This window comes from Nostoc sp. ChiQUE02, from assembly GCF_034531305.2.
Classification (GTDB): Bacteria; Cyanobacteriota; Cyanobacteriia; order Cyanobacteriales; family Nostocaceae; genus Nostoc.
In genome coordinates, this window is the sequence record NZ_JAVRBN020000019.1 from 1 (window position 1) to 57671 (window position 57671).

The window sequence follows — 57671 nt, forward strand, 5'->3', positions numbered from 1 at the left end:
GTAGGGTGTGTTATCGGCGAGAGTACGGCACCAAAGCCTTCGGACGGTGCGTTATGCCTCTGGCTAACGCACCCTACGTATATTTCAAAAATCAAATATGAGTCCTATAGATAGGATTGTTATGTACTTCCTATTTGTTTACTTCTTATTCCAGAGACTTAAAAATGCTTGAGAGATGGCTGGGGTAATCTGACTTTGTAAGTGATTTAGTGCATCACGATGGTTTTGATTATTGTCATCATAATAAGTAAACACATTTGTCAGCTTGACAATCTCAGGATTTTGATCATTTGTTCCCCTCCATTTGTTAGTAACTTTATGTAAAACGTCCTTGGGTAGATTTTGTTGTAAGTTATTTAAGGCTGCGATGTAAGAAGGATTTTGAGGATTCTTTTTGAATTGTAAGCACAAATCTATCAGCCTGAGTTGTGTCTGTGGCTGTGGTTGGGGCTTATTTGTTAAAGTAGGTTGCTGTAGAATTTGACGCTGTTCAATAGTGGCAATGCCATTTTCAGTTAAACCCTGAGATTTCTGAAATTTCTTAACTGCTGTGTAAGTAGCTGGCCCATAAAAAGGCTTGCCTGGAGGAATTTCAGCATTGGTTGCAAAACCGTGAAACTTCAATCTATTCTGAAGTCCTGTGACTGTATCTTCCATTACACTTCGAGTCTCAGAATCAGCATTACCATTAACCACAAGTTTTTGTGAGTACTGTTTCTGAAACTTTTTAATCGCTTCTTCAGTAGGATCATCTGTCAAGGAGTTGTTATTCCGTTTCCAGGGAGCAAATATAGTGAGATCCGGCTTCGGATCAATCTCAGGAGCTAAATATCCCAGCCCAATCAATATATGACGGATGACTTCAGGGCTACTAACGGCCATACTTTTTGGTTCCTTTGCGACTAAACTTCCATTTAATGTATCTTGTTTTACAAAAATTATGTAAGTGGAAATAAATAAATCTAACATGTATTGTTTGCAAGGCGTTTCAAAAGTTAAGCGATGTCTAACGTTAAGTTGCTTCTCTAGAAGACGTTCGGCGTAGGCGACTACACACCGATAAAAAGAAAGGTGGTTTTAAGTCTTGGTGAGCGATCGCTTATTCTCAACTATTGATGATACTACGTAGTAGGGTAGCACAGCTAGCTATGCTACCCTAGTGCTCTACTCACTACGAACTTATCAATGTAGTGGACTACTAGCCATGTAACTGTCTAGCGTTGACAACAGATAATAACTCATTTTTACTCTTAGGTAAAAAACGAGTGATTTTCCCTCGCTGGTGGCTGCAATTGAAGAGGAAGCAAAGTGTAAATATATTGGAAATAAACTATTATCTTTTTAGTAGTACCTTTAACTAAAAAATAATACATAAAATATCATTATTGAGTGGTTAGCAAGTAATTATCAGTCAGCTTTATTTTCAGAACTGCGATCGCAAATAAATCAAACTTTGACTGCTCTACCATCTAATATCAAGTTCGGATAATTAGTTAACGCGGTGTGCAGCTTTTTCTCAAACCTAACCCCCAACCCTTTCCCTATAAGGGAAGGGGAGCAAGACTTAAAGCCTCTTTCAGCCTGCCGTTAGGCAAGCTGACGCCAATGGAGAGAAGAATGGAAGTGGGGTTATTTGCGTTTATTTAATAAGAAGCTGATGAATTGCCCATAATTTCTCTACCTAGTAAATTCTACTTATTTATATTGATAGTTCTGTTACTAGAAAAATATAAAAAACAACTTATATTCATAAAAAATACATCAATATTTTTTGACGATACAAATTAAATTTTGATGTTACAAAAATATATTTATTGGGAATACTTAATTAGTATAGCCATTGAGAAGAAATTCTTGGGATGAGGTCAGCGTATATGACAATAGAACTAGATTGGACAGTTGTAATCGAAGGATATCAAGTTGTTGAGCAACTTTACTTCAGTTCTAGAACTATTGTCTATCGGGGTATTCGAGATATAGACCTGCGACCTGTGATCATCAAATACCTGAAACGTGATTACCCATCCTTTCGCGAACTGTTGCAGTTTCGCAATCAGTACACAATCACCAAAAATCTTGACTTACCAATGCTTTGCAGGTCAGCTAAACCAGGTATTTATGAATCTGCTAGCAAATGCGATCGATGCATTAGAAGAGTCTCATCGGCAGCGCCATTTAGCAAATATTCAAGCAACCCCCCATAAGATTAAAATTCGAACTCGTCTTGCTGAAGATGGACAGCAAGTTTTGATTCGGATTGCCGACAATGGTATCGGCATGACTGAAGAAGTGAAGCAACGGGTATTTGATTACCTGTTCACCACCAAGTCCGTGGGTAAAGGAACAGGGTTACAGGGTTAGGATTAGCGATCGCTCAACAAATTGTGGTTGAACGACATGGGGGAACACTCAAGGTGGATTCTGTTCTAGGACAAGGTACAGAGTTTACAATAATGCTTCCTGTTGCGGTTAAAACTCACTGAGAGTTAAAACCTAAATTATAATCAGTGTCAAATTTATGTTGCTCCCAGACTCCGCATGGGAACGAGGAAAAAAAGGTAAGCGATGGCTTCGCGTTCCTTCCAAATAGCGATCGCATCTATTACAACAGATTCTAAGTTAATCAGGTGGAATTTCTGTTCGGTTTTTAAGCTGGCCATGCTCTTTTGTTTAACCTTCTTGAAGTTTTATAAAGTGGGTTAAGTAGGAATAGTAGGATATTTTATAAAAAACTAGACAAACTATATAAAAGCTGTTAATTGTTTATACATCTGCAATCTAATAAATACTAGTTACCACTTTTCATTCCTTTTGTGCACTTGTCACAAATATACTAAGCATGAAATTTAATGCTATATGAAATTAATTGTTAATATTACAAATTTAATTTTAATAGTTATTAATATTTCTATCTTTCAACAAGGTTTTAACTAGATTTTCAAAGAAAGTTGAATTCACTACCAAGGTGTATTATGAAACCATTTTTTAGTAAAAGTCTATCGTTTTTGATTGGAGCGTCTGTACTACTTTTACAACCGTTTTCAACTAGAACTGCAAAATCAGAAGCTCTTGATTATATCAGTTGTTATAAAACTTACTTACCTGTAGCACTTGCACCTGGAGAAACAAAACAATATCGAATTTACGGTGAACTTTGTGGGCAGAAAAATCTCAGTAAAACAACTGTTCATGTATTAGTATCAGGCATTACATACGATCATAACTACTGGGATTTTCCATACCAAGAAAAGCATTATTCTTATGTCAAGGCTTTGACAAAAGCTGGTCATGCCACATTTAACATTGACAGAATCGGAATTGGCAATAGTTCTCGTCCTCCCGCTGACAAAGTGACTGTGCAATCTAATGCTTTCATATTGAATCAAGTGGATCAGGCATTGCGGGATGGCAAGATCAATAATCTGAAATTCAAGCACATTATTAATGTCGGACATTCCTTTGGATCTATTGTTGTGATTGAAGAAGCAAGCCAGTATAGTGGTGCAGACGGGGTAATCATTTCTGGATTCTTGCACAAGCTGACTCCGAAACTACAAAATCTGGTGCAATTTCTATATCCAGCACAATCTGACTCACGCTTTAGCGGACAGAACCTGCCAAATGGTTATTTGACGACTTTACCAGGAACACGAGGGCAGTTGCTTTACAATCAGTTTTATGCTGATGTAAAAGTCATCAATAAAGACGAAAAAATTAAACAGACATTAACAACTGGCGAAGGAGAAACATTTTTTCCGGCTGTTACCTCCAATACTTCAACAAAAATTCGCGTTCCAGTTTTGCTAGTAATTGGACAAAGAGATAATTTTTTCTGCTCTGATAACGTTTGTAGTAGTAAAAATGTAACAGCCTCTGAAGCAGAATTTTTCTCATCTAAAGCACAATTGCAGGTCTATGTTCAGCCAGATGCAGGACACTCTGTCAATCTGCATTCTAATGCATCACAGTGGTATGAAGTTGCTGCTCAATGGAGCGATCACTTTGTGAAATAAGCGAAAACTAACCTAGATATAGCGTTTCCTAATCATACAAGGTATATCATATTCCCCTCATCGCTTGCGGGGAGGGGGGTGGGGTTCTTGTATCTCACTCAAGCGAGAACTGCTATATGTATTAAACCCAACAACCAAATTAGGTTAAATAAGAATTGGTGATTTGTAGCGAGAGCAAAAATCAATAACGAGTGCAGTCTGACTCGGTGTTAAATGCAGTGTCTTGGTTATCAAGCAATACAGTTCAGAATGAGCAACAAAACCCTGATGTAGAGACGCGATTTATCGCGTCTTTAAAGACCAATTATCTACACCAATAACTCTTAACCCAAGCGTATTGGGTTATCAAGAGTGAAAGTTTTACCAATTACTGAACCAGAACCTGCTTCATGTGAGGAGTTGTTAAGGGAACTCCAGCCTTTAGCTATCTTGTCACCTTTGCAAAAGGGAACTGCGTTAGCGTAGCTCACCGTAGGTATCGCTAGTTATTATTACTTCTTATTTGACTATCCCATCCTCACCATAAACCTTAGACGTTACTCATTGCTCAGTAGCCAAAAAACCAAACTCCGATTTAATATTCCAACGCTTCCCATCGTGAAGCAGTAGCGTTATTTTGTCGGCAGTAAACTCAAAATGTAACTGACGCTTTTCAAATTCTGGCCAAGCAGCTTTAAAGTTTTGCTTTTTTAAATCCCGAAACGCAACCGTCATATGGGGCGCAAAAGGGCGGGTTTTAGAAACCTTGTCAACAATTCCCAAGTTGCTTTCTGTATAAGCCATTAAATTAGCTTGCAAAGTCAAAAGTTCTTGACTTCTGACTACATTAATGAATATGACACGGGGTGCAAAGGTATCAAACCCCCTGAATGTAATTGCTAGTGGCCGTTGTCCATTAGCAAACTCCTTCAAGGATGCTTCTAGCAGTGGCAAGTTAGCATCTGCCCATTCAAAGGGCGGTTGCAGGGTAATATGAGGCGGAGACTTTAGCGCCCCGCTACTAGCATAGTGATCAGCAAAGTACTGCTTAATCTGGTTGGCGTAATCTTGAATATCTTGCGGTGGTAAAAGGGCGATGAAAAAACGGCTCATTCAATTTTAGATTTTGGATTATAAGATCATTGCGATATTATTCATGGGCAACGTTTTTATTGGAAAGGTGTTTTTTGGAATGGCTCTCACCCGATTGCCATCTATGGTGGTGTCGCTAGCTGAGGCGAAGGAACAATAGCTTGGCATTTGGAGCAATGTTAAATTTGTTAGTCCTTGAGAATATCGTAGTCTGTATAAGAAGTAAAAACTTTGCCATTAAATTGCAAAATTGTAGGGGCGCAATATGTTTATTGTGCCCCTATGGATGTGGTCTATTGAATTGAAAACCGCCTTGAAAGTCAATTCATGTTTGGATTGCACTTGGAATCAGTTAACCCGACCCAACTATGCTTGAATGATGAAGTCGGAAGCAGTAAGAGTAGGCGCACCAGTAAGTTGTGCAAATTGACCACCACTGCCGAAACCAGCAGCGCTACCATTTTGATTGTATAGTAAATGCCCATTTAGAGGGTCGTATACAATCACAGCATTACTAACCGCTCCTAAACTGGAGATTTGAAAATCACTGGCGTTACTAAAACCCGTTCCCACAACAGAAGTTATGGCACTAAAGGTGGTCTTATCCAGAACAATCTTGTCACCATCAGAGTGATTGAAATCGGTGATGGTATCAATCCCCACAGCAGCGCTAGTAAAGGCAGCATTGGTGTTGTAGACGAAAGAGTCAGCACCTATACCACCCACAAGAGTATCATTACCTTTTCCACCAATCAGAAGATCATTGCCACTACCACCCCGCAGCAGGTCGTCACCACTGTTGCCGTTGATGGTGTCATTACCGCCTTGTCCATTAATCACATCGTTGGAATTGTCAAAACCGGTGATGTTATTGTTCAAGTCATTCAAGAAGGTGACGCTATTTCTGTTGAAAATGCTACTTTGAGTGGAGTTAGCATTAACTACATCAAAGCTGTCGGTAAGGCTGGCTTGTCCGTCAAATAGGATATTACCAATGGCGGGCCTTGTTGTTGACGCAGCCAAGTTCTCCAGGTTTTCTAACTTCAAGTTTTGTAGAGTGACTTTGGTATTAGCCACATCTTCAAAGGTGATTTCTAAATTATTGTCATTTTGAGTTAATTGCAGATTTCTCGCAGTCAAGCCAGTTCCAATAAATTGCAAGGTGTCTACTTTGGCAATCACCGCATCTGAAGGGTTTGAGCTAGTACCTACACCGCCAAAGCCCGTGATGCTGTAATTGCCATCGCCTTGTCGGATAATAAAGGTGTCATTGTGGTCAGTGCCATTGAGAACTTGAATTTCCGGAGCAGGAACGGGTTTAACTGTGCCACTAATCGCAAAGTCAAAGGGGCTTTCATTACTATCGCTGTTGTTTAAACTGAGGGTGCCACTATAGGTGCCAGGTGTAGTGGTGTCGAGTGCCACAGATATGGTGGTGGAAGCATTAGCAGCCACACTCGTTGGAAGAGTACCGACCAAACTAAATCCGTCAGGAAGTTTAAGATTACTTAGGTTGAGTGCATCTGTACCGATGTTCTTGATGGTAAAGGTTTTAATCAGAGTGTTACCGACAATGGTATCGCCAAAGTTAATGGCGGTAGTCGTGCCATCTGCAATGTCAACCGTGTCATTGAGAACTTGAATTTCCGGAGCAGGAGCGGGTTTAACTGTGCCACTAATAACAAAGTCAAAGGGGCTTTCATTACTATCGTTGTTGTTTAAACTGAGGCTACCACTATAGATGCCGGGTGTAGTGGTGTTGAGTACCACCGATATGGTGGTGGAAGCATTGGCAGCCACACTTGTCGGAAGAGTACCGACCAAACTAAATCCGTCAGGAAGTTTAAGATTACTCAGGTTGAGTGCAGCTGTACCAGTATTCTTGATGGTAAAGGTTTTGGTCAGGGTGTTACCAACAATGGTGTCACCAAAGTTAATGGCGGTAGTCGTGCCATCTGCAATGTTAACTGTGCCATTGAGAACTTGAATTTCCGGGGCGGTAATGATCAGACGCGGAGCTTCGTATGCGCCAATATCAATCAATGCACTACCATTGCCATCACCATCCTGAGGAATATTCCCAGTGCTCCCATTGGAGGCATTAGAGCCAGCATCGATCGCAGGACTTCCAGGTTTGAGTGCAAAATTCTTTTTGGCTGCATCAACAAATTGGGGATCTTTACCCAAAATATTCTGCAACCCTGTAGCTTTTAGATTATCTGAAGCTTGGAATAGATTCGAGTTATAAACAAGGTTGTGATCAAAGGTTACATTTTTGGCGTTACCAACAAGGTTAGCTTTCCGATTGTCCCTTGCATACAAGATGTTGTTATTAACTCGCACATCCTCGGAATATGTTACCGCAATCTCTGCGTGTTTTTCTAAAAAGCCAGCATTTTGGTAAGCAGTGTTGTTAATAACATCGACATTCTTAGCTTCAAAAACATTGATGCCTGAGCCTCCATTGTTGTAAGTTATGTTATTTGCAATTAATGATTTCCCGGTATAGGGGACACCGCTTTTAGTTTCCTTAGTGGTATCAAGCATGATACCATGCCCTTCAGTAATTTTGCCTACGGGTTTCCATGGAACCAGACTTTGATTATCGTAGACAATGTTATCTCGAAAAATTATTCTGTAATCAGTAGTATTGTTATCAAAATTAAAACCGCGAAGTGCGGTGATACCCTGATTACCCCAAGGCGAATACCAAGCATTTCCAGACACAACATTTTTCTCAACTGTGATGTAGTCTGAATCATTGAATCCAATGCCTCCGCCTGGAAAGTTACGAACTGTATTGCCAGTGATCACAATGTGATGAGGATTACTGCCGCCCACTCCTTGGCTATTTTTCCATGCTTGTATAGCAATCCCATTGGCATAGGTCAAAGGGTTATTAAGGTTATCCTTTTCTTTTAAAGCATATTCTAGAGTAATGTTTTCCCGATTGCCCTCTATATCAAGTCCTTCAATCCGCACGTAGGATGAACTAAATACATTAATGGCACCTATGGTTGTTTTTATCTTAGGCGTATGTCCTGGATAAGCTTTAATTGTTGTCCAGTTGTCTGGTGAGCCATTTTTGTTAAAAAGCGTAAACCCTTTGTCATAATTTCCATTCATGACGTAGAGCGTGTCGCCTGTTTTCATCTCATATACAGCTCTGCCCAAGCTGCGAAATGCAGTTTCTTCCTTTAAACCATTACTTTTATCATTGCCTGTTCCAGAAACGTAGTATGTTTTGCCAGCCATAGATTTACTCCGAATGTGTGTAAGGGGAATTGGTAGTACGCTCTCAGCAACTTTTCTCAGTTACTAAGTAGTTATTTGAATAGGACAGTCACAGTTGTCTGATCGCGACTCGAAATCGCGTCGGTTGTAGAAACGCTGTGTAAAAATGAAAAATTTTCTCCTGTCAACCGTTGATGGCTAAATCAGGGATGTCAATACTGTCAATCGTCAGTATTTTATTGAGGGTTGATCGGACGATTAGCGCGTAGACAAGGCAGCGCAAAGCTAGAGACGTTTCCTCTCTTTTCTGGGCTTGTTGTTCATCCTGTGATTGCCAGGATTAGAATCGAATTGAATCGTATCTTCTAGCAGCCGCGTAGGCGTAGCCCGTCGTAGACATCGCTGCTCTTTGCAAACCAGCTTTACTATCTGCTATATTTCGATACGATGATCATAAATTGGCATAGTAATTCCTCTGAGCTTTGTCCGTTGTCTTAGGTCAGGAGATTGCCAAATCGGCAAGGTAAAATGCACCCCTGGCTAATAACTGGGGACTTAAAGTTGCAGTAGTCAAAGTTAAATTGGTTGAAACTTTAGTAGGTTGACCCCTTAACTTAAGGGAACTAATGTAACAACTTAGTCGAACCTGTTGTAATCGGTGTAACTGAGCTTTGTGAACTTAGTTAAAAGTAACCTTTACAAAGAGCAATTGTTATCAGTAAATACCCAGAATGTAGTTCGTTTTTTTACAACAAAACGGAAAAAATTATGGAGTGTTGTGGTAGAGTCCTGTTAATTTCCAGAGTGATATGGGAATGGAAAGCGCTTTGTGCGAGGATTTGATGAAGTTGATCTAAAGATTTTTTGGAAGCGATGTCTTCTGGTGTGTCCGCTATGCGTAGCTTGCTTCTCCGTAGGGGTACGGCCGGGCTACGCCTACGCCAAGCAGCGACCATCTCGCCAGTAAGTAGGTTGCTGTAAATCTTTGTTGTTGCGAGAAGGGATGAGGGAAGAGGATCTTAGCCTAGTTCATCAATCTTTGAAATAGTTTGGTTTGATTGCGCCAAAAACTCTAATCTTCATAATATGAACACTGAAATAAACTCCAGAATACCCGTTGCTTTAACCATTGCTGGTTCAGATAGCGGTGGCGGTGCAGGAATTCAAGCTGATTTACGCACCTTTGCTTTTCACTGTGTCCACGGTACTAGCGCTATAACCTGCGTCACGGCACAAAACACTCTAGGAGTGAGGAGGGTTGATGCCATGCCAACAGAGGCTGTTGTGGCGCAAATTCAGGCAGTAGTTGAAGATATTGGCGTACAAGCTGCTAAAACGGGAATGTTACTCAATCAGGAAATTATCTTTGCTGTTGCCCAGCAGGTGGAAGCTTTACAAATCAATAATCTAGTCGTTGATCCAGTAATGGTGTCACGTACGGGGGCACAATTGATTGATGATGATGCTGTGAAGACTCTGTGCCATGCTCTGATTCCCAAGGCAGTTGCGATCACGCCCAATCGCTATGAAGCCCAAATTTTGAGCGGGTTACAAATTAATTCCTTGGAGGATATGCAAGCTGCTGCTGAAATTATTCACAAGACTTTAAGAACAAAGGCTGTTTTAGTCAAGGGCGGAGGTATGCAGGGAGATTTGCGTGGCGTTGATATCTGGTTTGATGGGAACAAGTTGGAAGTTTTGACTTGCCAGCAAGTGGAGACAAAAAATACCCACGGTACTGGTTGTACACTATCGGCTGCGATCGCTGCTAATCTGGCTAAGGGAAAAGACTTGTGGCAGGCGGTACAAGAGGCAAAAGAGTATGTGACTACTGCACTGACTTATGCCCTAGATATTGGCGAAGGGCAAGGTCCTGTAGGACACTTCTTCCCATTGTGGAGTCTAGGCACTAAGGACTAGAGAAAAGTTTTCTTAATACTCAATACCCAATCCTCAATCCCTCATAAAAAATCTTTGCCCTTTCGACATTTTTCTATTATTCTTGGGCATAGTTTCAGGGGAGACTATCTCTGTTAGCATCTCTGTACGATCTAATTACTTTAATTTTTAATACCAAGCCCCGATGCGAACAACCATAGGTTCTGTTCACAGGAATTCGCCAACACCGATTACTCAAGCCTACCCTCCCTCTGTACCACTATCTGTATACAGGGAATTGTCAACAGAGTTGCAAGCAGCACAGGCGAAGCTAAATGCACTCACTACCCAAAATCAGCAACTAGCACAGGAAAATCAACTATTACGTCAAGAAATTACCAAAGTAGTTGAGTCTTTTTCTCGCTTGCAAAATTTTGTGGATTCCCATGCTACACCTAGTTATCATCAAGCTGCCCAAGCTGCCGACGACGTTAAAAGTGCCGCCAAACAGCCAGTAACACAAGGGCGGCCACGTCAGCAGGTTTCTCGTTCGCGTTCAGCCGTTGTGCCCAAAGCGCCACCCGAAAACAGCCGCCGCCAAGACTTTTCTACACCTGTAATGGAAATGAATTTCCCGATACCAGAACCAGTTTTTATAGAAGAGCAACAAGTAAGTTATTATTCCACTACTGAGCCAGATGCCAAGGGACTGAATGGCTGGTGGTTAATTATTACCATCTTGTTAATCATGCTGACTGCCTTTAGTGCTGGATATTTCGTTGTGCGTCCCTTGTTTGAACATCAGAAACGTTAGTTGAAATTCCCACAGTCAGCAGCAGCAGTCTTTCGAGCTATCGTGCAATTTGTCTGCAATAACTCTCTAAATATCTAAACAAATCTGCCAAATGACGGAGTTGATATATTTTTAGGTTATAAAAGCTACATAAAATGCTAAATTGACAGCAACTTCTTTATGCTGGAACCTCAAAGATTATCCAATTAATAAATCCTTGCTGATTCTCATGTCCCAAAGCCTCAAGCGAAGCATCTACACTTTAAAAAAGTGGTAATTATTACATATGTTTTAGGAAAAGCACTACTAGTTACAGCTTCAGACAGCGGATCTGGTTAGATATATAAACGAAGCTAGTAGAAGTCAGGAGTCAAGAAGATGAAAAAAGTAGAAGCTATTATCCGCCCATTTAAGCTAGACGAGGTAAAAATTGCCTTAGTTAATGCTGGTATTGTTGGTATGACTGTTTCTGAAGTTCGGGGGTTCGGACGCCAGAAAGGTCAAACTGAACGATATCGCGGTTCTGAGTACACAGTTGAGTTTCTGCAAAAACTCAAAGTCGAAATCGTCGTTGACGATAATCAGGTTGATATGGTGGTAGACAAAATTATTGCTGCTGCCCGCACTGGTGAAATCGGCGATGGGAAAATTTTCATCTCGCCTGTTGAGCAAGTGATTCGGATTCGTACCGGCGAAAAGAACACAGAAGCAGTTTGAGTATTAAATACTGAGGACTGAGTGGCAGTATGGTGGGCCTTGCTGAATAGTAGGATGAAATATATCGAAAATGTTAACTTTGAGATAGTTTTTCATTTCTTAAATCAGCAACGCCTTATTTTGAAGTCAATTTGAAATAAGTAAAGCCAAATGGTGACTTATCTTCTCCCTGACTCAGGACTCAGGAATAAGCGCTGTGTCTAGTTGTGGAAGTAAAGCTGTAAAAGCCTTGCCTCGATGGCTGATTGATTTCTTGATCTGTGGCGTCATCTCAGCAAAAGTCAATTGCAATTCTTGCACATAAAAAATTGGGTCGTAGCCGAAACCCCTATCACCACGAGGTGCGTGGAGAATTTCACCGCGACAAATACCTTCAGATTCTAATACGATCGCACCATCAGGACGAGCGATCGCTACTGCACAAACAAATTGGGCTTGCCGATTTACCTCGTTGCCTAATTCCCTCAATATCCTAGCAATGCGTTCTGAGTCGGTTGTGGCGTAACGTGCAGAATACACTCCTGGTGCGCCATTTAGGGCATCTACTTGCAAGCCCGAATCATCAGCAATTGCCCAGTTTCCTGTGGCTTTAGCAATTTGTGAGGCTTTTAGACAAGCGTTGGCGGCAAAAGTTTGGCCTGTCTCTTCAATTTCCAATTCTTCTGGTTTGAGGGTTAATTCCCAACCAGAATTTTCCAGGTAAGCTTGCATTTCCCGCAACTTACCTGGATTTCCTGTGGCTACGACAAGTAATTTGGTCATTGGTCATTAGTCATTGGTTATTGGTAATTAGTCATTGGTCATTTACCAAGGACAAAGGACTAATGACTAATAATTAATTTTACTCCGCCCACTGTTTCGCCCAAGCAAGAGTTTGATGCACTTGCTCAATTGTCGGGGCTTCGCAGTACAGACGTAAAACTGGCTCAGTCCCGCTAAACCGAATCATTAACCAGCTTTTATCAGCTAGGCGATACTTGTAGCCGTCAATTGTCTGGCAATCAATTACTGCTTTACCTGCAATTTCCGTTAAGGGCTGGGTTTGCAGTTGTTGCAAAAGACGCGATCGCACTTCCATACTTGCTAAGGGTAAGTCAATGCGATCGTAAGCTGAGATAAACCCTGTTTGTTTTTGCAAGTAGCGATAATATTCACCTAAATCCAAACCAGATTCTACAATCGCCTCTAAGACGTACAATGCTGACAGCAGTGCATCGCGTTCGGGAATATGGCTACCATAGCCAATTCCGCCTGACTCTTCGCCGCCTAGCAACACTTCTGCTGCTAACATTCTGTCAGCGATATATTTATAACCAACTGCTGTTTCAAATACTGACAGGTTATGTAGTGCTGCCACAAGGGGCATCAAATCGGAACCACTAACAGTTTTGACTATTTCACCCTTAAAGCCGCGCCGCAGGGTTAAGTGGTCGATTAATATTGGGATTAATACTTGGGAACTTAGGAAGTTGGCTTCTCCATCTACTGCTGCAATGCGATCGCAGTCTCCATCAAATACCAACCCCACCGTTAAACCTGATTTATCGGTTTCTCGATGAGTTTTGATAACTTCAAATAGTTTTGAAAGGTATTTAGGCAAGGGTTCCGGCGCACCACCACCAAATAGGGGGTCGCGTTCGCTGTTGATTTCTTTGACCTGATTGCCTAGTAGTTTCGCCAATCCGCCAGCAGCAGCGCCATGCATGACATCGGCAAATAACGTCAGTTTGCCAGATGCGATCGCTTCTCGAAGTTTGGCAATATCAACTTTACCTTCTAGCGCTTGGGTATAACTGGGCCAAGGATCGAATTTCTCTTGCTTGCCTGGGGTAGCTGCTGGTGGTACTCCAACCGACAACTGCGCTTCTATCTCTTTTGTCACTTCTGGCGGTACCGATCCACCAAAACAACCCTTGACTTTTAATCCCAAATATGGACCAGGATTATGACTGGCTGTAATTACCAGCGCTCCTAAAGCATTGAGTTGTTTTGCTGCCCAACTATAAGCTGGAGTCGGGGCGTATGTTTCGCTCAGGAGTACATCAAATCCTACAGCGGTGACAGTATCAGCAACAGCACGAGCGAAGTCTTCGGCCATGAATCGGCGATCGTAACCAACAACTATTGTCCGGCTACCCACCGTAGAAAAATATGTATCATATAATACTTTAGCGGCAACTGGCGCGACCAGGGCTAGGCGTTCAAAGGTGAACTCGTCACCAATAACACCCCGCCAGCCGTCTGTACCAAACTTGATTGAGTTAGCTACAACTGGCATCTAGGTATCCTAACTGTCTACTTAAGGATTCTAGCATTTGTACAGTGTATAAAGTAAAAAAAGAATCTAGTAAAAATATGTACTAATAATATTCGGCTGTTTCAACACCAAAATTAGCAAATTTGTGCAATGAAGATGCCTCAGCTAGGCCCATCGTAGACATCGGTTTGATCCTTGAGAAATAAATCAAACGATAAATCTGATTCTTACCTTCACCATTAACTAAGGTTTTTGTCAAGACTATTTTTAGATTCACTTACTTACTTTAAACTCGCGACTAATACCATACCGAATACTGTAATAATTCGATCTACTTAGTGTATTTGATTTGTCATACACAGTGTATTAATATCTGAACCATTGCAAATAGTATCAAATATTAATTATGTCGGCTCATCGCTACGTAATATTTGCGTGTATAAATTTTATAATGACTTTGACTAATATCGCATCTGGAGCCGCACAAGTAACTGATAATCTCAACCCTAGTCCCAATCTCCTACAGTTTCCCTCTAGACCAGAAGAAGTCAAGCTTCAAGGAAATCAGCCGATTACTCTACAGCAAGTTTTGGAATTAGCACGACGTAACAATCTTGAATTGCAAAGGGTATTATTTCAGGTAAAACGTAGTCGTGCTGCTTTACGAGAGGTACAAGCTGGGATGTATCCAACTATTAGTCTGAGCGTTGATTTGAGTCGCGCTCAGTCTGCTTTTGGCCAGCTTTCTACAGAACAACTAGGTCAACAAGCTCAATTTGCATCTACTCAGAGCTTTAGGCAGGATGAACCTACTACGAATTTTAGTGGAAGTGTGCAATTAAGTTATGGTCTTTATAATTTTGGGCCGGGTGCTTCCAGTAGAGAAGCCGCCCAAGAGCAGGTGCGCCTAGATGAATTGGAAATAGAGCGTCTGTCAGAGGAAATCCGCCTGAATGTGACCCTGGATTACTACAATTTGCAACAAGCAGATGAACAAGTACGAATTAATCAGTCGGCTGTGCAGAACTCTGAAGCTAGCTTGCGGGATGCAGAAGCTTTAGAAAAATCTGGGGTTGGTACGCGGTTTGATGTGCTGCGATCGCAGGTAAACTTAGCAAATGCCCAACAAGAACTGACTAATGCTAGATCCCAGCAGCAAATTGCCCGTCGTCAGTTAGCAACTCGGTTAAGTTTGGCGCAGTCGGTTAATATCAGTGCGGCTGACGCTGTACAATTAGCTGGTCTTTGGCAGCCAACACTAGAAGAAACTGTTATATTAGCTTTTCAAAACCGACCAGAACTCAAACAACGGTTGGTAGAGCGGCGCATTGCTGAATTACGGCAAAGAGTAGCGCTTTCTCGACTGAAACCACAAGTAAGCTTCGTTGCTAGCTACGATCTGGAAGATGTATTTGATGATGGCACTAGTGTTCTCGATGGTTATTCTTTAGGAGTTCAAGCAACCTTGAGATTGTTCGATGGAGGAACTGCAAAAGCTCAGGCGGCTCAACGGAATATAGAAATTAGGATTGCTGAGACGCAATTTGCCAACCAACGCAATAATATTCGGTTCGAGGTCGAACAAGCTTATTCGCAAATGCAGTCTAACTTGGAGAACGTTCAAACTACCAATACTGCTCTTGAGCAAGGTAGGGAAGCTTTACGTTTAGGGCGTTTGCGTTTCCTAACAGGTGTTGGTACTCAAACTGACGTTATCAATGCAGAAAATGATTTGACCAGGGCAGAAGGTAATAAAGTCCAAGCTATTTTAGATTACAACCGTGCTTTAGCTCAATTACAACGATCTGTTACTTCTAGAGGAATACGCTAAATTCACTGATTGAAAAAATAAAAAGTAGCTAACTATTTGCTTATTTGAGATTAATATATGTAATTTTAAATCAGAGAAATTAGAGAATATTAAAGCTGAATATGGATTTTAATAGAGTATTATTCTATTTTTTTTAAGTTACTAAATTACTAAACTTAAGATATTAATGCCGTTATCAAAAATAATGAATATCAAACACTTATTTTTTACAACTTTAACTGGAGTTACTCTACTATTAATTCCTTCCGCAGTGGCACAGACATCCTCCGCCTCAAGTTCAACATCTTCTAGAATTATCAGAGAAGCTATAGCTACTAAAAGAATAAATTGGGGACTCAGGCAAGACTCTCCTCCTATTAGCTTTAAAGATCCAATCGGTGGTTGGGAAGGTTTTTGTACCAATTTAACAGATTTACTAGATAAATATTTAAGGGAAAAGCAATTTATTAACAATGATATCAATATAGTCAGATATCCTATCAGTATTCAAGACAGGTTTAAAAAAACTCGATATCCTTATCAGGATTCTCTTCATCTTGCTGGTGAATGTGGTTCAGATTCAATTAGAAAAAACGAAACAGGAATTACATTTTCTCATGTTTTTTATGCCACAAAAACATTACTTTTAATTCGTAAAACTGAAGAGGCAAAATTCTCATTTTTAAAAACCAATTCACTACCTAATTTTTCCAGTAATTCAAAACCTAAAATTGGAGTTATCAATACTAGTATAACCCCAGATAGGCTTCAAAGCTTCTTCAATTCACTTCTTTCAGAAATGGAGATAGTCAATATTCAAGGTGGTAGGTCACAGTTGATTGATGCTCTTGTAGATAAAAGAGTTGATGCAGTGGCTAGCGATGAAATAATTTTGAGAAGAATTTTAAAAGAATTAGATTTAGAAACGCCAAATGAATTTTATATTGACTCAGAATTAGTAATAAGCTACGAAACTTATGGATTAATACTTCCAAGTGATGATAGTAAATGGGTACAAATAATCAACGATTTTTTTATTAACAAAAAATACGATATACAGCTACTAACTCAACAATACATTATTCCTCCCTCCCCACCATCTCTATTTACTAAAAAATTGATATTTATTTTATTGATGATAATAGCAACACTTTCTGGCTTAAGTTGGGTAGGTTATATGTATTGGGTTAGACGACAAAATTTCCGATCAGAAATAAAGCCTAATCTTGACCCAAAAACTCCTATATTTGCTAATGGTTATGCTTTACTCATTGGTGTTGGGGAATCTGACTATCAACCTTTGTCTCTGCCGGTGACTGTCAAAGATATTCAAGCACTTCATCAAGTTTTAGTTGACCCAAATTTTTGTGCTTATCCTAATAACAGGCAGCATATTCGACTGTTACACGATCAAGAAGCCACACGCAGCAAAATTTTAGAACAATTGAACTGGCTCAAACAACAGGCGGAAGCTAATCCAGAAGCTACGGTGGTTGTTTATTATTCAGGGCATGGCTGGTTTAGTAAAAGTCAAAACAGCTACTATCTGTTGCCACATGATATTAACCCTTTCGACCTTGAAAGCTCATCTTTGAGTGCAGAAGATTTCACTAATGCTTTGCGCCACATTAAGTCCCAACGTCTCTTGGTTATCATTGATAGTTGTCATGCAGCAGGAATGGCGACGGCTAAAAAAGCTCCCTCTGACTTTAAGGAAATTCCTATTCCAGAGAGTGTCATTAATGATTTAAGTCAAGGTAAGGGTCGGGTAGTTTTCACTTCATCTCAAGGAGAGGAAAGTTCCTGGATTAGACCTGATAAACAGATGAGTATTTACACTTACCACCTCATTGAAGCTATGAAAGGAGAAGGAAATCAAGCTCATGAGAATTTTGTCAAGATTTCTCATCTTATGAAACATCTTAGTCATCAAGTACCCGTCAGCGCTCGCACTCTGTGTCAAGAAGAACAGACCCCTTATTTCAGCGTCGAGGCTGAAGACTTTCCTATTGCTCTACTAAAGGGTCGCCGCCCCAAGATCAGACAACAGGGGGTCAAAAGTGATTAACTAATCAAGAGTTAGCCAAAATTTGTTTGTAAATTAGACTTTGGCATCAAATAACAAGAAGACCAGAACAGATCAACTGGGATTGCCCTGATTACTCACAATAGTGAGCGATCGCCCCATATACGCAAATCTCAATAATCCCAATATTTCTGGGTCAGGGATCGAATTTCTCTTGCTTCCTTGGGTAGCTACTAGTGGTACTCCAACCGACAATTGCGCTTCTATCTCTTTTGTGACTTCTGCCGACACTGAACCACCAAAATAACCCTTCCAATAGAATGCGTAGACAAGGCAGCGCGTTACGGAGGTTCCTTCCGTTGTAGCGACTGCCGCGTGCAGTGGCTTGTCTTAGACATCGCTTTTTGGCTCATAAGCACAATCCACTGGTATCTACGCAGGCTTGTTTAGCGCTCTCCTAACTAAGAAACCGCATTTGTTTGGGGTTGGGGAATAACCTCAAAACTTAATTGCTAAGTATTCCAGTGTTATCCAGATTTGGATGCATAGCTGCTGAACTCTATTGCTTCATTTTCAGAATTTCTGCCAATTCATAATTACGAATTAGTCCTGTTGTTCAGGATTTCGCAAGTTGTCGAAAGCGTTCCTGAATTTCTTGAATCGAAAACAAAGTTTCAAACTTTAATCCAGCTGACTGGTACAATTCACCTCCCCCTTGTTGTCGGTCTACCAGTGAAATTACTTGATTTACAGTATACCCTGCTTCTTTAAGACGCTCAACCGCTTTGAGAGCAGATTGCCCAGTTGTAACCACATCTTCCAAAACTACTACTTTTGCACCTTCTGGTAAACTGGGGCCTTCTATATAAGCTCTCGTCCCATAACCCTTGGCTTCCTTGCGAATAATCAGCGCTGGTATCGGTCGGTTTTCATAAACAGAAACTATACTCACTGCTGTCACAATTGGGTCAGCCCCCAATGTTAAACCACCCACAGCCCCAGTATCTACAGGTAATAAAGGAAACAATAGCCGTCCAACTGCCAAAGCACCTTGAGGATGGAGTGTTACCTGTGTTTTGTTGACGTAATAAGAACTACGTAGCCCAGAAGAGAGGAGAAAATCACCCTCTTGATAAGCAAGTTGGCAAAATAAATCTAGTAGCTTGTGGCGCAAGGTGGTCAAGTCAGGAGTGGTTGCCCAAATATCTGAGTGGGTAAGAGTTTCAGTAGGATACGTCATTACAAAACATTAAATGTTGTGCTACACCAAAGGTTGAACTCATCAGAGTTCTGAACTTAAGCATAAATTAAGATTGCCCAAAAATTGAGGAGTCAGAAACGTGGGTATAAAATTCAAAACCTTTGGTGGTTTATTAGTGCTGCTTGCTGCTGGTATTGCTTTTCCCTCTGTTGCATCTGCCCAGACGGAAACACCCAATTATGAAACTACAAATGATGTATTTGAACGAGCTTATTTTCGCCACGATCGCAATTTCTACGAAAATGGCAGCCTCAAGCGTCAGTTAGACTCATTTCTCGGATCTGGTTCCAGTTTCGGTGGTTCCTTCCCGGAAAATGAAATTGCCCGCGATGCTGAGTTGGTTAACACTTTATATCATGATGTCCTGACTCAGCAAGTTGGCAACGATCCATATATTCGTACTCCTGATTTACCAAATCCTTATGACACATCGTTGATGATGTCTCCTCGTTTGAATAGCAACAAACTCAAAGTGGGAACTGAATTCAGGTTTGAAACTTTGCCATCTCGTTAAGATTAGGGAGTGGGGAGTTGGGAGTAATAAAAATTATCCCCTACCCCTATGCCCCTTTGTGCTGAGTAGTTAAGACTGATTAATCTAGGGTGTAGGAGTTTAACAAGGATATCAATTCTCAAGCTAATGTGCTATTATCCATAGCCCAATCATCATTGAGAGCCTGATAAAATAACACATTACTGCTTTTTTAATGATTCAGTGCGCCCTGCTGGAATCGAACCAGCCTGAAGGCGAATTATGAGTTCGCTGCCTCCCCAATCGGCCAAAGGCGCTTGTTTTTTTGGGTTTCGGGTTCGATGAGTTAATTACCTCAACTCTTAGGCTAACCTTATTTGTTAACTTTAGAGTAAGAAAAATACCTCATGTACTGAGTTTAGCCAATTCCGTAATTATAGCACAAATTTACCACCTGTGAATACTGGACAATACTTTACCAGATTTTTATACTACATAATTTGATCATGAATATAGTGCAAACTAATATTGATTAAGTTCCTTTAAGGATTGAGGTCAAAAGCTTCACTATTCTTAAATAGACCAGCATTCTATTGTGATAGCTTGTCAGCGATGAAAATAAATTCTACTGTACTTCTTACTTTGATTTTGTTAATTCTGATGTTGGGAGCAGGTTCTGTGAGCGCGTTTTTGGGGTTTGAACTGGGGAGTTCAGCACTTAAAGGCGTTACCACACCAGATGGGCGTCCCACAACCAAATTTGCCAGCAATAAGGCAAATAACTCCCAACAGGGAGGGCTAGTGCTATTAAAAGAAGAAGAGATTCTGAAAATTGTCAAGGCGCGAATTGAGGGTAAGACCAAGGCTGCTAAATCGGAAAAGCCAGAGGAAGATGATGAAGAAACCAATAGCAGCAAGCAGAAGCCAGAGGAGAAACCTCCAGAAGTGGTTGAAGAAAAACCCCTGCCAGGTTTTCCAGTTACTGCCCAGAGTGAGGGCGTAACCATGACTGTGCAATCTGCCCGCTACTCTGGTGGTGATTTGCTACTGAAAGTGAAAATGCAGAACAAAGGTAAGGATTCTGTGCGCTTCCTGTATAGTTTTTTAGATGTTACCGATGATAAAGGACGAACCTTGAGTGCTAGTACAGAGGGTTTACCAACAGAATTGCCTGTAAATGGGCCAGCATTTTCAGGTACAGTGAGCATTCCTACAGCTTTACTTGATGATGTCAAGAAAATATCACTCGCTCTAACTGATTATCCCGCTCAAAAATTGAAGCTAGAGGCATCGGATATTCCTGTAGAAAGGTAGATTGGGCATTGGGTATTGGGCATTGGGCATTGGTGATTATCTGTTATTTTTTACTATTCCCTATTCCCCATTCCCCCTAAATGGAGGGCGTGAGTTTTACACGAGCTTTGGCGGTGAGTGGTTTTCCTAATTTAATGTGGACAGACGTGGCGCTGCGGTTGTTATCAGTGCTACTACTGATTGCCATAAATGCCTTTTTTGTGACGGCGGAATTTTCGATGGTGAGCGTGCGGCGATCGCGTATTCACCAGCTAGTTAAGGCTGGGGATATTCCAGCGATCGCAGTCGAAATGCTACAACGTAGTATTGACCGACTGCTATCTACCACCCAGTTAGGCATTACCCTCTCTAGTTTGGCACTGGGATGGATTGGAGAAAGTACGATTGTCGTGCTAGTGAATGCATGGTTAAGATCCTGGCCTTTACCCAGTGGGATGACTAACTTCCTGGCACATTCCTTATCAATTCCCATCGCCTTTTTCTTGATTGCCTATCTGCAAATTGTGATCGGAGAACTATGCCCCAAATCCTTAGCCATGCTGTATTCAGAACAGCTAGCGAGGTTTTTGGGACCTTCGGTAAAAGCGATCGTGCGTTTTTTTGGCCCCTTCATCTGGATTCTCAACCAATCAACTCGTTTTTTATTGCGGATTTTTGGCATCCAATACACAGGTCAAGGCTGGAGACCGCCTGTAACTCCCGAAGAATTGCAACTGATTATCTCTACAGAATGGGGATCTACTGGTTTACAGCGTGCGGAGCGAGAACTGCTCAATAATGTCTTTGAGTTTGGGGATGTCATGGCCCAAGATGTGATGATCCCCCGCACCAGTATTGTCGCATTGCCAAAAGATGCTACCTTCCAGTCATTACTCAAGGAAATGGCTTCTACTGGTTTCTCTCGCTATCCTGTGATTGGTGAATCTTTAGACGATGTTCTCGGCATTGTTTATTTTAAAGATTTGGCACAACCTTTGGCTGTAGGAAAGCTAAGTTTAGAGACACAAATCCAACCTTGGATGCGTCCCGCCCGGTTTGTTCCAGAACATACGTCCTTGAGTGAACTTTTACCAATGATGCAGCAAGAGAAACCAGCTATGGTCATGGTAGTGAATGAATTTGGCGGTACCGTGGGACTAGTGACAATCAAAGATGTTATTGCCGAAATCATTGGCGACGCCAGCGAACCTGAAAACAGCGACGACTTACTAATCCAGATGTTAGATAAGCAGAAGTTTCTGGTGCAGGCACAAATCAACCTCGAAGACCTCAACGAGGTTTTACATCTCAATTTGCCCTTGACAAGAGAATACCAAACACTAGGGGGGTTTTTGCTGTATCAGTTACAGAAAATTCCTAGCAAAGGCGAAACCTTCTGTTATCAAAATCTTGAATTCACTGTGGTGTCAATTGTTGGCCCACGCTTACATCAAATTCAACTACGACGCTTGGAGGAAGCAGGGGGAGCAGAGGAGCAGAGGAGCAGGGAGCAGGGAGCAGAGGGGGGAAAGAGGTAAATATAATTACTCATTTTCTCCCTTGCATCCAGCAAGAACTGCCCCTCTGCCTCTTTGCCCAATGCCCCACTAAGCATATACCAGTGGATCAATGAGTCCCAATTCGGCAAAAGCTGCTAGCCGCAAGCGACAAGAATCACATACACCGCAGGCGACATCACCACCAGCATAGCAAGACCAAGTTAGCTCCCAAGGAACTCCCAATTGGTTCCCCAGTTGGATAATTTCGGTTTTTTTCAGGTTGATCAGGGGTGCAACAATATTAATTGGTTGTCCCTCACGCCCTTGTTTGGTTCCCAGGCGAAATACTTCCTGCATTGCCTGGATATAGTCGGGGCGACAGTCAGGATATCCTGAGTAATCTAAGGCATTGACGCCGATATAGACACGTTCTGCTGCGATCGCTTCGGCGTAACCAAGAGCAAAGCTTAAGAAGATGGTATTACGAGCCGGAACATAGGTTACTGGAATATTTTGAGACATTTCATCCAGCGATCGCTCTTGGGGTAGATCAATCGCGTCATCGGTAAGTGCCGAACCGCCCCATTGTCGTAAGTCAAAATTAACCACCTGATGTTTTACGATCCCAGCTTTTTGAGCAACAGTGAGGGCTGACTGTAACTCTCGTCGGTGTCGCTGCTGGTAATCAAAGGAAATAGCATGACATTCACAGCCATCAGCCTTAGCTTTGTACAGAATTGTGGAAGAGTCCAATCCCCCAGATAACAAAATTACTGCTTTCATCTCGGTTGCAAATTTTGGATTTCAAATCGCCAAATCACACCTTAACAAGATGCCAGGAAGCAATACCAAAAATACTCCTGAACCTCTATTCTTTATGGCAAACAACGCCACACCCTACATATTCCAGAAAAATAATCCACACCAGTTTCTCTCAAAAAGCGGTGCGGTGTCTTCTCTTCTCTACGAGACGCTCTTACTAGCTTGTTTAACAGAAGGGATACGACAAGCCACTTTGTATATACGACAGATGCTGCAAATAATCATACAAAAATCGTTTCAGATAAACTGTGGCTGTAATCCTCAATAGCATTTTTTTTGAAAAAAAGCATAGGTGTTATTGTTTAATTATTTTGTAACTTTAGTGGTGTCAATTAGATATTGATCTCGGTAATAATTGCCTAACTGTCACCCAGACGGAAGTCTGAAGGGAGGAAGCTAACCTTTAGAACTTTGGATAATTTACACTTAGGTCTTACTGAATTTTTTAAATTTAATAAAAAAAACATCTATTTTTTGTAGAAAGTGCAAAATTCAAAGCAAACCCGAACTATCTATACAAAAGATATTTGGATTACGGGAACCGATCACAAACTTTGAAATTCTTCATAAACATAGGCTCTATGTTACCATCTGGATGGTTTTAGACGGATCGTAACTGGCTTTCGAGTATAAACGCCAACGGCCGTAGCGTCTCTAAATTTGGTGGTTGAGGAGAGAATAATAGTGCAAAATAGCATGTCAGTGGCAGAACCCAATCCATATACACAGCGCAACCAGCCACGACCGATCCGCATAGGCGTGATTGGAGTGGGTAACATGGGACAACACCACGCTCGCGTGCTGAGTTCAATGAAAGATGTTGAACTGGTCGGAGTGGCAGATATTAACGTCGAGCGCGGATTAGAAACTGCCAGCAAGTACAAGGTGCGTTTTTTTGAAGATTACTGTGACCTGCTACCCCTTGTGGAAGCAGTTTGTGTAGCTGTTCCCACCCGTCTGCACTATGCCGTGGGGATCAACTGTCTGTTAGCGGGAATTCATGTTTTGATTGAAAAACCGATTGCAGCCAGTATTTCTGAGGCAGAGTCCCTAGTAAATGCCGCCGCTGAGTCTCAGTGTATCCTGCAAGTAGGTCATATTGAGCGTTTTAACCCAGCTTTTAAAGAACTGAGCCAAGTTCTAAAAACAGAGGAATTGCTGGCGCTAGAAGCCCACAGGATGAGTCCTTACTCAGATCGGGCAAACGATGTTTCGGTTGTGCTGGATTTAATGATCCATGACATCGACTTACTTTTGGAATTAGCTGCTTCTCCAGTAACGAAATTGACTGCTAGCGGTACTCGCTCCCTAGACTCTGGTTATTTAGATTACGTAACCGCCACCTTGGGGTTTGCCAATGGTATTGTTGCTACTCTGACAGCCAGTAAAGTCACCCACCGAAAAATTCGCCGGATTGTCGCCCATTGCAAAAATTCATTTACTGAGGCAGATTTTCTCAAGAATGAAATTTTGATTCACCGACAAACGACTGCCAATTCTCTCACCGATCACCGACAAGTACTTTACAGGCAAGATGGTGTGATTGAAAAAGTCTACACCAGCAATATCCAACCTCTAAGTGCAGAATTAGAACATTTTGTCAACTGTGTACATGGCGGCAATCAACCCTCAGTAGGTGGTGAACAAGCTCTCAAAGCCCTGAGACTGGCAAGTTTGATTGAGCAGATGGCACTGGAAGATCGAGTTTGGAATCCATTAGACTGGCAATCGGAACCAAGAGTACAATCATTGACCCCGACAGTCTAAAAGAAGAAGAGGGGGACAAAGGGGACAAGGTAAAATTTTCTCCCTTCTCTCCCTGTGCTCCCTCATCTCCCCCACAGCCCCAACCTCAGAAAAAAAGCCTAAAGTGAGTGTGTTTTGAAATTTGCCATCAAATCTTTAGATCCTCCCTAGTCCTTTGAAAAAACTGACTAAGGGGGATCTAAAAAATTAGAAAATCTTTTTAAGTGGCGATGCCAATTTCTAGTGCAGCGAAGTTACCTTGACTCTAGCAAGCGAGGATAATTACCCTTTAAAAAAGCTAAGGCTGAATTTAGTAACAAGACTAGTCCAGCAATTTCAGGAATTGACTCAATGCTTGAATGGATAACTAATACTATCAACTATTTTGGCTATTGGGGAATCGCCCTACTAATGTTCCTAGAGAACCTTTTTCCCCCCATTCCTTCAGAATTGATCATGCCACTGGCTGGATTTACAGCGAGTCCATATCAACCAGGAGGGGCAAAGCTGAATATCATTGGTGTTTTTTTTGCAGGACTTTTGGGTTCTGTATTGGGCGCACTTATTTGGTACTATCCAGGTAAGTTTTTGGGCGAAACCCGTTTGAAAGCTTGGGCTGACAAATATGGCAAATGGTTGGCTATATCCAGTAGAGATATCACCAAGGCCAAAGAGTGGTTTGATCGACAAGGTAGAAAAGCAGTGTTTATTGGTCGCCTTGTACCGGGAATCCGCACCTTGATTTCTGTTCCGGCAGGGATCAGTAATATGCCTTTGCTACCATTTCTGTTTTACACAACATTAGGTAGCGCTGCTTGGGTGGGTTTGCTAACATACTCAGGATACATATTGGGTAGTCAGTATGAACTTGTGGACAAGTACCTTGCACCTGTATCCAAAATCGTACTTGGGGGTTTGGTTCTAGCATTTGTTTTCTGGATATTCAAACGCCAGTTAAGACGTACTAGAAGATGAAACACGGACGCTTTTGGTTTGAAAGCAGTGAAAGCAGGGGTTACATCTGGCCAAAATTCGCCTACACTATGCCAAATAATACTAGATGTGCGTTGGCAGAGCTTATCGGAGGTATCGCCGAAATTAATTTTTGGCGTATTTCTAGCTACACTTGACGCAACCTAGAATTTCTGGTTGCTCGCATTTTTGTAAGATGAGCATGACAACTTTTTACAGTTAAGTTTGAACTAGGAGCTTTCATGACAGACCAACCTTCCGCCGCTACCCCTATCAATGCTGCTGCTATACCCATGAATAGAGTGTCAGCATCGACTCCGATCAATGCTGTTAATAATACTCCTCCCAAGTCAGGCGGTGTTCCAGGGAAAACCATTCTCAGTGTTGATTTAGGCAGAACTTCCACAAAAACTTGTGTGAGTCGCGAACCCGGCAATGTAGTGTTCGTACCTGCCAACGTCAAGCAAATGTCAATTGAACAAGTACGCGGTGGTGTTTTTGAAGCCAGGGCTACTGACCCCTTAATGGATTTGTGGCTGGAGTATCAAGGAAATGGATATGCTGTTGGTCAACTAGCAGCAGATTTTGGAGCAAATCTAGGAGTTGGACAATCTAAGGTAGAGGCTGCACTAGTAAAAGTGTTAGCAAGTGCTGGTTACTTCAAACTCAGAGATGATATCTCAGTCGTACTAGGTCTGCCTTTTCTTTCCTTAGAGCAATTTGAAAAGGAAAAAGCACAGTTGATTAGCCAAGTAGGCGGTCCTCATGTGTTGAACTTCCGAGGCGAATCTGTGTCGCTGAACGTCAATAAGGTATGGGTAATGCCAGAAGGGTACGGCAGCCTGCTGTGGTCTGAAGCTCAACCGAAGAAAAGCCCTGGCAGTCCCGATTTTACAAAAATATCGGTGGCGATCGTTGATATTGGACATCAAACCGTCGATCTTTTGATGGTAGATAACTTCCGTTTTGCCCGAGGTGCTTCTAAGAGCGAAGACTTCGGGATGAATAAGTTTTATGAATTGGTGTCCGCCGAAATCGAGGGAGCAGATAGTCAATCTCTAGCTCTGATTTCCGCTGTGAACAAACCCAGAGGTGAACGCTATTACCGTCCTAAAGGCGCTAGCAAGCCCACCAACCTAGACGATTTTCTTCCCAACCTCACGGAGATGTTTTCACGCGAAATCTGTAGCCGTGTGCTAGCCTGGTTGCCAGAACGCGTCACCGATGTGATTCTCACTGGCGGGGGTGGTGAGTTCTTCTGGGACGACGTTCAACGTCTACTCAAAGAAGCAAAGATTAATGCTCATTTAGCAGCACCTTCACGACAGGCGAATGCTTTGGGGCAGTATATTTATGGAGAGGCACAATTATCCTCCAATCGCGCTGCTAGGGCATAAAGCTGATGTTCCAATGGTCAAAAAAGGTAGTTAAATCCGTCACGTTCAACCCAGAGCTTGCTGATGAAAGCTTGTTAGCGCAAGTAGAAAGTTATTTGGAAAAACAACCAGACAAGACTTTCAGCGATCTCTGTAAAGAAGCCTTGTGGCAATCTTTATGTGTACCGGAATCTGTACAACCTGCTCCACAAACAGCAGCAACAACACCGATTGAACAACAAATTGGTGAACTGCAACGTCAAGTGGCTGGACTTGAGGAACGTTTTTTTGCCAAGGGATCTAATCGTTTGGAGGCGATGGAACACCATCTACTGCAACTTTCTCAACAAGTTGCACAACTGGCGCTCATAGTCAATGATCGATCGTTCATTCCGTCTCCAACTCAATTAGAAGTAGTAAATAATACTTCTTATTCTGTTGCTACCCCTCCTCAAGAGGTTGACCCCGTAATCAGTCGCCTTAGTCAGTTTCTCGATGATTTTTAAGGAACAATCAGGTTTGTGAGCATTTGTTGCTCATGTTAACAATCCTTAATAGTATTAACTATTAAGGATTATTAATGTTTATACAAAGATGCGATGTCTGGCAAAAAGCCACTTTGTACAGCAGTCGCTACAACGGAGGAAATTTTTCCTGACAAAGATGCTACCATAGCTTGCTTCCCCGTAGGAGTATGAATGATCTTCCTAACATCGCTAACGCTAGTTGACTAGGTTAAAACCCACCTTCAGCGCTGGACTCATCGCAATCCGAGGCCCTGTCTACACACCCGATCAAGTTATGGAAAAAGAGCGATCGCAGATCAATTTTTAGTGTGCGATTAAAGTGGGATAAAATCTTGTTTAGTTTCAAAATTAACTCTTTTGCTATTAAAGCTAATAACTTTAACTTAATGCCAAAGGTATTTTTAAATTTCATCAGAGTCAATACCTTACCTCTGGTCCCGTTATGTAAATTGCACAAACCATATATGGCTTATGGGAATTGAGGAGACAGCAATACCTAGTTTGGGCTACACCTACCCACTGGTAGATTTTTGCCACAGCACCAATCACCCGATCGCAATTGAGTCACAATAATAATAGGCAATCATTGAAGGTGCCCTTATGCTTCGTCTAACTCAAACTATTCGGAACTTGTTCCTTCGGGTTGAAGGCTTGTTTGGTGTTTTATTCCAAAGTCTTTCTAATTTTGTCGGAAATATATTTGGTTTTTTTGCCAAGCTTTTCGGATTCACTAGTTCTGGTTATTTCTTAGAATCTGATGAGGTGCAAGGCATAAAGCAAGCTTCTGCTAAACAGCCGATTGAAACGAATCAGGATAACACTCCTAAAATTCCCACCACTACCCGCAGTCGTCCTAATGCCAAACTTGACGACTACTACCTCAACATGGCTCGTGATGTGAAAAAGAACTAACAAAAGCCATCAATTGGAGGGCGATCTTAAGTAATGCGTTAGCGAAGCTCGCCGTAGGCATCGCTTTGCCAGGGTAAGAGCATCTCAATTAGGCTTTACACAAGGACTCAGAAGAGTTTTAGCTCGCACTTCTCTACGAGACGCTGCGCGTAGCTTGCTTCCATGAAGTGGTACGGCATGGTTCGACTCCGCTCACCAGCCGCTCAGTGGCCATCGTAGACATCGCTCTTACATCAAAAAGGATAGCCAAAGCTTTCTGTTGCTTATCGCTTGAGGATTGTGGCGATCGGGCTTCAGAATTTTTGTTTGACTTTTTTTACTTGTTGTGATTTTTGGTTGGGAGCGATCGCTCCTCACGCTAATAATTGTGTTCTAATCGTCGTCGATGATTGGCTTTCTCTTCTAGCGCCACTCTCTGCGATCGCGTGTCAATTTTGCAGCGTGTACGGTTTGACAAAAACTGACAAAACGCCTGCTAAATGAAACTTTACAGAGTAAATTTGTTACAACAACGGAAACTACTGCCGGATTTACCCACCGCACCCAATAAAATCAACATCAAATTTCAGGAATATCCCGGTTGACAAATGAAATAATTTACAAAGAAGTGCTTAAATACTACAACCAAGCTTTGCCCATACGCAGTGCAGTGGGACACAAGGACTAAAGTCCTTACTACAAACTTGCTTACCCATCAATTTCAACTTGATAGACTACTAGAAACTAAGCACAATTTTAGTTATTTTGTGCCTAGCTCTCGCATTTATTGGTGGCGCATGAGCATAGTATTAATTTGTTCAAAAACTTTCGCCTGCACTGCTATAGGATGAGGGCGTTTTTCTGGAAAATTATCCAGCCACAATTAACGGATTTGTATGTGCGATTATCGCACATTTAATAAAGATAATATCCAGTTGAGGCTGGACAAAAGCTAGAGAGATTTTTGAGATTGAATATTTCCTTGATTTTTAACTCACCAAATCAACCAAGGCGTTGCTCTGAAAGCGGACTATAGATGAAACTGAGCAACCGCGATAATTCTCAGAGGTGAATACTGATAGTGTGATATTAGCTTGACCTGGATCTAAGATGCGTTTTACCTTGCAGATTTGCATTTTGTTGTTGCAGTAAGCAATAATGCGATCGCCAGCCTTGACTTCCAACGCTTGAATTTTCAATTAATACCAACCTTGCCAGGAATCTGCTTCGTTAAAGGAAAAATATATTGCTATATTTTACTTGTTTAACAATAGCAATGTTATTTTAGTGTAACACAAAAATTAAGGATATCAATGCTATCAATTTAATCTTGATAATGTCAAGTTTATTCATGCTCAAAACACTATTAAATGCTGGATTTTCAGACAATAAGGATAAAATCCTGACTTTCGCGCAGTGTCTAGGTCGGAGCCTCTGTTGAAAAATCCAGATGGTGGGAAATCTGTGCTCCAACTTCTCTGGAGCTAACGGAACGTCTTTGCTCTAAATTTTTTCGAGTACAGATTCTTTCTTTCGATGTTTTTGTTACAATTATTGAAATTTTTACCTAAAAATACCACTATGGCTTTATATGCTGAATTACATAGACATCTGGGCGGCTCGGTCGTACCACGAGTTTTATGGCGATATTTCGAGCGACATTCTTCGGAGTTGATTTCCCGATTTGCTGACTATGCAGAATTTGAAGATTTTTATACCCGCCCACGCAACACCCTGGATGAGTATTTAGAATTACACACCTTGGTAGAAAGTGTGCAAACTGTGGAGACTTTGCCTTACTTTATCTATCGCTTGGTACGGGGTGCTTACATTTTTGAAAATTTAGCTTATCTAGAACTGCGCTACACTCCCTATCTGCGGACACCTGAGCATCTGAATCAATCACAGAGAATTGACAAGATGACAGAAATTGTGCAAGTAGTAGGACTTGCCAGCCACCAGCCGGAATATCCGATTGTTACTAGCCAAATTCTCTGTATGCACACGCGCCTACCCTATGAGGTGAACAAGGCGATTGTTGATTTGGCGGCGCAAAATAAGCAGTATGTCTGTGCAGTAGATGTAGCGGGGGGTGATAGCTATTATGCCGATCGCTTAGAACAATGGATTAGCTTATATGATTATGCGCGATCGCTGGGCGTTAACACTACCGGACATCTATATGAAACCACTGCTGGTTGTTACCCAGAACTGTTACCCTATTTGATGCGGATTGGTCACGGCATCCAAATACCCCTACTGTATCCAGAGCTACTTAATGATGTGGCTAAACGCGGTCAATGTTTGGAGGTTTGCCCGACAACTTACCTGAAAACTGGTACTTTGCAGGATATACGTCAACTCAAATTAGTTTTTGACCGTTGTTTTGATGCTGGGGTAGATATTGCTATTTGTACTGACAATGCTGGGTTGCACAATGTACGTTTGCCATTTGAGTATGAAAATCTCTTGACTTACGACATTATTAGTTTTGCACAACTACAAGCTTGTCAGGATGCAGCTTTCCGCCATGCTTTCGCTTGGCCTTACAGTCAACGTCCCGCATCGCTGTTGAACGGTTTACTAAAACCTGAACCACATAAAGTTTTGGCAACAAGGGATAGTAATTAACGACTAGTTAGAGGAAAACAGAAAGTAAGGTGATTTAATCTGAATTAATGTTGCAATCAGTGATTTTTTATGCTGGTGTAGAGAAAGCTGTAATGCACAGTAGATATCTTGCAAAATTAAACCACAGATGCACGCAGATAATTTATCGGTGTTTATCTGTGGTTTCTTTTTCGCTGATTCAGATTTTTGCTAGAAGTCTAATGTGGAGTACAAAAACACCAGCAGTTATAGAATAAATCTCACAAGTAATTTATCAAAAATCGCTTTTTAATTGAGTTTTCTTGACAATTAATCAAAATTTATGGTAAGTTCGCCTCCTTAACTTCCTCATTTCATCTCAGTTTCCTTGTTCCCAGAAGCTATAAACTATAATTTATGGCATCTACTATTCAAGCTCTACCAACAGAAGTCGTATATCTCATTACAGCTGGTGAGGTAATCGACTCTTTAGCTTCTGTGGTGCGGGAATTGGTAGAAAATTCCCTAGACGCAGGTGCAACGCGAATTGTGGTTTCTTTATGGCCGCAGCAATGGCGAATTCGTGTGGCAGATAATGGTTGTGGAATGAACCTAGATGATTTGCAACAAGCAGCCACAGCCCACAGCACCAGTAAAATTCGCTCTAGTGCCGATTTGTGGAAAATTAACAGTTTAGGTTTTCGTGGTGAGGCGTTGCATAGTTTAACGACTCTGGCAGATTTGGAAATTTTGAGTCGTCCTGTGGGTGGAAAATTAGGATGGCGGATTATTTATGGTGATGGCGGGGAAGTTGTACAAGTTGAAGTAACTGCGATCGCACCTGGTACAGTGGTTACAGTTTCAAGTCTTTTTGGTAATTGCTCATCACGTCGTCAGGGGTTACCCACAGCAGCACAGCAAATGAAAGCTGTGCAAGCCACAATTCACCAAATCGCCCTATGTCATCCCCACGTCACCTGGCAGATTTGGCAAAATGACCGTCAATGGTTTACCATCTCTCCTGCTGCTACAACTGGGCAACTGCTACCGCAGATTTTACCGCAGGTGCGACAAGGTGATTTGCAAGAAGTCAAGCTCGAAATAGCCAACCCTCCAAACTCCTCACTCTCCAGTACAGACGCGATTAATCGCGTCTCTGCCCACTCCTCACTCCTCACTCAGCACTCAGCACTAAACTTAGTAGTAGGATTACCCGATCGCTGCCATCGTCATCGTCCAGATTGGGTACGTGTAGCCATTAACGGACGGATAGTGAAGACACCGGAATTAGAGCAAACGATATTATCAGCATTTCACAGAACATTACCACGCGATCGCTATCCAATTTGTTTCTTACATCTTGCCATTTCCCCAGATCAAATTAACTGGAATCGCAATCCAGCAAAAACAGAAATTTACCTCAACGAAATCATTTATTGGCAAGAGCAAATTACCCAAGCAATTAACCAAGCACTCAGCATCTCTTCTACCAATCTCAAAGAAGCTGTCCACACAACACGAGTTAGTAAATTACTCAAAGCCGCAGAAGCCAAAGGCGGCTACAATTTCAATCCTCAAAATCCCAAGGAAGATTACAAAAATCCTAATTCCTTGAAAGCTGTCGCTCAAGTTAGCAACACCTATATTGTGGCGGAACATCCAGGTGGTATGTGGTTGGTGGAACAGCACATTGCCCATGAGCGAGTTTTGTATGAACAATTGTGTGATAATTGGCAACTTGTTCCTGTCGAACCGCCAATCATTCTTTATCAATTGTCACCGGCGCAGTTGTCGCAACTGCAACGCATCGGTTTAGAAATAGAACCCTTTGGCGAACAACTTTGGGCAGTGCGAAATATACCCACACCTTTGCAGCAGCGAGACGACTATGCAGAAGCAATTTTAGAACTTAGTTGGGGAGGCGATTTACAAACAGCCCAAGTAGCCGTCGCCTGTCGCAGTGCCATTCGTAATGGTACACCCATGAATCAACAAGAAATGCAGACACTTTTAGATAATTGGCAACGCACTCGCAACCCCCGCACCTGTCCCCACGGACGCCCAATTTATCTATCCTTAGAAGAATCAGCTTTAGCCCGGTTTTTCCGGCGTAATTGGGTAATTGGTAAAAGTCATGGAATTTGATGTTTTCAGTAATGCAAATACTAGACCTGTCGATTGCCAAATTATTTGTCTGCGTTGACAGATAAATGTCCGCATTGACAAATTAGTGTCCATTAAACAGTCTGGATAAGGCATATCAAAAATGAACTGCTATGGTCACAATACTAGTTTAACAATGCATGACTTATTAACTAAGGATACAGACACCTGGGGATGGAGTTTCCCGTCGCTTTCGATAAATCAAATCGGATTCTTATAGTTTGTCTAACTGACGTTAAATTAAAATTTTTTCTTGCATTTTGATTTTGAATTGTAATTACCTTAACTGTTAATAATCTGTTCCACCGCAACAGAAATATCTGGAAACGCCAAAGGTTGAATTGTTCCTGTAGTCAATGTCAGTTTTGTGGCATACTCTCCGTCTAAGATTTCCCGAAACACCACTAAGTGTAACTTTTTGAGATTGACAACCCAATACTCTAAAATACCTGCTTCTGCGTAGATTTTGCTTTTTCTTTCTAAATCTTTTTCTAAACTGGAGTTAGCATACTCAATCAACCAGAAAATATTTTCTGGATAGGGATGATGCTCTCGATACTCGCGTCCTAAATGTTGGACAATGGCAATATCTGGTTCTGGTTCCGAGTCGTTGGGTAATGTGATAGGCTTGGCTTGACGTATGGTGGCACGTTTACCTAACAAATTCGTTAGATAATCTGCCGATTCATGACTACAATAAGCATGGGGTTCCCCTTCCGGCGACATTTCGACAATTTCTCCCTTAAGTAGTTCTACTTTGCGATCGCTCAAAATGCCAGCATCAATCATGCGGTGATATTCGTCAATCGTCCACTTAGCTACAATAACAGTCATGACGATTGATTCCTCCCAATAATTCTTAATATTTTACCATCTTAAATGTACTTCAAAGGAAGCCGCTTGTGCCCCTGTAGCCTAGACTGACAATCATTGCGGCTGTAGTTATTAGCAGAAACGATGTTAATTTTTATTGAAGTTTAATACTTATATCTTCCGGTAGAAGGAAAACAATATTGTAATTTCTAAGCTAGTTATTAAATTTTCTGATGGATGAAATTATGCTGAACATTATTGCTTGGATCATTTTGGGTTTAATTGCTGGAGCTATAGCGAAAGCTATTTATCCCGGTCGTCAGGGTGGTGGAATTGTTTCAACTATGGTTTTAGGTATCGTAGGTGCTGTAATCGGGGGAATTTTAGTTACTCTTTTAGAGACAGGAAGATTTCAATTAACTGCTGCAACCCTCAGTATTCCCGGTGTAATTGTTGCCGTCATTGGTGCAATAATTGCCATTTTTCTCTGGAACTTATTAGCTAATCGTGCCACTTATTAGTTGAATTAAATCCCTAAAAAATCAATCATGATTAGAACCAATTCCTTCGTAATTCCCCCTTTGAAATTTTACGCCAAGACAAAAACTCCACTTCCGTAAAGATAGTGGAGTAATTAATGTTAGACTATCAGCAATGAATCATCGCTAGTATTGTTATTTACACTGCAAAAACTAAATTAGTCTAAAGCTTTCTTCAGTTCGTCTTTAATGTTTTCTACAGTGTGAGTAACTTGGGCTTCAGCTTGCTTTGCTTGTCCTTCAGTTTTATCTTGTGGATTACCGGTTATTTCACCCACTACCTCTTGGATTTTTCCTTCAATATTTTTTACAGTAGCTTCTACTCTTTTTTCGGCACTCATGGTTTTTATTTCCAGCTTGTAGTTGATTAAGCTATTACATAAACTAACAGTAGTGTATTATTTGTGACTTCCATCAAGCGATACAATAATTTGGTAAATTATGTATCTTAAGATAGATACGGGGTGTTACGGAATACCCTAATTAAAAAATATGAAGATATGATAAATTTGCTGTGTCTAGATCCCCGGCTTCGTAAAAGTTGCCGGGGATCTAACTTTTCACGAATGATTTAGGACTGCTATATCCATCTTCATAGAGAATTAGTATAAGTCAAAACAAATTTTCAACAAAGGGAAAGTAAAGGAGTGGCAACAAAACGTCAAAAAAATGTCTGGAGGGGTGAGATTAATGACATCATTCGGGGTGCTTGCGGAGGCTTTTTATTTGGCATACCTTTGTTGTACACAATGGAGGTTTGGTGGATTGGATCGCTGGTCAAACCACAACTGATGATGATGGCGATCGCATTCATGTTTATTGTGGTTTTCTTGCTCAACCAGACAGAAGGCTTTCGGAAACGCAGATATAGCTGGCAAGCTTATCAAGCCACAATGGATACCGTAGAAGCGATCGCGATCGGACTAGCCTGCTCTGCCTTTGTGCTGCTACTATTGCGAGAATTGACGCCAGAAACTTCCCTAGAGGAATCTTTAGGTAAAATCATCTTTGAAAGTGTACCTTTCACTCTGGGTGTAGCATTAGCAAACCAGTTTTTGGGAGATACCAGAAATAGTAATACAGAAGATCAAACAACACCTCAGAAAAATAGTGCAACTAAGGATAACCAGATTGAGTTATATGCTACCTTCGCCGATGTAGGTGGAACCTTGATTGGTGCAACCATAATTGCATTTAATATCGCTCCAACAGATGAAATTTCTATGCTAGCAGCCGCAACCTCGCCACTTTGGGAGTTGGCAATGATCGCCACATCTTTGTTGATTTCTTATGGCATTGTATTTCAGGCAGGCTTTTCTGACCAGCAAAAGCGAAGACAGCAAAAGGGAATTTTCCAACGACCATCAAGCGAAACCATTATGTCTTACCTAGTGTCACTGCTAGCAAGCGCTTTTATGCTGTGGTTTTTTCAAAAGTTAACTTTTAGCGACCCTTGGACAATGTGGTTAGATCACACGCTGATGCTGGGGTTACCTGCAACTATTGGCGGTGCAGCCGGAAGGTTAGCAATATGACTCAAACAGAACAACAACCAAAGCGCTCAATAGCTGAGTGGGTAACATTTAGCATTGCCTCACTTATCCTAGGAATCATTGTGAGTCTGGTGGGCTATACTTGGCTGAACGAAAAGAATCAACCTCCAATCCTTTCTGTTACCAAAAAAGAAACAATTCGGGAAATTGATGGACAATTTTATGTTCCCTTTGAAGTTATGAATAGTGGAGGAGATACAGCTGAGTCAGTTCAGATTATGGCTGAGTTAATGATTGACGGCAAAGTTACAGAGACAGGAGAGCAACAGATCGACTTTTTATCTAGTGGGGAAAGTGAAGAAGGCGCATTTATCTTTAGCAAAAACCCGCGCCAAGGTCAGTTAAATCTGCGTGTTGGTAGCTATAAATTGCCGTAGTGAAGATTTAAAACCGCAGTTGCAGGAGGTAGAAAGAGCAAATCATCCAGGGATTCAACCCCGGATGATTTGGAGTCACTGAACGGAATTTTGTATTTCATTTCACTCTATCTGATTACTTTCACCATTGTCTGTTGCACGTCGGACCTTCTCTACTTGCTTGGGTGCTTCTATTTCTCTAAAGAGTTGAATCGCTTTCTCAAAATTTTCTTTACTTTTTTCTAATTCTTCCTTTTTTTGATGAGTCAATCCCAATTGATAGTAAGCTTCAGCAAGGTCACATTTAGCACCTATTTTCTCCAGCAGTTCTATCGCTTTTGAATGATCAGAAAATGCTGTTTCAAATTCTTGCCGTTCTCGATGAAGTTCTGCTAGACCAGTTAAAGCCCTAGCTTTAATTTGAGTGTAGTGGTTGTCATCAGCAAAAGTAACAGCCTGATTGTACATTTGAAAAGATGTTTGGATATCTCCTAAATTTTTATAAGTTAATCCTAGAAATATAAATCTATGTCCTATAGCCCATTCATTTAATTCATCTGAGTCATCTTTTGATGAGTTATAACTTTTATTAGCAAAATTTTGTGCTTTTTCTTTAAATGATGTATTTGAATATATAAAAGCTAAACCATAATATGCTTCTATTTGAAAATTATAATGATTTTTTTGCTGAGAAATTTCTAAAAGCTTGAAAAAAATTTCTTCTGCTTCTTGCATTTCTAATAAATCTATTTTACAAATCCCCTTGCCTACTAATGAACACATATAAAACCTATCTAATGTTAAATCATTCTGGCTATTAGTATTTGCATGTAAGCATTCTATATCTAATATTTCTGCATTTTCATACTCCCTAAAGCTTTCAGAAAGATTACCAACGATCCAATAGCTTTGAGCAAGATTAAGGTGAATGCTTACCAAATTTATTCCACGTAAAACATTACCAATTATTTGAGTTCCCGCTAATATCAGTTTTTGTAATAGGCCTAATGTCCGAAGTGAAGTACCTAGATTTTCTCCACCTTCTAAATTATGCCATTTCCATTTTGATTTTCTTCTATATACCATTACACTACAAGCCGCTTCAAAATCATCAATAGCTAAATAATGATAGTAAGCTTCAAAAGCTTGTAATGCTTCCTCCATAATGTAAACCTTGTTAACACTGTTTGTCCAAAATTCTGCTGCTTTCCGGTTTGCTGTCTCCCAATCTTCACTCGCTCTCAGCCTATTAATTGCTTCTTCCCTAATCACCGGATGCAACCAGTATTCGCTATTTTGAAACTCTACCAAAGAGCGATCGCGCAAAGAACTAACTACTCGCTGACGTTGTGACTCTGGCACATCCCATAGCAAAGAAAAAAGCCCATTAATAGAAACTGTTGCAATATCTTGATAACGATAACATCCTAAACGACAGAGGAGCTTAAAAGCTGGAGAATGGTGTTGTGCCAAACGATTAAGCTGAGTGGTGACTAAATCTCTTAAATCAGCCTCAACTAATAAATCTCCCTGATTCATTTGCCAATACTGCTCTACATTCCCTGCATAATCTACTTGAATAGCACCAGCAATAATTTCCATTGCTTTAGCATTTCCTCCGTAGGCATTATGTATAGCACTCAAAGCTGGAGAATTTGTTTGAAGACTGCGGCTGTTAAAATATTCTTCCCATGCGTTAACAGACAAACCTTCCAGAATATAATACGAAACAGAAACATCAGATTCATGTAGGCGATCGCGGCTGGTAATCAGCGTCAATGACTGCAAACTTGGATCGGCTAAAACTTGCAATAACTCTACATAGCAGCGATGAGGCTTGATAAACTTACCATTTTCATCCAGTGCGGGTTCAAGATTATCAATTAAAACTCCAATTCTTTCAGCCTGAAGTTTTTGGCGAAAGCGTTCAAGTGATACACCAAACTCCCGTCCTGGTTCTTCATTCAGTTGCCGTAGCCGTTCCTCAACTAAACTTCCAATTGGAGTAATATTCTCGGTTTCTTTGGCAATCGGAAACTCTATATAAAAACTAAATTTTTGCTTAAGATAATTTCTGGCTAAAGTTGTCTTTCCTACACCACCTTTTGCTTGAATCAGGATAACTTTTGCACCTTGGCTATCGAAGTTATTGAGATGTGCGATCGCTCTTTCACGCCCAACAAAATTCTTATCTGGTATGCTTTTTTGAGTTGTTATTTGTTCTAATGTTGTGGTTTGTATAAGAGTTTTAGCACCTACTAAGTCTGGCTTGTACTTCTCAAAAAGAGCAATCAAATCAGCACGTTTTGAGCAGCGTTCGTCTGAAAACTCATTTTTCAAACCAAACTTTCTCCAGATGACTCTGATGTGTTGTCTTACCGTTGATTGAGCCATCTTTAGGGATTTGGCGATCGCTTCATCTATCTGTCCAGCCAAAAACTCGAACAATACTTCCCGTTGCCTGTATGTTAACTCGTTGAATGCTTTGTCAAACTGTCCTTTACTCATATTCTTATGCTAAATGCAAGCGGCTTCACAAGCGTTTACTGGACTTGTTTATAAAGACTCACAGCTTTGTGCAGTTGGTGTTTATTCAAGCAGTGCAACTATGAAATTACGCCGATATCGGTTTAACAAAGCAACAACCAAATAACAAACCAATAACTTGCTCAAAGGTATCTCAAACACCAGGAGGGAAAAAGCAATGAGTCGTTTCGAGAAGATTTCCGCCATCATAGCCGTCATCGGTTTGAGCATCCAGTTTACCGGGTTATGTATTCAGTTTACTAGGTCTTTGGACTCACCAAAATTTGATCCAGTACAAACACCGATAAGTCAAACACCCTCTATTTTAACTTTGTCCACCAACCGACAGGGATGCACCCCAGAGTCACTGCCTTTTCTTGGTATAGAAATTGGTAACGACAAAGCGTCTATACAAACCCACCCAAGCAAATAAAGCAGCTGATGGCTTATAAACTGGCTTGGGCCAAAGTCTGCTGCACCAGATACTCCGCTTTTAGCTATCAATGTTGATATTGAAACAAGAAATTACAGATTTATCATTATCAATTGACGCATGACAACTTCCGCAAGAACTATTTTGCTTGCTCCGAAGTGAATGTAAACATTAATGCCGTATGATAGTCGTTATTGTAAACCTACATTAAGGTGAGTTCGAGGATTCATGAAGTCTGAAAAAGCTTACAGGTATAGGTTTGAATAATTAAAGACTTTTTCAAAGTCCCTAATTTATTGAGAATAAAGTTAATAAATAGTGATGAACGGGGTTTAAAATCACACAAAAAACTGAGACTCAAATAAATAAGAACAAAAACAGAGTCTCAGCTATGTTAGAAATTATATCTCGACTTGATTTAACTAAATGCTGACAAGATACCCACCGGATAAAATTGGATAATTTATTTCTTGGAAATCCTTAAGCTTTAACCTTAGCTTTTGACCAGACGCCGTTTTCATCTTCATCATATTGCTGATGAACAGACTCCCAGGCGGCTTGTTCAGCAGTGAACTCGTCATTTTTCTCATTGAAGACAGTGTTATAGCGCTCAATAAATGTGCGTTGAGCTTCATCAGAAAGATGAGCGCGAACCTCAGGAGACAAATCTTCTGGACTGTTGCATTGTCCAGGACAAGGGCGAGCAAAGGTTTTTTCAATCGTGTTAATTTCTTCGCCACCAGCACTTTCGAGTAGCAATTGAAATTCGCCAGTGCGATCGCTTGGAACTTCTGCCATCAATAAGAACTCGCCAGCTTGTAAGCGGGTTTGGTAGATAGTGGCTTTATCTTCTGGCATCCCCAAAGTAGTTAGAACCGATACGAGACCCGCACCTGCACTACCTGCGATCGCTCCACTAGCAGCCCCCAACAGCACTGCACCAATAGGCCCTGCTGCCACGATTGGGCCGACAAAGGGAATAAACAGTACGCCTACACCGGTGAGCAAGCTGAGGAAGGAACCAAACAAGGAACCAAAAACTGCCCCTGTTCTCAAACCTCCCAGAATCACATCCTTTTTGCTAATAAAGCCAGCGATTCTCGTTTCTGACTGGAAGTTTCTGCCCATGACCGAAATATGATCTCTAGGCACACCCCTGTCTAGTAAACGTCGAATCACATCATCAATTTGCTTCTGCTCTTTAAATACAGCAGATATAGTACGTTCTGCTTTATATACTTCTGGCACTTAAAGACTCCTTGTATTATATTTTTTTGCAATGAAGATGGTGAATAGGTAGATGCAGACAGATTAATTCTTTGACACCAGTTGAGGGAGGATTGATTCCTCCCTCAACTGGTTTGACAGTTAGCCGTCCTCAACTGGTGACGTTATGAGCTAGCTAGACACCTACAGGTGTTTTAACCCCTTCTGCTGGCTGTTTCCCATCTGGCCCCAGTGCTTCCCCTTCAATAAATGAACGCAGCATCCAAGCCATTTCCTCGTGCTCTTCCATAAGTCCAGTCAAAAAGTCAGCAGTTCCCTGATCGTGGAACTTTTCACCAGACTGATCCACATGATCCCTTAAGTTACGAATAACCTGCTCGTGATCGTCCACTAAATTAGATACCATCCCCGTTGCTGTGGGAACATTACCAGCATGTTCCTTGAGGGTAGCAATCTTGAGAAATCCCTCCAATGAGCCAACTGGGTAACCACCCAAAGCACGAACCCGCTCTGCCAAGGCATCAATATTTAGAGTCAGCTTTTCGTAGTGTTCTTCCCAAAGCTGGTGCAAAGAGCGGAACTGAGGGCCAACGACATCCCAGTGGTACTTTTTGGTTTTTACTAATAGTAGATAGGCATCTGCCAAATCTTGATTTAACAGATTAATTACACCTTGACGCTGTTCTTCTGTCAAACCAATGTTTATCGCACGCATTGTTTTCCATCCCTAAGCAAAGTTATTTATTAACTTCCCAAATTTCAGACAGATTCCACATCAACCAAAGGAAACATTGTGAGCTTAAATTAATTCCCACATTGATAATTGTGCCTATACCTTAATAGGTAGTATTTAGCCAATAATCTAGTAATTAGCGAACTTTGTTGATTTTGTCAGCTACAAAAATAAAAATATTAAATATAAATAGTTAATGAAGACATCTGTAATCAAAATTATTTAAACCCAGTCTAAGCACAAATGTTCAGAGTGAGCATCCTTATCTACCTAGTTACAGTTGCCAGCTTCAAGTTACTAACATTACTAATTAGTAATGGGTGACTGCTCTTACACAATCACCCATTACTACCAAAAAATTACTAAGGTATTAACTCTGTTACTTACCTGTAACTTTCTCCAACACATTCTTGATATTTTCTTCCACTGATGTTGCACCTTGTGAATTTTCTGGACGCTTCTGCTTGTCAATATCAGCCGCTCCCTGAACTTCATTTAGTCCTTTGTTGGACTCCTCTTGAACCTTTTTCAATCCTTGTGGTGGTTCTTTAGCGGCTTCGTCAGTTTTGCGCTGAATGTCAAGCAGTTGTGTAGTGGCTTCAGTAGGGTCGCTTTGATAGCTATCGATCGCAAAAGCAGGAAAAGCACTAGATAACAATAGTAAGGCGCAAGTAAAAGCCACAACTAGAAAACGTACTGGATGTAACATAGATAAAACAGAAGCAATAATCTTCATTTGAAATCCTCGATAACAGCTTTAACAACGCAGAACTTTCACTAACAGAGCGGAGCTTATAACTTTATTTGGCAAACTTGAGCAATAATAAAACTAGCAAGCTACGCTTCAATCTGTAAGCTCCTAAGAAACAAACCTGACGAAGAAATTCTCTTTGTATTTCTGCATTGAATTAGTAAGGGATAATAAGCAAATACCACCTTAATTCTTTAGCAAAATCATTAGATTTCATCTTGAAATTCTTCGTTTTCAGGCTCCCTGTTTCTACTTTTACTTGGAAAACGCTAAGGTCTGCATCAATCTCTAGAATGAAGTTTCCTACATCTTTAGTTGCAATAATATCAGTCTCTAGGTATATCGACTTAATATAATTTTGGCAAGTTAATGGCTCTACTATTTATGTTCAGTTAGCTCGACTTTATCCAATCAGTAGGAAGACTTTTACAGGAGCTTGCGTTTACTGCTGATTCATGTGAATATTTTATGCCAAAAGCTATAAAAAATACTTATATTACACAGGCTTACACAGCGAATCTAGAGATTTATATATGAATATTAATACCCAGCGGATCAAAACAGATGTACTTGTCATTGGCGGTGGTACCGCAGGAAAAATGGCAGGTGTCAAGGTAAAACAAGCGAATCATAATGCAGATGTGCTGATTTTAGAAAAGGCTAACATCCGTTGCGGTGGTGCGATCGCGCTTGGGAATTTAGCTCATCCTGATGTTATTTGCGTAGGTGTAGCCAGCCGTAGGCATCGCCACAGGAAGAAGCTTATCTTGGAGAGGATTTAAAGGCATTGCACTTCGCCTAAAATTGAGGCTTTTGTACAAATTGCCACTGCAATTGAGCAACTTTTACCAATTGCAGACAACCTGAATAACTTTTCAAACAACCTTTAATAGTCTCTATTTACAATTAACTGTAAACTTGATAAGTCTGCCTTATTACCTCTTCTATTGAACTTAGGCGATGGAACATTTCTATTAATTCATGGGATCTGGTTTTTCGCTTCGCCAGCAGCACTTTTAACGCCGTTAAATAATGAATATCTGGGTCATCTCCCAAAGCAACTTCGGCTGCTTGCAAGACTTTTGTCGCATTTCCAAAAATATCCTCGTTGTCAAACCCTTCTTTTGCAGAAAGTTGATGTAACCCTGCATCGGGTACAGTTGCTCTACCCAGCAAGGTTTCATCTAACACCAAACCTTTCAATAACGCTAGCAAAGACGCGTAAATTAAAAAATCATCACAACTATCACAAGCTTTAAATTCAATGCGTCCTACTTCAGCCGGAATGCGGGCTATTTTTGTTAGTGAGGGTATACTATTAATCAATTGTTCTTCTTTCTGAACAAAAACTAGGGCTGCCGGTCTTTTTCCAGTTCTGATAAACGTTCGTACCGATAACCCATCCCATAAACCTCCTTTATAAAAAGGGGAACTATAACTAAAAGGAACGATATAGGGGCTGTAATAAGTTAACTTTCTACCAATATCAATCACACTTTCGGTAGACAAATCTGCCACTGAAATATTTAAATCTGGCCCATAAGATACCATGTGAATATTAGCAGTTTGTTCGTCAGGATAAGCCTCTAGCTGTTTGATTTCATAATCATTTAATGGAGGTTGAGGCTCAAAAGCCGGATTGTAGGGATTAAAACTGACCAAAACTGGTGAGAAGTCAAAGTTAGCAGCAACTTCACGTAGTAAGCGAAAACTTTCTGATAATTCCGTAATAGCGCTTTGAATATCAGAATGTATGGTTGTTCTAATTTCAATACCTTTAACATGACAGTCTATCACTTCATCGGAATCTGCAAATCTTTCAAATCCCTCAATATACCATCTCTTCATCTTAATACCTGCATCACCTACGCGCAGTTGAGGATAGTCGCTAGGGTATGTAGGTAGCCTTTCAATAATTTGATTGAAATCAGCAAATTTTGTGTGGGAAAAATCAGCAAACTTTCCTTCATTGTTTAGGAAAGCAACTTCATGCTCAATGCCAAATAAAAACATTATGTATACCTTTATTGTTTATTGAAGTGGGTGCGTACCCAGTTGGAGAGGATAGTTCCTTGTAAACAACAGTCTATCTAAGAAGATTTTGCAGTAGTAAGTTAATCAAATTCATAAGCGATGTCTACGGCAACCCGTTCGCGTAGCGTCTCCGACAGGAGAAGCGGGAACGCTGCAAAAATCTCAGATGATTTAGGATCTACTCTAATTAATTAGAACTGCTGCCTGAAGCTCACAAGCTTTAGCCCAGAGGGGAATTAGTAGTGTTTGTTGAATGATGCCGAGGTGAACTTTGGTTTGATTCATGAATACCTCCACAACACAGATTAAATCTCCCTTTTCAGTTTAAGTAGAAAAAATTCTCAAGATTACTCTCAAATGGATTTTACCCCAAGACCGACTGTTGCGATTTGAAAACTTCTCTGGTTTATGTCTCTATGGGGTGATGCCTACGCCTACGCGCTTTCTTGATCATTCTCTGCTGCCCCACTATCTTCATAGTCACTGGGTAGGGTAGCTTAGTAGTGACTGAGGAAAGCTTGAGACGTGAGTTTATGACAAGTACCGTTCAATCCCCCTACAGCAACGAACAGATTGCCGCTTGGTTGCGTGGACTGCTTACTATTGCTTGGGCTGATGGTAATTTTGATGACCAAGAGCAGGAATTAATTGCCACCATCACCAAAGATGAATTAGCTCCTAAGATTAAATGCGACTCACTAGAGGTAATTACGCCAGAAGAATTAGCCGCAGTGTTGGGTAAAGGTACACCAGCAGCGGAAAATTTTTTAAGGACAGCGATAATGGTAGCGATCGCAGATGGTACTTATTCCCCCAGCGAAGATGAGGTTCTACATCAGTTCTGTCAAGCCTTAGAACAGCCAGAGAATTTACTAGAAGCCCTTCGCCACACCCTAGAAAACCCACAGCAAGTTACCTCTGTTATCTCCAGCCCTGGACTTACAAAGCGTCAAATTGATGCACTACACCCCCTGCGTGACTGGCTAGATGGGCTAGATATCCAAGACCCAAGAGTAGCCCGCTTTTTGTGTAAAATGATTCCCTCCCAGTGTCCCTTTGAGCGGGATGTCACCTTATTTGGACGCAAGATTGTCCACATCCCGCCTATGTGTAAAATTAACCCCTTGTATGAGCAGCTAGTGGGCTTACGTTTCCGTGCCCTCTCTTATCTAGCAGATAAATGTGGTGAAGATGTTTCACCATATATTTAGTTAAAGTGAAGAGTGAGGAGTTATAATTTGTAACTCCTAATTCCTAACTCCTCACTTTTCACTATTATTTAAGTATGCAATTTATCGACCAAGCAAAAATTGAAGTTGAAGCTGGTAAGGGCGGCGATGGTATTGTCGCCTTCCGGCGAGAGAAATACGTACCAACTGGTGGTCCCTCTGGTGGTAATGGGGGAAGAGGCGGTTCAGTATTTTTCGTTGCCGACGAAAACCTGCAAACCTTGCTAGACTTCAGATATAACCATCGCTTTCAGGCAGAAAAAGGGACTCGTGGTGGCCCAAATAACTGCACTGGAGCAGCAGGAAAGGATTTGATCATCGAAGTTCCCTGCGGTACAACCATTTATGATGCTGAAACTGGCGAATTGTTAGGGGATTTAATTGAACCTAAGCAGACTTTGCTGATTGCCCAAGGTGGTAAAGGCGGACTGGGAAATCAGCATTTCTTGAGTAACCGTAACCGCGCCCCAGAATACGCCCTCCCAGGATTACCAGGCGAAATAAAGCAGCTGCGCCTGGAGTTAAAACTTTTGGCAGAAGTCGGAATTATTGGCTTACCAAATGCTGGTAAATCCACTCTAATTTCATCTTTATCAGCAGCACGTCCGAAAATCGCAGACTACCCCTTCACTACCCTTATCCCAAATTTGGGTGTAGTGCGGAAACCTACTGGCGATGGTACTGTTTTCGCCGACATTCCCGGACTAATTGAGGGCGCGTCTCACGGTGCAGGGCTGGGACATGATTTCTTGCGTCATATCGAGCGCACGCGAGTGCTACTTCACTTGATTGATGCCACTAGCGATGATGTGATTAGAGACTACAACACAATTAAGGAAGAATTACAAGCTTATGGACGGGGTTTAGCAGAACGTCCGCAAATTTTGGCGCTGAACAAAATTGATGCAGTCGATCGGGAAACTGTGGATTTAGAGGCGTTAGCCACCCAACTTAATCATCTCTCCTACGCCCCGGTTTTTGTGATTTCAGCGGTTACTCGCACCGGGTTAGACCCGATGTTACAGGAAATTTGGGGAATTCTCGACCAAATGAAGGTTCCTGAAGAAGTGGAGGTATTTAGCTAACGAAATGACGAATTATGTTGACGGATGCTGAATCAGGGGAATCTTAATCACAAACTCAGCGCCTTGTCCCGGCTCCGAAAAACATTCCAAGGAACCGCGATGTTTTTCTGTAATGATTTGGTAGCTAATGGCAAGACCCATCCCCGTACCTTGGCCAATGGGTTTGGTAGTAAAGAAGGGGTCAAATAGTTGTTTTTTAACATCTTCTGGTATTCCCAATCCATTGTCAATAATCCTAATTGTTACGTGATTTGGCTGCTGTAGTTGGGTGCGAATGCAAATGTGCGGCGGAGTTCTTTGCTCTATCCTTCGGGCATTTTCCCCAAGGATAGGACAAATGACGTAGGCGCTTCGCCTTCCCGCAGGGTATGGCTCTTCCAAGGCATCGATCGCATTTGACAAAATATTCATGAATACTTGATTTAGCTGCCCAGCGTAACATTCAACCAGCGGTAGTTTGCCGTATTCTTTAATTATTTCAATTGTCGGGCGTTGGTCATTACCCTTGAGGCGGCTTTGCAAAATCATCAGAGTACTGTCGATTCCCTCATGAATATCAACAGCTTTCATTTCGGCTTCATCCAAACGCGAAAAAGTTCGCAGGGAAAGCACAATCTCTCGAATGCGGTCTGCGCCAACTTTCATTGAGTTGATTATTTGTGGCAAATCTGATTTCAAAAAGTCTAGTTCGATTAGTTCTGCAAAATCCTGAATTTCTGGCACAGGTTCAGGATAATGATTTTGGTAGAGTTGCAAAAGTGAAAGTAAATCTTGGGTGTATTCTTTGGCAGGGCTGAGGTTGCCATAGATAAAATTGACCGGGTTGTTGATTTCGTGTGCCACTCCTGCAACTAGTTGACCCAAACTGGACATCTTTTCAGTTTGAATTAAGTGAGTCTGGGTGTGTTGAAGTTCGTGGAGTGCAACTTTAAGTTCTTCGGCTTGTTGTCGTAGTTGCCCTTCCGACTTTAGCAGGGCTTCCTTGGCTTGTTTACGTTCTGTGATGTCCCTAGCAACAGCTACCTGACAGAAAGGCTCTCCTGTTTCAGGATGTTTAACCATGAACATGTTGCAATCAGTGGGAATTTCTATACCTGTTTGAAAATGCCTATGGCGAAACTCACCTTGCCAGGAACCATGTTGAGACATCAAAGGAATAATTTGTTGCTGAAACTCTGCAAAAGCTTCTGGTGAATGAAAATCAGTCACTAACTTAGTTTTGGCTGCTTCCAGGCTACTAAGTCCCAGCATTTTGAGTCCGGCAGGGTTCACATACAGAACTTGCCCTTCCATTGAAGCAATGCCAATAAAGTCGCTGCTGTTTTCAATCAATGCTACAAATTTTTGCTGTTCCTCTTCTGCTCGTTTGCGTTCTGTGATGTCCAGCACCATTGAGGCAACGCCAATCACCTGGCTATCAGGAGCCACTAACGGGTTGTTATACCACTCACAGACCATCGTCCTGCCATCTTTAGTGAGGTTATTGTTGACACTAAAACTTCCTCCACATTGTGTTAACAGGGCAGTGATAATCTCATTTACGTGCTTTCTGGCGTTTTCAGGTACTATCATCTCAAAACGATTCCCCAGCATCTCCTCTGTGGTGTATCCAAAGATTCTTTCTGCTGCTCGATTCCATGTCTGAATCTCAAAGTTGGAATTCCATTCAATAATCGCTAAAGGTGTTTGTTCAATCAGCAACGCCAGTCTTTGCTGTGAACCCCTGAGTTCTGCCTCTGCTTGCTTGTATTCGGTAATGTCGCGATAATACCAAATCCTACCGTAATAGTCTCCTAAAGGTGATATCTCATCACAAGCCCCTTGCTGTTTACGCACGGGTGCAGAATAACGCTCAAAAATCTCTCCAGACTTGAGGAAAATTTCATCACGGCTACTTTCCTCTGGATGCTGGTAAAGATACTCTACCTTAGCCAGAAATTCGTCTGGATTTACTAGTTTGTCTAGTACCCATGCCACGAGTTGGCGATCGTTCCCTGCTTGGATCAGTGCCGCAGGAATTTGCCATAGCTGGGAGAATTTCTGATTAAATGATGTAACTGTAAGATTTTCATCAACAATTAGAATTCCATCGATGGAAGCTTCTTGTTGAGCTTGGAGTACAGCATTAATGCGGTGTAGGTCTTTCTCTGCTTGCTGGCGTAAGCGCAGCGCAGCTTGTTGTTCGCTGATGTCGCAAAGCAACCAACGCCAGCCTACCTGCTGACCTTGTGAATTATACATAGCAACCATCCTGATCTGAGCAGGAAAGGCTGTGCCTCTTCGTGGCTGTAGATCAACTTCCCAATTCTGCACCTGCTGCAAATTTGCCAGTTGGTTCATAAAGGTTTGGCGGTCTGGTTCAGCGACAAACAGGATGAATGGTTTACCTAACAGATACTTTTGTCTCACAGATAGTAAGGCTGCGGCTACATAGTTAGCCTCTTTGATGATGCCGGCTACATCGGTCACCAAGTAAGCATCTGGGGCGAGATCAAACAAATCCTGGTAACGCTGATGCTCTAATTCAGCCGTTTCACGAGCGATCGCTAATTCTTCGTTTTGTTGGCGCAGTTCTTCTTCAACTACCTGGAGTTCTTCCAGGGTTTCCCGAAGTGCCTCACAGGTTTCCATAAGATCAGTAGTATCAGTAACTCTGACGGTCACACTCGGAACTTTCTCGGTTTGATTCGGTAAAATGATGTCTCGAATACTACCCACCAGAAATTTATTACCAGTCTCATCCTCAAAGCAAGACTTTTTTGTAGAGATGAGATGAGTTATACCCTGAGCATCGGTAAAAAGATCCTGGTTCTCATTAGTAATATTTGTGGTAAAAACCAGTTCATCTTTTTCTCGGAACACATCAGCTTCTGCTTGAGGAAAAAAATCATAGTCTGACTTGCCAATTAATTCTTCTCGGCTATGACCGACGAAATCACAGTAGGTATCGTTAAGTAATACCCAGCGATGTTGACGGTCTTTGACAAAAATTGGGTCAGATATGCCATTGATTATCTGATGCAGAAATGTCAAGGAGAAGTTTTGCGGCTGCGTGTTTTGTTTTTGCGCGGGGTTATTTAAGAATCTAGAATGGTTCATACCCGAATTTATTTCTAAAATCAAGCTAAACAGCTTTTGTTTAGCTACGTGTGTGTCAGCAAGAGTAGTATTTATTATTCCCAGACTAAATGATGCAACAACCAAAGCAATCTCTAAATTTTGGTGTTTCCAGGGGATTGGGGATTAGGAAGATTTTGTTCAAAGAGGCTAGGCAATCGCATTTATCGACTGTGGCGCAGCTTTTTTGAATAGCATAATTGATACAAATGCTTAAAAGCCTTGCTTGCTCGTAAAAAAACGGAGTTAGACTAGAACCACAGGGTAACAATCAGAGGAAGATTATGATGAGCGATCGCGACTATACATTAATCATTGACAAAAGCGGTAGTATGTCCACGCCCGACCAAGTGGGTGGTAGAAGTAGATGGGAGATAGCCCAAGAGTCTACTCTTGCTTTGGCAAGAAAGGCCGAACAGTTTGACCCCGATGGCATTACGGTGTACTTGTTTTCCGGTAGATTTAAACGCTACGACGATGTCACCTCAGCTAAAGTCGCACAGATATTTCTCGAAAATGACCCTGCTGGGACGACAAATTTAGCAGGTGTACTTCAGGATGCACTCAATAACTACTTTCAACGCAAAGCAGCCGGTAAAACTAAGCCAAACGGAGAGACAATTTTAGTCATCACCGATGGTGAACCAGATGATCGCAAAGCTGTGTTTGAAGTCATCATTCATGCTACTCGCCAGATGGAACGTGATGAAGAATTAGCAATTTCGATCATTCAAGTAGGTTCAGATGCCCAAGCAACTAAGTTCCTCAAGGCTTTGGATGACCAGTTGCAAAGTGTTGGCGCTAAATTTGATATTTGCGATACCGTCACTTTAGACGACTTAGAAGAGATGAGCCTTGTAGATGTATTGACGAATGCAATAACTGACTAATGTGTTAATCGCTCATAGTCCAGTAACTCTGAACTCTTAATTGGAGAATTGAATAATGCTAGAAAATCGTGACTATACCTTGATTATCGATAAAAGCGGCAGCATGGCAACCCAAGACCAAAAGGGTGGTAGAAGTAGATGGGTTGCAGCCCAGGAATCTACTTTAGCTTTAGCTAGTAAGTGTGAACAATTTGACCCAGATGGGATCACTATCTATGTATTTTCTGGTAAATTTAAGCGATACGAAAATGTTACATCTAGCAAAGTAGCACAAATTTTTCGAGAAAACGATCCCTCTGGTACAACTGACTTAGCAGGTGTGTTAAAACACGCAACTGATGATTACCTTCAACGCAAAGCAGCCGGTCAAACAAAACCAAATGGTGAAACAATTTTAGTGGTTACTGATGGTGAACCGGACGATCGCAAAGCAGTCATGAGGGTAATTATTGAAGCTTCTCGCCGCATAGATCGAGATGAAGAATTAGCTATTTCTTTCATTCAAGTTGGGACAGATCAGCAAGCTACCCGCTTTCTCAAACTCTTAGACGATGAACTCCAAAGTGCTGGTGCTAAGTTTGATATTTGTGACACAATTACTATGGAAGATATGGAAGATTTGAGTCTATCGGAAGTGCTACTTAATGCCATTAATGACTAGCTATACTATTTATTAGGAATTGCAAAAATGGATTCCATTGATAAGCTATTAGCTCAACTCGAAACTGGATACAAAGAAGTACAACCTCAACAGCAGCAGTCAAAATCAGCCACAGCCAAACCCTTTATCCCACCATCGCCAAAGTCGGCATCTTTCATGGATAACCTTTTGGCAGAAGTTAAGGCTGATTTTGCAGAAGAGGATGCTGCTATGGAGTTAAAAAGACAGCAAGAACTAGAACACGAAAGAATTCAACAAGAACAACTCAAAGCCAAACAACTAGAGGCTTTGAAAGTGCAGGCAAAAGAATGGTTAGCTAAAGTAGATCCACTATCGTCTGAAGGACTTTGGTTTGAAAGGTTTGCTGAAAGTTACCCCTCAAAATTAGAGGCAGCAATTGAATATTTACACAACAACGAATAAAATAATTCGTAATTCGGATAAATCTGCTAGCTAAAATTATAAGGTAGCAATTATTATTTATTACCTATAATCAATATTTATGGTGATTTGTTAGAGCTAAATGTTTCACAGCCCATTCATGCATAGCATAAAGAATTGGTTGCAAAGTTTCTCCTAAAGGCGTTAGTGAATATTCTACCTTGGGTGGAATTTGGGGATAAACTTCTCGATGAATAATACCGTCTACCTCCATTTCTCTGAGTTGCTGGGTCAGCATCTTTTGCGTAACTCCTGGTAAAGCTCGCTGCAACTCGCCAAATCGTTTGACACCAGTCATTAATTCTCTAATAATCAAAACTTTCCAGCGTCCGCCAATCACCTTTAGGGTAGTTTCTACTTCACAAGTCAGCCTGCTATTATTTTCTGCTTCAGCTTTCATAGTTAGTTTTTAGGAAGAACTTTACTCAGGTTTACTGGATAGTGCGTCAGGGAAAGTAGTGTGAAATTAATTTGAAGAAGGCAAGAGCCAAACCTCCTGCCTTTCAAGCTAGATGGTGAATGTTCTCAATTTTTTGAACATTGGATACTCAAGGATATCTCTAATTACGTAGCTATCAATTCAGAATCGATTTCCGACGGCGCACTATCCTGGACTAGCGATCGCGTTTCGCCGTTGCGTTGGAGGATACCGCCAACCATTGCCAGCAAGGCGTTCACCTTACGGGTTCGCCACATATCTACGAGTTTTTGCACCTTAGTCGCAGACATCCGTCGCATCATCGCTTCGTAGAGATAAGCAGCATGTCCAGTTTCATCTTGGGCAATACTTAGCATTCCTAACTTCAAGTTCCGAGCGGTTGGCTCGTTATCAGGTAATACTTTTGCCATTCGCGCAAAATCTTTACTAGCATCTAACTCCAGAATGTATGTGCTAGCCATAAACACATCCCAATCAATGACAGCCGGTTTTAGCTGTTCTTGAGGGTAACCCTCAAAGAATGCTGCAAAAAAGGGACTACGCTGTTGTGATTTCTTTGTGGATGGAGTTTGGGGTTGACGCTTGAAATCTATAACTTGTTTATTCAGCTGTTGTAAGGCGTGGGCAAAAATTTGGCCATGCCTAGTTTCATCTGATGCATGTTTTGCTAGTTTTTCGGCTAGCCATGTATCGCCTTCGGCAGATGCGCGATCGCTAAGTGCAGATAAAAATGGCACAGAGCCAGATTCAGCCAACTGAAACCCCGCAAGGATGTTGGGACGGGTTTTAGAATCACGAATTTGAGCAGCAGAGTAATAGGCAAAAGCGCCTGAACCAGCTAGATGCAGAACGTGAGTCAAGAAGTTCATCAGAAATTCCCGCTGACAATTGGAAGGTTACAATTCTTATACTAATCCGCATTTTCTATTCGGTTGCCGCCAGGGGGCAGGGAGCAGGGGAAGCAGGGGAAGCAGGGGGGGCACACTTCTACCGTCGGAGACGCTGCGCGTAGCTTGCTTCCCCGTAGGGGTACGGCTGCGCTCAGTCACCAGGGGGACTTTTGGAAGTTGTTAAATCATCTTGCAAATATGTAACGCCCGATTTTGGATTTTGAATTGCCTGTGGCAGTTATGTCAACGGTTAACAAATATATCTTTTCATTTTGCTAGTATCATCCCACAGAGGTAATGTAGGTGACTTTGGATGGAGAAATTAATAAAACCAGTGCGATTTTGGCTTTGTGCAACTATCATAATTTTGGGTTTGATAGGCTGCGATCGCTTCATCACTACTTCTGGAGAACCCGTTGAACGAGTGAGTGATGGCGATACTTTAGTAGTGAAAGATGCCGATGGCAAAAATCTTACTGTACGCTTTGCTTGTGTAGATGCACCAGAAATAGCCCATACTAACAAAGAAAAGCAGAGTAAACGGACTAGCGATCGCAATCAATTTACTTGGGGTGTGAAAGCCCAAGAACGGGTGCAACAACTGGTGCAACAAGGAGGCGATCGCGTAACTTTGAATATCACCGATAGCGATCGTTATGGACGCAAAATTGCCGAAGTTCGTTTAAAAAATGGCACTTTTGTGCAGCAGGTATTGTTACAAGAAGGTTTAGCAAAAGTGTATCGTCCCTATTTAAACAAGTGTCCTAGTAAAAATTTAGTTCAACAAGCTGAAGCTGAGGCGAAAGAACAACGGCTTGGTGTTTGGAGTGATGCCAAATTTGTTAATCCTTGGGAATATCGCAGCCTATATAAGAAGTAAAAACTCTAGCTGTTTCTAATTGAATGCACTACATTTTTTGGCATTGCATATTTGCGCGATGAATTAGCAACTTCCAAAATTGCCCCCTGCCTCCTACCTCCTGCCTCCCCTACTCCTCTCCCCAAGTTTGCAGTTGCAAATAAACTAGTACCAAAGTTGCTGCTAGTAACACCGTCGCTGCTGCTGCTGCATAACCAAAATCAAATTGACCAAAAGCCTCTTGGTAAATGTAATAAACCAGCAAATTAGTCGAATTCAGTGGCCCACCGCCAGTCATTACATAAACTTGCTCAAAACTCCGCAATGTAAAAATCGCGGTAGTAATGATTGCAAATATGACAGTAGGGCGCAATCCAGGCAGAGTAATATACCAAAATTGTTGCCAAGCATTTGCTCCATCCAAATCTGCTGCTTCATAACGGCTGGGAGGAATTGCTTGCAACCCTGCTAAAAAAACCACCATATTGAAACCCAGTTGTTTCCAAATACTCATTAAAATAATTACTGGCATTGCCCAAAATGTGTCTCCTAACCAGGGTATGTCTGGAATGCCAAAAAAATCTAAAAGTCCGTTAACTGGCCCTGGTGTTTGAAACAGCCAGCGAAATCCCAAACCGGCTGCCACAAGTGAGATAATTGAAGGTAGAAAATAAGCACTTCGTAGGATGCCCCGCAAGGGAATGGAGCGGTTTAATAACACTGCCAATCCCAAGGAGATAACTAAACTGGGAATAATGGTGGCAACAGTAAAATAAAAGGTGTTACCCAAAACTTGCCAGAAGTCGGGGTCGAGTAGCAAGCGCCAATAGTTTTTTAAGCCTATCCAATAAGTACCTTTTAAGGTGAAACTACCAGCAGTGAAACTGAGGTAAAACAAATAGGCGATCGGCCAAATGATAAAAACGCCCAGTAAAATTAGTGCTGGTGTGAGAAAAATCCAGGCGGCTACTGTATCATTATCCAACCACGATTTAGTATATTTTTTTGGCATCAATAATTTTCCCTCTTAGCTGTTATGACCTTCCGCCCTGATTCTACCCTTAGCTTGGTTTCTCCTAGTATTAGCGATGTCTACGACGGGCTACGCCTACGCTTGAATAAGTTCTTGGTTCATAATTATCTCTAGTTGGAGTCTTTACTTAAACATCGCTATTTTTCTGCAAATTCAAACCAATCCCAAATGCATTTTTAACGCTGCATCAATTAGTACCATTATCTCTTCGTTTAAACTACCTAATAGTTCACCAGTAATTCGTTGCTTAGAAATTGTTCGCACTTGCTGCGCCTGTACTTTAGAAGGCTTCGTTAAACCACTAATCTCTGGATTAAGCAAAACTTCAAAGGGATAAACACGGCTCACATTAGAAGTAAGCGGTAAAATTGTCACAGTGGTAGCAGCACTATTACTTATATCATTACTGACAATTAGCACTGGACGACGTTTACCCATTTCTGAACCCATCACCGGACTAAGATTTGCGTAATAAATATCACCACGTTTCATCTGTTAAACCATCTGCCACTGTCACGTCCCAATCGTTATCAACTTCAGCAGACGCTTCTCGGTAAGCTGCCTCTAATTCTCGGTTTCGCAGCAATTCTAATGCTTCTTCAATTACTTGAGAACGAGATTTACATCCTTTATCCCGCTTGTAGTTTTCGACAAACTTCACTAAAGACGGCGGCAAGGAAATAGAGAGTTTTTCTACATTCATCTTCCTACCAATTAGTAGCAAAAATAACCCATACTAATATCCTAGCTTAATCTCAAAGCCCAGCAGATCCGTTTGGCTAAGTTGCTGTAATTACAAATTGTAGTTACAATTAGGTAAGCGTAGCTGTGTTTTGGTGATGCAGTTTGAATGGGATGAAGCAAAACGTCTTACTAATCTTCGCAAGCACGGAATCGATTTTATCGATATCCCAGCAGTATTTGATGGAGACACGGTGACGGTTGAAGACGATCGCTACAGCTACGCAGAGCAGCGTTTCGTCACCTTTGGCTTGTTGCAAGGGCGAGTCGTTGCTATTGTCCATACAGATCGTGATGATTTAACGCGCATTATTTCTGCAAGAAAGGCAACCAAATATGAGCAACGAATCTATTTCGAGCAACTCTCAGACTGATTGGCAACGGCTTGATGCTATGAGCGATGAAGACATTGATTTATCAGATTGCCCGGAAATTACACCAGAACTGTTTGCCAAGGCTATAGTTCGACGGGGTTTACCTGCGTCAAAAAATAAAGCACAGGTGACGTTACGCATTGACAGCGATGTATTGGAGTGGTTTAAGTCGCAAGGACGGGGTTATCAAACGCAGATCAATACCTTACTGCGAGCATATATGGAAGCTCATCGATAGTTAGTAAATCGATGCTGTGCAATAGTTGAACTTCTGAGGCATTGCTTGGGTAAGCTCTTGGTTCATAATTATCTCTAGTTGGAGTCTTTACTTAAACCTAATCTTAATTTGATCCACTCTGTTTTTTCAAAAAAATTAGATCGTTCCGCTTCGCTACACTCAAAAAGGGTAAAAGAAAGAAGGATAGAGGGTAAAAGAGCTAAAGTATAAAGGGCTACTGAATAATCCTCCCGGCAGCGCACACAATACGAAAACCAATATTGCCAATGAGGTTGTCGCGCGAGTAGTAGTTGACGCGGGACGCGGAACGGCAGCTTCCAGGAGTGTTGAACCAGGAACCGCCCCGCAGCACTTGATATTTATTATCATTATCTATCCATGCACTTCCATCAGTAGGCGCTTCTTTATAGCTGTCATGCCAAGTATCTTGGCACCACTCCCAGACATTCCCGTGCATGTCGCATAATCCAAAGGCGTTGGCTGGAAAACTTCCTACTTCTGTTGTTTGTTGACGATATTTGCCCTTTGGTGCAGAAGCGTAGGTGGAATTCCCATTGTAGTTGGCTAACTCAGTTGTAATCGTCTCCCCAAAGTGAAATGGTGTCGTTCTTCCTGCACGACAGGCATATTCCCACTCTGCTTCACTTGGTAGGCGATATTCGCGCCCAGTCTTTTGACTCAGCTTTTTACAAAATTCTACTGCATCATTCCAGGACACTGTCTCTACAGGACGTTTTGCTCCCTTGAAGTTGGACGGATTGCTACCCATTATTTGCTGGTATTGTTCCTGAGTAACTGCAAACTTGCCTATAAAGAAAGCAGGTACATTTACAGCGTGTTGTGGTTCTTCATATTTGGTTTGACCAGTTTCACCGGGTGGTGAACCCATCTTAAATGAACCAGCAAGAATCTCAACCATCTCCAGAGTTATGCCATTACCTAAGTCCTCCTTAAAGAACTTAGCTTGCTTGGTAGGATCTCGTTTAATTACCTGTCCCTTTTCATCTACTGTTACCGTTTCAAACTTAAAGGTTTCAAGCTTAACGGGAATATATTTGGATGATTGACCCTTCAAAATTTCACGACTTACTACTGCTGTCACCAAACCTAAACCTCCCAAGCCAGCCCACTTCAAAAACTTTTGTCGGGTTATTGGCTCTTGAATCCTTTGAGTGGGTTGAGTAGGGCTTGACTGCTGAATCGGAGATTTAATCAATTCTTGGCGATATTCCATTTCCTGTTGCTGCTTTAGTCGTAGAGCTTCTTGTTGTTTTTCTGCCTCTTTCTGCCTGATTCTCT

54 protein-coding genes, 1 tRNA gene and 2 pseudogenes (1 of these 57 running past the window's edge) are annotated in these 57671 nt (G+C 41.5%); 31 read left to right on the forward strand and 26 right to left on the reverse strand.

Going from position 1 to position 57671, the window contains the following annotated elements; translation table 11 throughout:
* Positions 1–138: 138 nt before the first annotated feature.
* Complete coding sequence (locus RM347_RS19770; RefSeq protein WP_322716889.1) at positions 139–882, reverse strand: peptidoglycan-binding domain-containing protein; 744 nt, start codon at positions 880–882, stop codon at positions 139–141.
* Positions 883–2085: 1203 nt separating this feature from the next.
* Between RM347_RS19770 and RM347_RS19775 the strand changes: the two are divergent.
* Positions 2086–2483, forward strand: a pseudogene (locus tag RM347_RS19775) (sensor histidine kinase); the annotation flags it as partial.
* A 33-nt stretch (positions 2484–2516) separates the two neighbouring features.
* On the opposite strand, the gene RM347_RS19780 reads toward RM347_RS19775, so the two are convergent.
* A complete protein-coding gene (locus RM347_RS19780) occupies positions 2517–2660 on the reverse strand; it encodes a hypothetical protein (protein WP_322716890.1) in 144 nt (47 codons plus the stop codon).
* A 312-nt stretch (positions 2661–2972) separates the two neighbouring features.
* On the opposite strand from RM347_RS19780, the gene RM347_RS19785 reads away from it, so the two are divergent.
* A complete protein-coding gene (locus RM347_RS19785) occupies positions 2973–4013 on the forward strand; it encodes an alpha/beta hydrolase (protein ID WP_322716891.1) in 1041 nt (346 codons plus the stop codon).
* Between the two features lie 323 nt (positions 4014–4336).
* On the opposite strand, the gene RM347_RS19790 is transcribed toward RM347_RS19785, so the two are convergent.
* The 3 genes from RM347_RS19790 to RM347_RS19800 form a co-directional block, all read right to left on the reverse strand.
* Entirely contained in the window at positions 4337–4483 is a 147-nt protein-coding gene (locus RM347_RS19790) for a hypothetical protein (RefSeq protein WP_322716892.1), read from the reverse strand.
* Between the two features lie 70 nt (positions 4484–4553).
* Positions 4554–5105, reverse strand: coding sequence for a 2'-5' RNA ligase family protein (locus RM347_RS19795; RefSeq protein ID WP_322716893.1), 552 nt, complete (start codon positions 5103–5105; stop codon positions 4554–4556).
* A gap of 345 nt (positions 5106–5450) precedes the next feature.
* Positions 5451–8339 (reverse strand): choice-of-anchor D domain-containing protein, encoded by a 2889-nt coding sequence (locus RM347_RS19800; RefSeq protein ID WP_322716894.1) that lies wholly within the window; start codon positions 8337–8339, stop codon positions 5451–5453.
* Between the two features lie 1065 nt (positions 8340–9404).
* On the opposite strand from RM347_RS19800, the gene thiD reads away from it, so the two are divergent.
* From thiD to RM347_RS19815, 3 genes are all read left to right on the forward strand, one after another.
* The gene (gene thiD / locus RM347_RS19805) at positions 9405–10238 is read left to right on the forward strand and encodes a bifunctional hydroxymethylpyrimidine kinase/phosphomethylpyrimidine kinase (protein WP_322716895.1); all 834 of its coding nucleotides are present in this window, start codon (positions 9405–9407) and stop codon (positions 10236–10238) included.
* Positions 10239–10401: 163 nt separating this feature from the next.
* Complete coding sequence (locus tag RM347_RS19810) at positions 10402–11010, forward strand: hypothetical protein (RefSeq protein ID WP_322716896.1); 609 nt, start codon at positions 10402–10404, stop codon at positions 11008–11010.
* A gap of 357 nt (positions 11011–11367) precedes the next feature.
* Positions 11368–11706, forward strand: a complete 339-nt coding sequence (locus RM347_RS19815) for a P-II family nitrogen regulator (protein WP_012410794.1) — start codon at positions 11368–11370, stop codon at positions 11704–11706.
* Between the two features lie 174 nt (positions 11707–11880).
* Here the strand turns inward: RM347_RS19815 and rdgB are convergent, their stop codons facing one another.
* Together rdgB and RM347_RS19825 are read right to left on the reverse strand one after the other, a co-directional pair.
* On the reverse strand, positions 11881–12468 hold the full coding sequence (rdgB, locus tag RM347_RS19820; protein WP_322716897.1) for an RdgB/HAM1 family non-canonical purine NTP pyrophosphatase: 588 nt from the start codon (positions 12466–12468) through the stop codon (positions 11881–11883).
* 79 nt (positions 12469–12547) lie between these two features.
* A complete protein-coding gene (locus RM347_RS19825; RefSeq protein WP_322716898.1) occupies positions 12548–13984 on the reverse strand; it encodes a phosphoglucomutase/phosphomannomutase family protein in 1437 nt (478 codons plus the stop codon).
* A 439-nt stretch (positions 13985–14423) separates the two neighbouring features.
* Between RM347_RS19825 and RM347_RS19830 the strand changes: the two are divergent.
* Positions 14424–15794: pseudogene (locus tag RM347_RS19830) on the forward strand (TolC family protein); the annotation flags it as partial.
* A gap of 166 nt (positions 15795–15960) precedes the next feature.
* Positions 15961–17841: a caspase family protein gene (locus RM347_RS19835; protein ID WP_322716900.1), complete on the forward strand. Its 1881-nt coding sequence runs from the start codon at positions 15961–15963 to the stop codon at positions 17839–17841.
* 72 nt (positions 17842–17913) lie between these two features.
* Here the strand turns inward: RM347_RS19835 and RM347_RS19840 are convergent, their stop codons facing one another.
* Together RM347_RS19840 and pyrE are read right to left on the reverse strand one after the other, a co-directional pair.
* Positions 17914–18090 (reverse strand): hypothetical protein, encoded by a 177-nt coding sequence (locus RM347_RS19840; protein WP_322716901.1) that lies wholly within the window; start codon positions 18088–18090, stop codon positions 17914–17916.
* A 325-nt stretch (positions 18091–18415) separates the two neighbouring features.
* On the reverse strand, positions 18416–19039 hold the full coding sequence (gene pyrE / locus RM347_RS19845; protein WP_322716902.1) for an orotate phosphoribosyltransferase: 624 nt from the start codon (positions 19037–19039) through the stop codon (positions 18416–18418).
* 100 nt (positions 19040–19139) lie between these two features.
* On the opposite strand from pyrE, the gene RM347_RS19850 reads away from it, so the two are divergent.
* Complete coding sequence (locus RM347_RS19850; protein ID WP_322716903.1) at positions 19140–19574, forward strand: hypothetical protein; 435 nt, start codon at positions 19140–19142, stop codon at positions 19572–19574.
* Between the two features lie 202 nt (positions 19575–19776).
* On the opposite strand, the gene RM347_RS19855 is transcribed toward RM347_RS19850, so the two are convergent.
* Positions 19777–19849 (reverse strand) — tRNA-Ile (locus tag RM347_RS19855).
* A 295-nt stretch (positions 19850–20144) separates the two neighbouring features.
* Here RM347_RS19855 and RM347_RS19860 point away from each other — a divergent pair.
* Together RM347_RS19860 and RM347_RS19865 are read left to right on the forward strand one after the other, a co-directional pair.
* Positions 20145–20846: a hypothetical protein gene (locus RM347_RS19860; RefSeq protein WP_322716904.1), complete on the forward strand. Its 702-nt coding sequence runs from the start codon at positions 20145–20147 to the stop codon at positions 20844–20846.
* Positions 20847–20926: 80 nt separating this feature from the next.
* Positions 20927–22363 carry a hemolysin family protein gene (locus RM347_RS19865; RefSeq protein WP_322716905.1) on the forward strand — a complete coding sequence of 479 codons (1437 nt, stop codon included), beginning with the start codon at positions 20927–20929 and terminating at the stop codon, positions 22361–22363.
* Between the two features lie 69 nt (positions 22364–22432).
* Here RM347_RS19865 and queC read toward each other — a convergent pair whose 3' ends face one another.
* The gene (gene queC / locus RM347_RS19870; RefSeq protein WP_322716906.1) at positions 22433–23107 is read right to left on the reverse strand and encodes a 7-cyano-7-deazaguanine synthase QueC; all 675 of its coding nucleotides are present in this window, start codon (positions 23105–23107) and stop codon (positions 22433–22435) included.
* A 723-nt stretch (positions 23108–23830) separates the two neighbouring features.
* Here queC and RM347_RS19875 point away from each other — a divergent pair.
* The 6 genes from RM347_RS19875 to RM347_RS19900 all read left to right on the forward strand — a co-directional run bounded on the left by RM347_RS19875 (position 23831) and on the right by RM347_RS19900 (position 29162).
* Positions 23831–24913, forward strand: a complete 1083-nt coding sequence (locus tag RM347_RS19875; RefSeq protein ID WP_292786255.1) for a Gfo/Idh/MocA family protein — start codon at positions 23831–23833, stop codon at positions 24911–24913.
* Between the two features lie 330 nt (positions 24914–25243).
* Positions 25244–25867, forward strand: a complete 624-nt coding sequence (locus RM347_RS19880; protein WP_322716908.1) for a DedA family protein — start codon at positions 25244–25246, stop codon at positions 25865–25867.
* A gap of 239 nt (positions 25868–26106) precedes the next feature.
* The gene (locus RM347_RS19885) at positions 26107–27261 is read left to right on the forward strand and encodes a ParM/StbA family protein (RefSeq protein ID WP_322716909.1); all 1155 of its coding nucleotides are present in this window, start codon (positions 26107–26109) and stop codon (positions 27259–27261) included.
* 5 nt (positions 27262–27266) lie between these two features.
* The gene (locus tag RM347_RS19890; protein ID WP_196510649.1) at positions 27267–27746 is read left to right on the forward strand and encodes a plasmid segregation centromere-binding protein ParR; all 480 of its coding nucleotides are present in this window, start codon (positions 27267–27269) and stop codon (positions 27744–27746) included.
* 621 nt (positions 27747–28367) lie between these two features.
* Positions 28368–28679 (forward strand): threonine dehydratase, encoded by a 312-nt coding sequence (locus RM347_RS19895; RefSeq protein ID WP_322716910.1) that lies wholly within the window; start codon positions 28368–28370, stop codon positions 28677–28679.
* A gap of 306 nt (positions 28680–28985) precedes the next feature.
* Positions 28986–29162, forward strand: coding sequence for a hypothetical protein (locus RM347_RS19900; RefSeq protein ID WP_322716911.1), 177 nt, complete (start codon positions 28986–28988; stop codon positions 29160–29162).
* A gap of 485 nt (positions 29163–29647) precedes the next feature.
* Here the strand turns inward: RM347_RS19900 and RM347_RS19905 are convergent, their stop codons facing one another.
* Positions 29648–29857 (reverse strand): hypothetical protein, encoded by a 210-nt coding sequence (locus RM347_RS19905; RefSeq protein ID WP_322716912.1) that lies wholly within the window; start codon positions 29855–29857, stop codon positions 29648–29650.
* 382 nt (positions 29858–30239) lie between these two features.
* Between RM347_RS19905 and RM347_RS19910 the strand changes: the two genes are divergently transcribed.
* Complete coding sequence (locus RM347_RS19910; RefSeq protein ID WP_322716913.1) at positions 30240–31289, forward strand: adenosine deaminase; 1050 nt, start codon at positions 30240–30242, stop codon at positions 31287–31289.
* A 375-nt stretch (positions 31290–31664) separates the two neighbouring features.
* Entirely contained in the window at positions 31665–33392 is a 1728-nt protein-coding gene (gene mutL / locus RM347_RS19915) for a DNA mismatch repair endonuclease MutL (protein WP_322716914.1), read from the forward strand.
* 300 nt (positions 33393–33692) lie between these two features.
* On the opposite strand, the gene RM347_RS19920 is transcribed toward mutL, so the two are convergent.
* A complete protein-coding gene (locus RM347_RS19920) occupies positions 33693–34244 on the reverse strand; it encodes a Uma2 family endonuclease (protein ID WP_322716915.1) in 552 nt (183 codons plus the stop codon).
* A 227-nt stretch (positions 34245–34471) separates the two neighbouring features.
* On the opposite strand from RM347_RS19920, the gene RM347_RS19925 reads away from it, so the two are divergent.
* On the forward strand, positions 34472–34744 hold the full coding sequence (locus tag RM347_RS19925) for a GlsB/YeaQ/YmgE family stress response membrane protein (protein ID WP_322716995.1): 273 nt from the start codon (positions 34472–34474) through the stop codon (positions 34742–34744).
* A 176-nt stretch (positions 34745–34920) separates the two neighbouring features.
* Here RM347_RS19925 and RM347_RS19930 read toward each other — a convergent pair whose 3' ends face one another.
* Entirely contained in the window at positions 34921–35103 is a 183-nt protein-coding gene (locus tag RM347_RS19930) for a CsbD family protein (RefSeq protein ID WP_322716916.1), read from the reverse strand.
* Between the two features lie 306 nt (positions 35104–35409).
* Between RM347_RS19930 and RM347_RS19935 the strand changes: the two genes are divergently transcribed.
* Both RM347_RS19935 and RM347_RS19940 read left to right on the forward strand, forming a co-directional pair.
* Complete coding sequence (locus RM347_RS19935) at positions 35410–36297, forward strand: TIGR02587 family membrane protein (protein WP_322716917.1); 888 nt, start codon at positions 35410–35412, stop codon at positions 36295–36297.
* Positions 36294–36692: a TIGR02588 family protein gene (locus RM347_RS19940; protein WP_322716918.1), complete on the forward strand. Its 399-nt coding sequence runs from the start codon at positions 36294–36296 to the stop codon at positions 36690–36692. Before RM347_RS19935 ends, RM347_RS19940 begins: the two co-directional genes overlap by 4 nt.
* A 102-nt stretch (positions 36693–36794) precedes the next feature.
* Here the strand turns inward: RM347_RS19940 and RM347_RS19945 are convergent, their stop codons facing one another.
* Positions 36795–39179, reverse strand: coding sequence for a tetratricopeptide repeat protein (locus tag RM347_RS19945; RefSeq protein ID WP_428850584.1), 2385 nt, complete (start codon positions 39177–39179; stop codon positions 36795–36797).
* A 196-nt stretch (positions 39180–39375) separates the two neighbouring features.
* Between RM347_RS19945 and RM347_RS19950 the strand changes: the two genes are divergently transcribed.
* Positions 39376–39630, forward strand: a complete 255-nt coding sequence (locus RM347_RS19950; RefSeq protein WP_193948341.1) for a hypothetical protein — start codon at positions 39376–39378, stop codon at positions 39628–39630.
* A gap of 480 nt (positions 39631–40110) precedes the next feature.
* Here the strand turns inward: RM347_RS19950 and RM347_RS19955 are convergent, their stop codons facing one another.
* The 3 genes from RM347_RS19955 to RM347_RS19965 form a co-directional block, all read right to left on the reverse strand.
* Positions 40111–40878, reverse strand: coding sequence for a ChaB family protein (locus tag RM347_RS19955; protein ID WP_322716920.1), 768 nt, complete (start codon positions 40876–40878; stop codon positions 40111–40113).
* 154 nt (positions 40879–41032) lie between these two features.
* A complete protein-coding gene (locus RM347_RS19960) occupies positions 41033–41572 on the reverse strand; it encodes a Dps family protein (protein WP_322716921.1) in 540 nt (179 codons plus the stop codon).
* Positions 41573–41969: 397 nt separating this feature from the next.
* Positions 41970–42326 carry a hypothetical protein gene (locus RM347_RS19965; protein WP_322716922.1) on the reverse strand — a complete coding sequence of 119 codons (357 nt, stop codon included), beginning with the start codon at positions 42324–42326 and terminating at the stop codon, positions 41970–41972.
* 548 nt (positions 42327–42874) lie between these two features.
* On the opposite strand from RM347_RS19965, the gene RM347_RS19970 reads away from it, so the two are divergent.
* A complete protein-coding gene (locus RM347_RS19970) occupies positions 42875–43123 on the forward strand; it encodes an FAD-binding protein (protein ID WP_322716923.1) in 249 nt (82 codons plus the stop codon).
* Between the two features lie 124 nt (positions 43124–43247).
* Here the strand turns inward: RM347_RS19970 and RM347_RS19975 are convergent, their stop codons facing one another.
* Positions 43248–44354, reverse strand: a complete 1107-nt coding sequence (locus RM347_RS19975; protein ID WP_322716924.1) for a glutamate--cysteine ligase — start codon at positions 44352–44354, stop codon at positions 43248–43250.
* Positions 44355–44908: 554 nt separating this feature from the next.
* Between RM347_RS19975 and RM347_RS19980 the strand changes: the two genes are divergently transcribed.
* Positions 44909–45586 (forward strand): Mo-dependent nitrogenase C-terminal domain-containing protein, encoded by a 678-nt coding sequence (locus RM347_RS19980; protein ID WP_322716925.1) that lies wholly within the window; start codon positions 44909–44911, stop codon positions 45584–45586.
* Positions 45587–45660: 74 nt separating this feature from the next.
* Entirely contained in the window at positions 45661–46689 is a 1029-nt protein-coding gene (obgE, locus tag RM347_RS19985) for a GTPase ObgE (RefSeq protein WP_322716926.1), read from the forward strand.
* Between the two features lie 12 nt (positions 46690–46701).
* Here obgE and RM347_RS19990 read toward each other — a convergent pair whose 3' ends face one another.
* Positions 46702–49788, reverse strand: coding sequence for a PAS domain-containing sensor histidine kinase (locus RM347_RS19990; protein WP_322716927.1), 3087 nt, complete (start codon positions 49786–49788; stop codon positions 46702–46704).
* A 302-nt stretch (positions 49789–50090) separates the two neighbouring features.
* Between RM347_RS19990 and RM347_RS19995 the strand changes: the two genes are divergently transcribed.
* From RM347_RS19995 to RM347_RS20005, 3 genes are read left to right on the forward strand one after another with little or no spacing between them, the layout of a single operon-like run.
* Positions 50091–50696, forward strand: coding sequence for a vWA domain-containing protein (locus RM347_RS19995; RefSeq protein WP_322716928.1), 606 nt, complete (start codon positions 50091–50093; stop codon positions 50694–50696).
* A gap of 55 nt (positions 50697–50751) precedes the next feature.
* Positions 50752–51357, forward strand: coding sequence for a vWA domain-containing protein (locus tag RM347_RS20000; RefSeq protein WP_322716929.1), 606 nt, complete (start codon positions 50752–50754; stop codon positions 51355–51357).
* Positions 51358–51384: 27 nt separating this feature from the next.
* A complete protein-coding gene (locus RM347_RS20005; RefSeq protein WP_322716930.1) occupies positions 51385–51780 on the forward strand; it encodes a salt stress protein, Slr1339 family in 396 nt (131 codons plus the stop codon).
* 70 nt (positions 51781–51850) lie between these two features.
* Here RM347_RS20005 and RM347_RS20010 read toward each other — a convergent pair whose 3' ends face one another.
* Both RM347_RS20010 and RM347_RS20015 read right to left on the reverse strand, forming a co-directional pair.
* On the reverse strand, positions 51851–52198 hold the full coding sequence (locus RM347_RS20010) for a winged helix-turn-helix transcriptional regulator (RefSeq protein WP_322716931.1): 348 nt from the start codon (positions 52196–52198) through the stop codon (positions 51851–51853).
* A 164-nt stretch (positions 52199–52362) separates the two neighbouring features.
* On the reverse strand, positions 52363–53106 hold the full coding sequence (locus RM347_RS20015; protein WP_322716932.1) for a ferritin-like domain-containing protein: 744 nt from the start codon (positions 53104–53106) through the stop codon (positions 52363–52365).
* 334 nt (positions 53107–53440) lie between these two features.
* Here RM347_RS20015 and RM347_RS20020 point away from each other — a divergent pair, with 334 nt between their 5' ends.
* Entirely contained in the window at positions 53441–54007 is a 567-nt protein-coding gene (locus tag RM347_RS20020; RefSeq protein ID WP_322716933.1) for a thermonuclease family protein, read from the forward strand.
* A gap of 109 nt (positions 54008–54116) precedes the next feature.
* Here RM347_RS20020 and RM347_RS20025 read toward each other — a convergent pair whose 3' ends face one another.
* The 3 genes from RM347_RS20025 to RM347_RS20035 all read right to left on the reverse strand — a co-directional run bounded on the left by RM347_RS20025 (position 54117) and on the right by RM347_RS20035 (position 55722).
* On the reverse strand, positions 54117–54998 hold the full coding sequence (locus RM347_RS20025; protein WP_322716934.1) for a carbohydrate ABC transporter permease: 882 nt from the start codon (positions 54996–54998) through the stop codon (positions 54117–54119).
* 174 nt (positions 54999–55172) lie between these two features.
* On the reverse strand, positions 55173–55511 hold the full coding sequence (locus tag RM347_RS20030) for a type II toxin-antitoxin system PemK/MazF family toxin (protein WP_322716935.1): 339 nt from the start codon (positions 55509–55511) through the stop codon (positions 55173–55175).
* Positions 55498–55722 (reverse strand): ribbon-helix-helix domain-containing protein, encoded by a 225-nt coding sequence (locus RM347_RS20035; protein ID WP_322716936.1) that lies wholly within the window; start codon positions 55720–55722, stop codon positions 55498–55500. Before RM347_RS20035 ends, RM347_RS20030 begins: the two co-directional genes overlap by 14 nt.
* Before the next feature lie 136 nt (positions 55723–55858).
* On the opposite strand from RM347_RS20035, the gene RM347_RS20040 reads away from it, so the two are divergent.
* Both RM347_RS20040 and RM347_RS20045 read left to right on the forward strand, forming a co-directional pair.
* Positions 55859–56134, forward strand: coding sequence for a BrnT family toxin (locus RM347_RS20040; RefSeq protein ID WP_322716937.1), 276 nt, complete (start codon positions 55859–55861; stop codon positions 56132–56134).
* Positions 56097–56372 carry a BrnA antitoxin family protein gene (locus tag RM347_RS20045; protein ID WP_322716938.1) on the forward strand — a complete coding sequence of 92 codons (276 nt, stop codon included), beginning with the start codon at positions 56097–56099 and terminating at the stop codon, positions 56370–56372. The genes RM347_RS20040 and RM347_RS20045 overlap by 38 nt, the downstream gene beginning before the upstream one ends.
* 214 nt (positions 56373–56586) lie before the next feature.
* Here RM347_RS20045 and RM347_RS20050 read toward each other — a convergent pair whose 3' ends face one another.
* On the reverse strand, positions 56587–57671 hold the final stretch of the coding sequence (locus tag RM347_RS20050) for a caspase, EACC1-associated type (protein WP_416211874.1). The gene runs 1960 nt beyond the window's last position; 1085 of the gene's 3045 nt are visible here — the last part of the coding sequence; the start codon falls outside the window, past its right edge; it ends in the stop codon at positions 56587–56589.

What these genes read in the sequence shown, in the direction of transcription:
- RM347_RS19770 (WP_322716889.1), bottom strand. Translation starts at nt 882, where the DNA reads ATGGCCGTTAGTAGCCCTGAAGTCATCCGTCATATATTGATTGGGCTG.
- RM347_RS19780 (WP_322716890.1), bottom strand. Translation starts at nt 2,660, where the DNA reads ATGGCCAGCTTAAAAACCGAACAGAAATTCCACCTGATTAACTTAGAA.
- RM347_RS19785 (WP_322716891.1), top strand. Translation starts at nt 2,973, where the DNA reads ATGAAACCATTTTTTAGTAAAAGTCTATCGTTTTTGATTGGAGCGTCT.
- RM347_RS19795 (WP_322716893.1), bottom strand. Translation starts at nt 5,105, where the DNA reads ATGAGCCGTTTTTTCATCGCCCTTTTACCACCGCAAGATATTCAAGAT.
- RM347_RS19800 (WP_322716894.1), bottom strand. Translation starts at nt 8,339, where the DNA reads ATGGCTGGCAAAACATACTACGTTTCTGGAACAGGCAATGATAAAAGT.
- thiD (WP_322716895.1), top strand. Translation starts at nt 9,405, where the DNA reads ATGAACACTGAAATAAACTCCAGAATACCCGTTGCTTTAACCATTGCT.
- RM347_RS19810 (WP_322716896.1), top strand. Translation starts at nt 10,402, where the DNA reads ATGCGAACAACCATAGGTTCTGTTCACAGGAATTCGCCAACACCGATT.
- RM347_RS19815 (WP_012410794.1), top strand. Translation starts at nt 11,368, where the DNA reads ATGAAAAAAGTAGAAGCTATTATCCGCCCATTTAAGCTAGACGAGGTA.
- rdgB (WP_322716897.1), bottom strand. Translation starts at nt 12,468, where the DNA reads ATGACCAAATTACTTGTCGTAGCCACAGGAAATCCAGGTAAGTTGCGG.
- RM347_RS19825 (WP_322716898.1), bottom strand. Translation starts at nt 13,984, where the DNA reads ATGCCAGTTGTAGCTAACTCAATCAAGTTTGGTACAGACGGCTGGCGG.
- RM347_RS19835 (WP_322716900.1), top strand. Translation starts at nt 15,961, where the DNA reads ATGCCGTTATCAAAAATAATGAATATCAAACACTTATTTTTTACAACT.
- pyrE (WP_322716902.1), bottom strand. Translation starts at nt 19,039, where the DNA reads ATGACGTATCCTACTGAAACTCTTACCCACTCAGATATTTGGGCAACC.
- RM347_RS19860 (WP_322716904.1), top strand. Translation starts at nt 20,145, where the DNA reads ATGAAAATAAATTCTACTGTACTTCTTACTTTGATTTTGTTAATTCTG.
- RM347_RS19865 (WP_322716905.1), top strand. Translation starts at nt 20,927, where the DNA reads ATGGAGGGCGTGAGTTTTACACGAGCTTTGGCGGTGAGTGGTTTTCCT.
- queC (WP_322716906.1), bottom strand. Translation starts at nt 23,107, where the DNA reads ATGAAAGCAGTAATTTTGTTATCTGGGGGATTGGACTCTTCCACAATT.
- RM347_RS19880 (WP_322716908.1), top strand. Translation starts at nt 25,244, where the DNA reads ATGCTTGAATGGATAACTAATACTATCAACTATTTTGGCTATTGGGGA.
- RM347_RS19885 (WP_322716909.1), top strand. Translation starts at nt 26,107, where the DNA reads ATGACAGACCAACCTTCCGCCGCTACCCCTATCAATGCTGCTGCTATA.
- RM347_RS19890 (WP_196510649.1), top strand. Translation starts at nt 27,267, where the DNA reads ATGTTCCAATGGTCAAAAAAGGTAGTTAAATCCGTCACGTTCAACCCA.
- RM347_RS19895 (WP_322716910.1), top strand. Translation starts at nt 28,368, where the DNA reads ATGCTTCGTCTAACTCAAACTATTCGGAACTTGTTCCTTCGGGTTGAA.
- RM347_RS19910 (WP_322716913.1), top strand. Translation starts at nt 30,240, where the DNA reads ATGGCTTTATATGCTGAATTACATAGACATCTGGGCGGCTCGGTCGTA.
- mutL (WP_322716914.1), top strand. Translation starts at nt 31,665, where the DNA reads ATGGCATCTACTATTCAAGCTCTACCAACAGAAGTCGTATATCTCATT.
- RM347_RS19920 (WP_322716915.1), bottom strand. Translation starts at nt 34,244, where the DNA reads ATGACTGTTATTGTAGCTAAGTGGACGATTGACGAATATCACCGCATG.
- RM347_RS19930 (WP_322716916.1), bottom strand. Translation starts at nt 35,103, where the DNA reads ATGAGTGCCGAAAAAAGAGTAGAAGCTACTGTAAAAAATATTGAAGGA.
- RM347_RS19940 (WP_322716918.1), top strand. Translation starts at nt 36,294, where the DNA reads ATGACTCAAACAGAACAACAACCAAAGCGCTCAATAGCTGAGTGGGTA.
- RM347_RS19945 (WP_428850584.1), bottom strand. Translation starts at nt 39,179, where the DNA reads ATGAGTAAAGGACAGTTTGACAAAGCATTCAACGAGTTAACATACAGG.
- RM347_RS19950 (WP_193948341.1), top strand. Translation starts at nt 39,376, where the DNA reads ATGAGTCGTTTCGAGAAGATTTCCGCCATCATAGCCGTCATCGGTTTG.
- RM347_RS19960 (WP_322716921.1), bottom strand. Translation starts at nt 41,572, where the DNA reads ATGCGTGCGATAAACATTGGTTTGACAGAAGAACAGCGTCAAGGTGTA.
- RM347_RS19965 (WP_322716922.1), bottom strand. Translation starts at nt 42,326, where the DNA reads ATGAAGATTATTGCTTCTGTTTTATCTATGTTACATCCAGTACGTTTT.
- RM347_RS19970 (WP_322716923.1), top strand. Translation starts at nt 42,875, where the DNA reads ATGAATATTAATACCCAGCGGATCAAAACAGATGTACTTGTCATTGGC.
- RM347_RS19975 (WP_322716924.1), bottom strand. Translation starts at nt 44,354, where the DNA reads ATGTTTTTATTTGGCATTGAGCATGAAGTTGCTTTCCTAAACAATGAA.
- RM347_RS19980 (WP_322716925.1), top strand. Translation starts at nt 44,909, where the DNA reads ATGACAAGTACCGTTCAATCCCCCTACAGCAACGAACAGATTGCCGCT.
- obgE (WP_322716926.1), top strand. Translation starts at nt 45,661, where the DNA reads ATGCAATTTATCGACCAAGCAAAAATTGAAGTTGAAGCTGGTAAGGGC.
- RM347_RS19990 (WP_322716927.1), bottom strand. Translation starts at nt 49,788, where the DNA reads ATGAACCATTCTAGATTCTTAAATAACCCCGCGCAAAAACAAAACACG.
- RM347_RS19995 (WP_322716928.1), top strand. Translation starts at nt 50,091, where the DNA reads ATGATGAGCGATCGCGACTATACATTAATCATTGACAAAAGCGGTAGT.
- RM347_RS20000 (WP_322716929.1), top strand. Translation starts at nt 50,752, where the DNA reads ATGCTAGAAAATCGTGACTATACCTTGATTATCGATAAAAGCGGCAGC.
- RM347_RS20005 (WP_322716930.1), top strand. Translation starts at nt 51,385, where the DNA reads ATGGATTCCATTGATAAGCTATTAGCTCAACTCGAAACTGGATACAAA.
- RM347_RS20010 (WP_322716931.1), bottom strand. Translation starts at nt 52,198, where the DNA reads ATGAAAGCTGAAGCAGAAAATAATAGCAGGCTGACTTGTGAAGTAGAA.
- RM347_RS20015 (WP_322716932.1), bottom strand. Translation starts at nt 53,106, where the DNA reads ATGAACTTCTTGACTCACGTTCTGCATCTAGCTGGTTCAGGCGCTTTT.
- RM347_RS20020 (WP_322716933.1), top strand. Translation starts at nt 53,441, where the DNA reads ATGGAGAAATTAATAAAACCAGTGCGATTTTGGCTTTGTGCAACTATC.
- RM347_RS20025 (WP_322716934.1), bottom strand. Translation starts at nt 54,998, where the DNA reads ATGCCAAAAAAATATACTAAATCGTGGTTGGATAATGATACAGTAGCC.
- RM347_RS20030 (WP_322716935.1), bottom strand. Translation starts at nt 55,511, where the DNA reads ATGAAACGTGGTGATATTTATTACGCAAATCTTAGTCCGGTGATGGGT.
- RM347_RS20035 (WP_322716936.1), bottom strand. Translation starts at nt 55,722, where the DNA reads ATGAATGTAGAAAAACTCTCTATTTCCTTGCCGCCGTCTTTAGTGAAG.
- RM347_RS20040 (WP_322716937.1), top strand. Translation starts at nt 55,859, where the DNA reads ATGCAGTTTGAATGGGATGAAGCAAAACGTCTTACTAATCTTCGCAAG.
- RM347_RS20045 (WP_322716938.1), top strand. Translation starts at nt 56,097, where the DNA reads ATGAGCAACGAATCTATTTCGAGCAACTCTCAGACTGATTGGCAACGG.